This is a genomic window from Bacillus sp. FSL K6-2839 (assembly GCF_038003365.1).
Classification (GTDB): Bacteria; Bacillota; Bacilli; order Bacillales; family Bacillaceae; genus Bacillus.
This window is the reverse complement of record NZ_JBBOOZ010000001.1, coordinates 2645417-2703087: the sequence shown is the minus strand read 5'-3', so window position 1 is coordinate 2703087 and position 57671 is coordinate 2645417. Positions and strand designations below refer to the sequence as shown.

The window sequence follows — 57671 nt, the reverse complement described above, 5'->3', positions numbered from 1 at the left end:
TGTATTAGAAACTCTTCTATTTGAAGCGGACCAAGCCTTGTATATGTCAAAACGTCAAGGGCGCAACCGGATTTATGCGTCAACTGGAGCGGACTATATGCTGTATGAAGAGCATGATCTACCGCCAGCTTCTCATTGACTGTTGTCCTGACATTCGATATGATAAACATAACATTTGAACGGTTTCCTAAAGGGGAGTAGCTTTTACGGTTTGGTCGTCATTACAGAAACTCACGTTGTTTCTCGGCCATTCCGGCATGAACATGTTAGCCAGACCTTTGCCTATCACACATGAGGCAAAGGTCTGGCTTTTTTAAGGTCTTATTGCATCTGTGTGATGGGGGAGCGGGACAAATGATGTTTTCAATACCGCAGATGAAAGGATGATCGATCTTGAAAAAATATGTGATCTCTTTGTTATTTTCGGGCACGCTTGTATTAAGTGGATGCTCCGGTTTGCTTGACCAAGTAAGTGATACAACGACATATGTCACAGAGGCAAATGAGTATGTGACGGACATTCAGCAATTTACGGAGGACTTTCCACAGCTCGCAGAAGAAGCTGTAAAAAACGCCGCCAAAAAAGCAGAATTAACCCAGCAGCTTGAATCATTGAAAGCAGACATTCAAGAATTTAATGAACTGACAGCACCAAAAATAGCAGAAGACCTGCATGTGCAGATCATTGAAAAAAATAAGGTGCTGTCAGAGGAAATTCAAACGTATTTACAGCAATTGAAAGCGGACAACATCGACGTTGCTGCTATGCTTGAGGACCAGCAAGGGTTGATCAAGCAGCTTCAGCAGTCCGTCAATCTATTGCAGGACATTGAACAATTAACAAACTAAGGCAAACACTATAGAGTGTGTTCAGCATATCTTTGCCTTTTCCGGTGAAGATATGCTTTAATTTAAATAAAAACAAGTCTTATTAGAAAAAAGGTGATCACATGACAGAACATGAAGAAAGACATATGGCTTCGCCTAGAGCCGAGAAGGATAAAGATCAATTGATCAATCGGTTGAAACGAGTGGAAGGACAAGTGCGCGGGATTCAGCAAATGATTGAAAACGATCGTTACTGTATAGATGTTGTCAATCAAATCTCCGCTGTCAATGCGGCTTTGAAAAAAGTCAGTCTTCAATTGATGGAAAAGCATACACATCACTGCGTAGCGGATGCCATTAAGAGCGGCAATGGGGATGAAGCCATTGAAGAGTTAATGAACGTCTTTACGAAACTGGCAAAATCGTAGCACATTAAGAATTATTTATGTTTACATCGATACCCTACTAGGGTATAGTAAGTTGTAGTAAATGATTGAAGGAGGCGATGAGAAGTGGAACAAGCAACACTTCAAGTGCAGGGCATGTCTTGTGGACATTGCGTGAAAGCAGTCGAAGGAAATGTAGGAGAATTAACAGGTGTTGAATCGGTGAAAGTCCATTTAGACAAGGGACAGGTGGATGTTTCATTTCATCCTGATCAAGTCACGTTACACCGAATCTCTGATGTGATTGAAGAACAGGGATATGATGTCGTATAAATGATATACGTGCTGCATGTGTCAGCGCGTATTTTTTTCAAAAAAAGATACCCCTATGGAGTATGTGGAGAGGTGAGATCAATGAAAAAGGAAATCGACTTTCAAATTACGGGGATGACCTGTGCTGCCTGTGCAGGACGCATCGAAAAGGGATTGAACAGGCTGGAAGGTGTGGAGGATGCCAATGTGAATTTAGCTCTGGAAACATCTCACATTGTGTATGAAACAGAACAACTAACACCAGATGATCTGAAGCAAAAAATTCAATCCTTTGGCTACGGTGTGGTGATGGAGCAAGCAGAGTTTGATATAGAGGGAATGACGTGTGCGGCTTGTGCCAACCGAATCGAGAAAAAAATTAACCGGATGGATGGTGTTGATCACGGATCTGTGAACTTTGCGCTTGAGACACTTCAGGTCACGTATCACCCTGGCCAAACGTCTACAAGTGATATAAAGGATGCGGTTCAGTCCATTGGATATTCTTTAATTGAACCAGCTGCAGACGAAGCAGAAGAAGGAAAGAAAGATCATCGCCAAGCAGCAATAGAGAAGCAGACGGCACGCTTTTTATTTTCAATGGTCCTGTCACTGCCGCTTCTTTGGGCAATGGTCAGCCACTTTTCCTTCACGTCTTTTATTTGGCTGCCAGAAGCGTTCATGAATCCATGGGTTCAGCTGGCTTTAGCAGCGCCGGTTCAGTTCATTGTCGGCTGGCCCTTCTATGTAGGAGCATATAAAGCTTTACGTAATAAAAGTGCCAACATGGATGTTCTTGTCGCACTTGGGACATCAGCAGCGTTTTTCTATAGTTTATACGAAAGTATTCAGTCAGCGGTTCAAGGCACACATGAGGCAGCCCTCTATTATGAAACAAGTGCTGTGCTTATTACGTTGATCGTGCTCGGAAAATTAATGGAAGCAAGAGCAAAAGGGAGATCATCAGAAGCGATTCAAAAGCTGATGGGCCTACAAGCGAAAGAAGCGGTCATCGAGCGAGATGGAAAAGAGATGACCGTGCCTATTACCGAAGTAAAAGTGAATGATCTTGTGTTTGTCAAACCGGGGGAAAAAGTGCCGGTAGATGGAGAGATCGTGGAGGGAACAACCGCAATTGATGAGTCCATGATTACGGGAGAAAGTCTGCCTGTTGATAAAACGGCTGGTGATGCGGTCATCGGGGCAACCATCAATAAAAATGGGTTTGTGAAAGTGAAAGCGACAAAGGTTGGGAAAGAGACCGCCCTTTCACAGATTATCAGAGTCGTAGAACAAGCACAGGGCTCAAAAGCACCGATTCAAAGGATGGCAGATCAAATATCAGGGATATTTGTTCCCATCGTTGTAGGAATTGCTGTGCTCACGTTCCTGATATGGTTTTTCCTTATTGACCCAGGAAATGTGACGTCAGCCCTTGAAACGTTTATCGCAGTCATCGTCATCGCATGTCCGTGTGCGCTCGGTCTTGCCACACCAACCTCTATAATGGCTGGCAGCGGCCGTGCAGCTGAATCAGGCATTTTGTTTAAAGGCGGGGAGCATTTAGAAGTGACCCAATCACTTGACACGGTGGTTTTAGATAAAACAGGGACTGTGACAAAAGGGGAGCCGAGTCTGACAGATGTGATGGTATCTGACAATTGGACAGAAGATACGCTGCTTCAGCTAGCAGGATCGGCAGAACAGCAGTCGGAACACCCGCTTGCCAGAGCGATCACAGACGGAATGAAGGAACAAGGTCTTGAAGCGGTCGAGATCGAAGCCTTCCAAGCAGACCCAGGCCATGGAATTGAAGCAAAGGCCGCAGGACACAAGCTTTTGATTGGAACGCGTAAGCTATTACAGAAACATCATATCTCATATGATCAAGTCGAAGCATCCATCACACTACTGGAGCAGCAAGGGAAAACGGCTATGCTTGTCGCTATTGACGGCGAAGTCGCCGGCATTGTCGCAGTGGCAGATACGATCAAATCATCCTCACCTCAAGCTATCAAGCGTCTGAAAGAGCAAGGGATTCACGTTGTGATGATGACAGGTGATAACAAGCTGACGGCAGAGGCGATTGCGAAACAGGCGGGCATTGATCATGTCATTGCGGAAGTCCTGCCTGAGGAAAAGGCTGCTCACATTGCGGCGCTTCAGGAACAAGGAAAGAAAGTCGCCATGGTCGGAGATGGCATCAATGATGCCCCGGCTCTTGCGACAGCGAATATTGGGATGGCAGTTGGAACAGGGACAGATGTTGCCATGGAAGCAGCAGATATCACGCTCATGACAGGAGACCTCCATGCCATTGCAGATGCGCTTGAATTTAGTAAAAAAACGATGAGAAACATCAAGCAAAATCTATTTTGGGCGCTTGCTTATAACTGTATTGGGATACCGATAGCTGCATTTGGACTTCTTGCGCCATGGCTTGCAGGAGCAGCAATGGCCTTTAGCTCCGTGTCGGTTGTATTGAATGCGCTCAGATTGCAGCGATTGAAACCAGTTAGAGAGGGAGTGGCACAATGAAGCTGAATGTCAAATGGATTTGGACGATTAGTGCATTGCTCTATGTTGCTCTTGTTCTTATTGGATATGCTATGTATGATGAATTTTATCCAAAGCAAGAACCGCCAAGTGAACATATGCAAGATCATTGAGACTTCGCCAAAAGCGAAGTCTTTTTTTAACAATTTTGTGGAAAAACCCACCTTTTAAAAGATTTTTCATAAAAAATTCACTTCTTTTTGTTCCTTTTTGTCGTTTTTTGTAGGTTCATCGTTAAGATGCGATTAAGCAACAAAGAAAGCGTTATCAAAAAAAGGGGGTTCACGTATGAAAAAGTTAGGGTTAGCTTCTCAAATACTCATTGCACTTGTTCTGGGTGTTATCGTGGGAGCGCTGTTTTATCAAAATGAAACCGTTATTAATGTGTTAACGCCGATTGGCGATATATTCATCCATTTAATTAAAATGATCGTTCTTCCAATTGTTATTGCTGCGTTGATTGTAGCAGTAGCTGGTGTAGGGGATATGAAAACCATCGGAAGACTCGGCGGAAAAACCATTCTTTACTTCGAAATTGTGACAACGATTGCATTAGCAGTGGGACTGCTTGCAGCAAACGTCTTCCATCCTGGTACAGGAATTGACATGAGCAACATGGAAAAAGGCGATATCTCTAAATATGAAGAGACATCGAAAGCTTCTTCCGAAAAAGCGAGTTTCTCTGAAACCATTGTGCATCTAGTGCCAACAAACGTTTTCCAATCCATTGCAGAAGGTGATCTATTACCAACGATCTTCTTTACAGTCTTATTCGGATTAGGAATTGCCGCAGTAGGAGACAAAGGGAAACCAGTATTAGGATTCTTTGAGGGTATACTCGAAGCCATGTTCTGGGTGACCAATAAAGTGATGAAGTTTGCACCATTTGGTGTATTCGCGCTCATCAGTGTGACGGTGATCAAATTCGGGGTCGGAGCGCTTCTCCCGCTAGGTAAACTGGTACTTGTCGTTTACGGTACAATGGCATTCTTCGTCATTGTCGTACTTGGCATTATCGCAAAATTAGCTGGAACAAGCGTCTTTACACTATTTAGAGTGCTAAAAGAAGAAATCATTCTTGCATTCTCAACAGCAAGTTCAGAAGCTGTACTGCCTAGACTTATGGATAAAATGGAGAAGTTCGGCTGCCCGAAAGCGATCACGTCGTTCGTTATCCCAACAGGCTACACCTTTAACCTAGATGGAAGTGCCATCTATCAATCCATTGCTGCCATATTTGTTGCACAAATGTACGGCATGCCGCTTTCCATCTATGAGCAAATTACGTTACTATTAATCTTGATGCTGACATCTAAAGGAATGGCTGGTGTACCAGGTGCATCTATCGTTGTTGTCATCACAACACTTGGTGCAATGGGACTGCCGCTTGAAGGACTTGCCTTCATCGTTGGGATCGACCGTATTCTTGACATGGTTCGTACAACTGTTAACGTATTTGGTAACTCACTTGCCGCCATTGTCATGTCTAAGTGGGAAAAAGTTTTTGATCAAGAGAAATCGAAGAAGTATATTGAGGAATTAAAACAACAAACAAAAGCAGCGTAAAAGGAGATCTTTTCAAATGACGAAGCTACAGGACAAGCAAGTTCGAATCGAACGAGACTTTCTAGGTGAAAAGGAAGTAGACACTCAAGCGTATTATGGAATTCAAACATTACGTGCAGTAGAGAACTTTCCAATTACTGGCTACCATGTTCATGAGGAACTCATCAAAGCATTAGGGATTGTCAAAAAGGCAGCCGCACTTGCAAATATGGATACACAACGACTATATTCTGGTCTTGGGGAAAAAATTGTTCAAGCCGCAGATGAGGTTATTGAAGGAAAATGGAACAATCAATTTATTGTCGATCCAATTCAAGGCGGGGCTGGCACTTCAATGAATATGAATGCCAATGAAGTCATTGCAAACAGAGCGCTTGAACTACTAGGAAAGGAAAAAGGCGCTTATACTGAGCTAAGTCCAAACACGCATGTGAACATGTCGCAGTCAACAAACGACGTTTTCCCAACAGCGATTCATATTTCAACTTTGAATATGATTGAAAAACTACTTTATACGATGGAAAACATGCATCAAGTCATGACGGAAAAAGCACAGGAATTCGATCATGTGATCAAAATGGGACGTACGCATCTTCAGGACGCTGTTCCAATCAGACTTGGTCAGGAGTTTAGTGCTTATGCAAAGGTTCTTGCACGTGATATTAAACGTATCAAGCAGTCTAAACAGCATTTATATGAAGTCAATATGGGAGCAACAGCAGTCGGAACTGGATTGAATGCTGATCCTAAATATATTCGTCAGGTGGTAGGCTATCTATCTGACATTAGCGGATTACCGTTAGTTGGAGCTGAAGACTTAGTCGATGCCACGCAAAATACGGATGCTTATACAGAAGTATCTGCTGCACTTAAAGTATGTATGATGAATATGTCCAAAATGGCGAACGATATTCGTTTGATGGCTTCAGGGCCAAGAGCAGGTTTTGGTGAGCTTCACCTGCCGCCGAGACAGCCAGGTTCATCCATCATGCCAGGGAAAGTCAATCCAGTGATGCCAGAGGTCATGAACCAAGTGGCATTCCAAGTCATCGGAAATGATCATACGATCTGTCTTGCATCAGAGGCTGGTCAGCTTGAACTGAACGTTATGGAACCAGTTTTAATATTCAACTTACTACAATCTCTCAGCATGATGAAAAATGTGTTTGAGTCCTTCATGGACAACTGCTTGCGTGATCTAAAAGCAGATGAAACGAGATTAAAAGAATATGTAGAAAAAAGTGCTGGTGTCATGACAGCGGTGAATCCGCATATTGGTTATGAAGCTGCTGCACGAATTGCAAGAGAAGCGATTCTTACAGGCGCATCTGTACGTGAGCTTTGTCTGCAAAATGATGTGTTAACAGAAGAAGAGCTTGACGTCATCTTGAATCCTTTTGAAATGACCAAACCAGGTATTGCTGGCGCATCACTTTTAGAAAAGGATCGTTTAGAAGATTAAGCGGCATCATGAGAAGCGCACACCGACAAAGTTCCGGTGTGCGCTTTTTTATGGATGTTTGTTTTTCTCAAGCTCACATAGTATACTATCGTCAATTATTAGGGATGTGACTGCGTTTGAATCTACTGAAAAAATGGCTGAATACAGAGCCTTATTTAATTGTGATGCTCATTGTACTGACACCGATTGGCGGAGAGTTCAAATTTTATCCATTTGAGGACAGCTTTCGGGTCAGTTTTGGAACCGTTGTCTTTTTCTTTATCCTGCTTCAAATGAAAAAATTCCCGGCATGGGCAAGCGGTATTATTGCAGGGGTATCTGTTTTTGCGTTTCGCGTGCTTTTTGATACAGCCGTCACAAGTCATCTTCTGCTGGAAGAGGCGGTTTCATTAAGATTTCCTTCCCTTCTTTATTATGTCGTCTATGGCACGCTCTTTTATTTATTACAGGTCAGACGTTTCCGCGATCAGCCTTGGCTGATTGGTGCGACAGGCATCATCATGGAACTGTGTGCGAGCGTTGTTGAGATGATTGCACTTCGTGGCACCATTGATGAAATTTTAACGATGCGGACGCTGTTTCAACTTTTTGTTTTGGCGATTTTCAGAAGCTTTTTCGTGTTGGCTTGTTATACAATGATTCGATTATATGAAGAGCAGGCGAGAGAGCGTCAGATGAAAAAGGAAAAGGAACATCTGCTCATGCTCCTGTCTAACCTTTATACGGAATCTACATACTTTCATAAAACACTTGCACATGCTGAGCACATTACAGCGACATCCTATCAATTGTATCAATCCCTGCATCACGCAAACGATGCGGAGTCATTGGATTTGAAAAAGCTCGGAAAAACAGCCCTGCAAATTGCAGGAGAGGTACATGAGATCAAAAAGGATAACCAGCGGATTTTTTCTGCATTATCAAAGCTGATTCATGAAGAAAATTTTCAGGCTTATGCAAGTCCTGCGCATATTGCTGGGCTCGTGATTCGTATTCATGAAAATTACGCAGAATCTCTTAAAAAAAACATTATCTTTCATTATGATGAAGATGGGCAGCATCCCGCCTATCACGTGTATACCATTCTATCTTTGTTAAATAATATTGTTTCCAATGCTGTCGAAGCCATTCCAGTGGATGGAGAGGTGTCACTCTCTATTTCACAGAAAGAGAACCAGGTGATCTTTCAAATCAGTGACAACGGGCCTGGCATTAAAGAGCGTAATCATCATGTTATTTTTAAACCCGGTTTTACTTTAAAATACGACCAGGCTGGGAATCCATCAAGCGGTATCGGGCTTTCCTATGTGAAGGATACAGCGGAGAAGCTTGGCGGAAGTGTTGAGATGAAGAGTATCCCAAATAAACAAACGATTTTCACGTTAACGATACCAGTGGATCAAGTCAGTAGAAAAGAGGGGATTGGGAGATGAGATTTTTTATTGTTGATGATGATGAAGCCGTGCGTTCTTCACTGGCTCAGCTCATTGAAGATGAAGAGCTTGGCATTGTCGCAGGGGAAGCAGAGGATGGCGCAGAGTTAACGGCAAGCTACTTAAATGATTTGCACATTGATATCTTATGTATTGATCTATTGATGCCGGAAAGAGACGGTCTTGAAACGATTCGAGCCATTAAGGATGAGTTTCATGGGAAATACTTAATGCTGTCGCAGGTAGAAACAAAGGAATTAATCGGCCAGGCGTATACGCTTGGTGTTGAGTATTATGTGACAAAGCCAATCAATCGTGTAGAGGTCTTAAGTGTGCTCCATCTCATGATTGAACGTCTTCATTTAGAGCATTCAATTGAAAACATTCAGCACTCACTCAAATCTGTCATGCAGTTTCAGCAGCGCGGTCAGACGAAAACGAAGCAGCGGGGGAAAAGTCTTGCAGAGGCAGGTCAGTTTTTGCTGGCGGAGCTTGGGATTGTCGGTGAGAAGGGGTCTAAAGATTTATTAGATATGATTCTCTTCACAGATCAGTATGTAGCGCTGCATACCGATCATCACGATTCCTTTCCTTCTTTAAAGGTCATTTTTACCGGAATCACGGAGGATAAATTAAATGAGCCGTACACATCAGCAGACATTGCAAGAGAAGCGAAGGCAGCGGAACAGCGGGTAAGACGTGCGATCAACCAATCTTTGAAACACATCGCATCACTTGGGTTAACTGATTTTTCTCATCCGACCTTTGAAAATTATGCATCTAAATTCTTTGATTTCACCATCGTGCGAAAGAAAATGAGTGAATTAACAAAAGAGACGAGCGGTAGAGAAGAACATACTCGTATCAATGTGAAGAAATTTGTGCAGGTGCTCTACTACGAAGCAAAACGTATTTTTATGGAAGATTAAAAAAAGACATGCTCCCTCATGAGGGAGACATGTCTTTTTTGGTGATAGATTGCAGGTGCATCTGCAGCACGGAGCGTATGAGCTCAGGCGGTAAACGATGAGGCTGCAAGATTCCATTCAATGCAAGCCCATTGATGACCGCATAAAGCCGCTCAGTTTCGACTAAAAGATCGATATGATCAAGCAAAAGCCCATCCTCTTTTAATTTCATTAAACAATATTGGGTCGTTTGGAAAAGCTCGTCATACATCTTTGCATTGAGCGGCTGTAAATCTGGTTCAGTCAGCGACTTGACCGTAAAAGCCTGCCACACCTCCATTTCAAATCTTCGTTCTTCATCGAGTGGAAGAACCTGCTCCAATAACGCGAGGACATTTTCTTCCGTTGAACCGTTCAGCTGAAGTCCTGTCATACGCTCTTTGACTCTTTCCTGAATCAATGTCATAGAGAAAAGAAATAACTCTTGCTGTGTGGAAAAATAATGACGCATAGAGCCCGCTGAAATACCAGCTTCTACCGCTACTTTTCGTACAGAAGCGTTCTCCAATCCATCCTGTTTAATCACTCTCATTGCAGCTTGAGCGACCTTTTGTTTTTGTTTATGGTGATCGACGATTTTTGGCATACATTGATTTTAGCACAGCTATTGTTTTTTTAACACAGTTGTGTTATTTTTTATTTAATACAATTGTGTTAAAAAGGATGTGGGGAATATTGGTCGGGTTATTGATTGTGGCATGTGAAATTGGTTTTTGGCTGTTTATTCTGGTGGGTTTAACACTGCGTTATGTGTTTAGACAGAAAAAGTGGGGCGCCTTCTTTCTGGTCTGTACGCCGATTTTGGATCTAATCCTTCTTGCGGCTACTTATATGGATTTAAGGCAAGGGGCTGTGGCGAGTGTCATCCACGGGCTTGCGGCTGTTTATATTGGGGTGAGTCTCGCCTTTGGACATCAAATGGTGAAATGGGCAGATGCTCGGTTTGCTTATCGATTTGCAGGAGGCCCTAAGCCGAAGGGAAGACCAAAGTACGGGAAGGAACGGTCAGTGTATGAAATGGTCAGCTGGACGCGGCATTTCGTCTCTTATATCATCGGAGCTGGTCTGCTATTTGGTTTATCCTATCTCATACAAGCACCAGAACGAACGGAATCACTGATGCAGCTCGCCGGTGTGTGGGGGATGGTCTTAGCCATTGATTTCGTCATTAGCATTAGCTATGTGATCTGGCCGAAAAAACACCCGCAAAATATAGCCAGCTAATAAAAAAGACAGGCGGAATCACTCCGCCTGTCTCAGCGTGTAGACAAACCCTCGCATTCGTTGTCAGTCCTGCGCGCTGGTGCTCACGAATGTCAAATTCGTTCCGCGCCAGTGCTCGTCCTTCCTAGACTGCAAAGGTTTTCTATCACGCTGAAAAGAAGACAAAGGGCTAAAATAAACATCATTTTAGCCCTTTGTTAACAATCTAAGACAGGCGGAATCACTCCGCCTGTCTTTTCTTATGATGAAAGCCCTTTGTAAATGGTGTCAATATTCCATTTCATCATCTTATAGTAGCTGTCTCCGTCTTCACCTTTCTTTCCAATAGAGTCAGTGAATACTTTTCCTTTAATCGGAACCCCGGTTTCCTCAGATAAGCTTTCAAGGCTGCGTTGATCGACACTTGTTTCAAGAAAGAGCGCAGGAACTTGATGATCTTTGACAAAATGAATGATGCGCTTCATTTGTCCAGGTGTTCCTTCACTTTCTGTGTTGATCTCCCAAATGTAGCCTGCTTTCAGTCCATAGGCATCTGCAAAATACTTGAAGGCTCCCTCACTTGTCACAAGGAGCTTTTTGTCTTTTGGCAGCTGATCAAACTTGTCTTTTGCTTCATCGTGAAGCGCTTGAAGCTTTTTGATATAGGCTTCTGTATTTTTTTCGTAATCCTCTTGATGCTCAGGATCCGCTTCAATAAGCGCATCCCGGGCATTTTGAGCATAAAGAATCCCATTTTCGACATTCAGCCAGGCGTGGGGGTCCTGCTGGCTTTCGAGTCCTTTTGAAGATAAATGCTTTACTTTGACGCCTTTACTTAATTCGGCTACAGGTGCATCATCCCCGTCCTTGCCACTCGATTCGAGCAGCTTTTGAAACCAGCCGTTCCCTGTCTCAAGGTTTAAGCCATTATATAGAACAAGGTCTGCATCCGTTGTATGCTGAACATCCTTTGGCAGTGGGTCGAATTCATGTGGGTCTGTACCAATGGGAACAATGCTGTGAATAGAGACGTGCTCTCCGCCTACTTCCTTCACAATGTCATAAAGAATGGAGTAGGTCGTGACGACTTTTAATGTGCCGTCATCTTTGCCGGAATTATTTTGCTTAGTAGAACAGCCTGCGATGACCATAAGGGCAATGAATACTGCGATCAAACGGATTGCAAATACCTTCTTCATATATGTCCTCCTTTTACATAGACGCTTCCTTTTTTAGCTGCGTTCGTTTTCGTTTAGATTTTAATGATCTCCATAGAATTCCTTGCTTTGGTGAAAAGATAAAGGCACTCCCGAATAAAATGGTCGCGACCAGCACGATAGAAGCGCCAGACGACAAGTTATACGTAAAACTAAGCCCAAGTCCCACGACGGCAGAAACTGCCCCGAAAAATGCAGATAAATAAATCATGATCCATAGCCGGTCTGTTAAGAGATAAGCAGTGGCTGCCGGCGTAATAAGCATGGCAACGACAAGAATAATCCCAACAGTTTGCAGTGACGCAACGGTCACAAGGGTCAACAAGGTCATGAGAAAATAATGGATCATTCGATTCGGTAAACCGTAAACCGAAGAAATGACCGGATCAAATGAACTAATGAGCAGTTCTTTGTAGAAAACGATAACAGCCAGCAGGATAAAAATGCCGATGCCAAGCGTAATCCACATATCAGATGACCGAACAGCTAGGACGTTTCCAAACAAGATATGATATAAATCACTGGAACTTTTCAAAAATGTGATTAAAATGATCCCGATTGAGAAAAAGGCGGTGAAGACAATGCCGATGGCAGAGTCATTTTTAATGCGGCTGTTTTGACTCACGTATCCGATCCCAATTGCTGTTAACACTCCAGTTAAAACGGCCCCGAAGAAAAAGTTAATTCCCAGCATATAAGAGATGGCGACACCTGGCAGCACTGCATGCGAAATGGCGTCTCCCATCAGGGCCATGCCCCGTAAAATGATAAAGCAGCCAATGACCCCGCAAATAATGCCTACCATGACGGATGTAAATAATGCTTTTTGTAAAAACGCATATTCAAAGAGTCCGGTTAAAAATTCCATTACACGTCTCCTCCTGCTGATTTTAAGAATGGTAGCTGCGTTTCATATGCCTCCAGCATGACCTCTGGGCGAAGGATGTCGTGTACAGGTCCAGCTTTGATGAGTTTTTTATTTAACAGAACGAGATGGCTGAAGTAATCATCGGCTTTACTTAAATCATGATGGACAACCAAAATGGTTTTTCCTTCATCCCGTAATTCTTGCAAAATGCGAACCATCGTTTCTTCACTGGCCATATCAATCCCAACAAACGGTTCATCCAAACAGAAGAGCTGTGCGTTTTGCGCAAGTGCTCTTGCAAGGAAGACACGCTGCTGCTGACCGCCGGATAACTCACCAATCTGTCTTTTGGCAAAGTCCTGCATTCCGACCTTTTCTAAACAGTGGTACGCATATGCCCGGTCTTCTTTTTTCGGACGTTTCATCAGGCCAAGCTTCGGATATGTTCCAAGTAGCACGGTATCCAGCACATGAATAGGAAACGTCCAGTCTAGATCATTTCTTTGTGGTACATAGGCGATCTGTTTTCTGACTTGTTTAAAAGACTGTTCAAAAAAGCGAATATCCCCTTGGTCTTTTTCAATTAAATCCAAACATGCCTTGAGTAAAGACGATTTACCGGCACCATTTGGACCTATGATTCCTGTCATCGTTCCTTCCTGTATGGAAAGAGAGATGTTCTCTAATGCATCCTGCCCGTGATATGAGACATGAAGACGGTCGATTGTTAAAGCATTTGGCATCTCTTGCGGCCCCTTTCAATCATCATTGCTCTTCCTAAAGATATATGCATACATTAAATAATTTTGACTAAAGGATGAAATGATTCTCTAATGCTAATTTGTTTCCTTAGGGAAACTTTTATTTCATTCTAAGTGTATGTCCTTCTTTTGTAAAGAGAAAAGCTGCACTTTTTCTGTCAGAGGTCAAACGATCGTTTTTATGTTATGCGGGGAGCGGGGGACATGAGCTTGGATTATTGAAAATCCATGTGGCAGGATTGGGCATAAAAAAACCAAACATTTGCTCATAAATGATTGACAGCTGATCAGAACTCCTCATATAATAAAGATAATTCAATATATGAATATGTGCTCATATATAATAATCACAGCAGCTGATAGGTTTGATTGAATCAGGGAAGGCTACTTATATAGAAAAAGGTGAGAACATGAAAAAGATGAAGGATGAATACGTATTAAGCGGTCTTGATTGCGGCAACTGTGCACGTAAAATAGAAACAGGTGTCAGCAAAATGGATGGTGTTGAAGCTTGCTCTGTTAATTTTGCGACAGGCACATTGACTGTTACGCATGCAGATAAGCAAGAAACGATGTCAAAGCGCATTGAAAAAACCGTTCAGTCCATTGAACCTCATGTGAGTGTATCACCGAAAGAAGAAGGACATCATCACGATCATGAGCATGGGACGAAAAATTTAAAAACGATTGTGCTGAAATTAATTGGCGGTGCAGTCATTGGAACAGCAGCTTTCTTTATACCTGAAGATGGTGTATTAAAGTTCATTATGTTCTTCGCAGCATATTTACTAGTCGGCGGTGATGTGGTTTTTAAAGCGCTGAAAAATATCGTGCGCGGCCAAGTATTTGATGAGAACTTCTTAATGACGATTGCAACGGTTGGTGCTTTTGTCATTCAGCAATATCCAGAAGCGCTTGCTGTCATGCTGTTTTACCAAATTGGAGAGCTCTTCCAAGGGGCGGCAGTGAACCGTTCAAGACGATCAATTAGTGAATTAATGAATATACGTCCAGAATACGCGAATCTAAAAGTAGGAAATGAAACGAAAAAAGTGAATCCGGAAGAAGTAAAAGTCGGTGACCGTCTTGTCGTGAAGCCAGGTGAAAAAATTCCGCTGGATGGGCTCGTTGTTGAAGGTTTCTCGCTCGTAGATACATCTGCATTAACAGGGGAGTCGGTGCCGCGGGATGTAGAAGCGGGAAAAGAAGTTCTTGCAGGATTTGTGAATCAAAACGGTATACTTGAAATTGAAGTGCAAAAAGAGCTAAGCGAATCGGCAGTGACGAAGATTTTAGATTTGGTTGAGAATGCGAGCAGCCGAAAAGCACAGACAGAAAATTTCATCACAAAGTTTGCAAAATATTATACACCGGCTGTCGTCTTGCTTGCCTTATTGCTTGCCTTTATGCCGCCGCTTCTCATTCCATCGGCACAATTGTCTGACTGGGTGTACCGGGCACTTGTCTTTCTCGTGATCTCTTGTCCTTGTGCTCTTGTTGTGTCCATTCCATTAGGATTTTTCGGGGGAATTGGGGCAGCTTCTAAACGAGGCATCCTTGTGAAAGGCAGTAACTATCTAGAAGCATTGAATTCTGTGAGATATGCTGTATTTGATAAGACGGGCACACTCACAAAAGGAAACTTTACGGTGACCAATATCGTCACAACCAGTGACAAGTGGTCAGAAGAGGAGCTGCTTTCTTTTGGAGCACTGGCAGAAGCCCATTCCTCACACCCTATTGCAGAATCGATTAAAGCGGCATACAGCTCACCGCTTGATGAAAGCCAGATTGAAGCATATGAGGATATCCCGGGACATGGAATTAAAGCGACCATCAGCGGTTCCCAAGTTTTAACGGGAAATCACCGCTTGATGGAGCGAGAAGGCATTGCGTATGAAAAAGAAAAAAGAAGCGGAACCGTTGTGTATATGGCGATTAACGGTGAGTTTGCTGGATCGATCTTGATCGCAGATGAATTGAAGGACGATGCAATCGAAGCCGTCTCTGCTCTAAAAGCGTCTGGGATTCAAACTGTCATGCTCACTGGTGATGCTAAGCAAGTCGGAACTGCGGTCGCCAAGCAAATTGGCATCGACGAAGTACATGCAGAATTATTGCCGCAGGATAAAGTAACGAAAATAGAAGAAATTGATCAGAAAAAAGCGCCTCAAGAAAAGCTGTTATTTGTTGGGGACGGCATTAATGATACACCTGTATTAGCAAGAGCAGACATAGGAATTGCAATGGGCGGGCTTGGATCAGATGCAGCTGTCGAAGCGGCTGATATCGTCATCATGACGGACCAGCCATCAAAGGTAGCAGAAGCCATCGCTGTCGCGAAACGAACAAGAAGGATTGTATGGCAGAATATCGCATTTGCCCTTGGTGTCAAAGGCATTTTCCTATTACTCGGTGCATTCGGTATTGCGACCATGTGGGAAGCCGTCTTCTCGGATGTCGGTGTCACCGTACTCGCTGTTTTAAATGCCATGAGGGTCATGAAATAAAATTGTAAGGAAAATTTCATGAATACCATCTTTCATAATGGACCCCCTCTTGTTAAAATAGAAGAAGTTGGATAATGGCATTTTTCTAAGCTATTATCCTTTTTCTTTTTTAAGGAATGAAAAAGATAAGGTAGGTGCTTATGTGAGTAAGAAAAATAATCAATCTTCATCCATTAAATTTGCTGTTATTTTAACCATCATCGCAGCTCTTCTCATCGGTCTATTTGTTGTGATTGGGAACAAGAACAGCCAAGAAGCACAAACAGTTGACAGTAAGCCTTCGATTAAAGGACAGCCTGTCATAGGAGACAAAAATGCAGCGGTGCAAATCGTCGAGTTTGGGGACTATAAATGTCCGTCATGTAAATCATTTGAAACAGACATTTTCCCAAAACTGAAAGCAGACTACATAGATAAAGGCGATGTATCCTTTTCATTTATTAACTTACCACTGCCTGTTCATGGAGATGGCGCAGTGTTAGCAGCACTAGCTTCTGAAGAAGTGTGGAAAGAAGATCCAAAAAACTTCTGGGCATTTCATGAAGCTGTCTATCAAGCACAGCCAGATAGTGAAGCAGAATGGGTTACGCCTGCTAAGCTGACTGAACTAGCGAAAAAGACAACAAAAATTGATACGGACAAACTCAAAGAAAACTTATCAAAGAAAACGTATCAGCCGCAGCTGAACACAGACGATCAGCTTGTGAACAAATATAAAGTGAATTCAACCCCAACGATTTTGATTAACAATAAACAAGTTCAAAACTTTTATGACTATGATGAAATCAAAGAATTAATTGATCAAGAGCTCAAAGGGAAGAAATCATGAAAAATAAGCTTATTTACTTATACAGTGCTTGGATTGTCTCTATCGTTGCGACGATGAGCAGCCTGTATTTAAGTGAAATAAAGAAGTTTATCCCATGCGATATGTGCTGGTTTCAGCGCATTTTCATGTACCCGCTCGTGCTTTTACTTGGAATTGCTACGTTCCGGGGCGATGTCAAAGTGAAGTATTACGTACTGCCTTTGGCTGTGATCGGTGCTGGCTTTTCCATCTATCATTATATGGAACAAAAGATCCCGGGCTTTGCGTCGATTCGCCCTTGCCTAAGCGGCATTCCTTGTTCTGTTGATTATCTGAACTGGTTTGGTTTTATCACCATTCCACTATTAGCTCTCATTGCATTTATTCTTATCATCATCAGTATGCTGCTGTTAAATGCAAAAGAAGATTGAGAGATAGCCTGCTTTTAAGCGGGCTATTTTTTATTTTTGCAAAAAGATAAAATTTAAAGAAAATTTGTATTGCTTTTCGCTTATGTCAGATATACATTAAGGGAGTAGTGTTAGATGATCAGATCAAGTAAGGAGATAAGCGGAAAATGGCATGGGAAGTCTTAAGTATCATTGGTATTATCGCATTCGCCATTAGTGGTGCGATAGTAGCAATGGAGGAAGAGTACGATATTCTTGGTGTGTACATTTTAGGGATTGTGACAGCATTTGGCGGTGGAGCGATTCGAAATCTATTAATCGGTCTTCCGGTGTCTGCTTTATGGTCACAGGGCAAAATGTTTACCATTGCTCTTGTATCCATTACGATTGTGTTTCTTTTTCCAAAGCTTTTGCTCAAGCACTGGAGCACATGGGGGAATTTCTCGGATGCGATCGGCTTAGCAGCGTTTGCGATTCAAGGTGCATTATTTGCTGTGCAAAGAGAGCTTCCGCTCAGTGCGGTCATTGTGGCAGCCATTTTGACTGGAAGCGGAGGCGGAATTGTGCGTGATTTATTGGCAGGGCGAAAGCCGCTTGTGCTAAAAGCGGAGATTTACGCAGTTTGGGCAGCACTTGGCGGCTTACTCGTAGGACTCGGTTTAGCACAAGGAGAGATTGCTTTGTATTTGCTGTTTCTCATCCTTGTCGTATGCAGGGTTTGTTCCTACCTATTCAAATGGCGGCTTCCCGCTAGGTCTTATTTTTTAAATAAAGGGTAAAACGAGAAAAGGGCGATTTCGCTCTTTTTTTGTGTTTGATACGAGCTGGATGTCAGCAGGTAATGGAGTTTTCGTGTAAAATAAAAGCAGGGTCTTTTTGTTCATCATTAGAACAATACATGTGATGAAAATTTTGTCAGCTGGCTGAATATCTGGATTCAGCCTTTTTTTGCCTAGATGGATTGTTATGTGTTGGTTTCACATTTTGCGGAATACTAAAGAAGCACCTACGATCGGACGGATGAATCAACATGGAATGAACACATCTTTGCATGTAAGCAAAACTTGACGAAAAAATTGAAATAGGAGGGACACGTACTAGTGGAGATTTTTTTGGCAGTGCTCGTATTACTAGCACTCATCGCATCATCTAATATTATCAATCGTTTTGTCCCCTTTATTCCAGTCCCGTTAATTCAAGTGGGCTTAGGAATATTGGTGGCAGCTTTTCCTTCAGGTTTACATATTTCTTTAAATCCTGAACTATTCTTCGTTTTATTCATTGCGCCGCTGTTATTTAATGACGGGAAGCGTACCCCAAGGGACGAGCTGTGGAAATTAAGAGCGCCGATTCTTCTGTTAGCCCTAGGGTTAGTATTTGCGACAGTCATTGTAGCAGGATATACCATCCATTGGATGATCCCAAGCATTCCGCTTCCAGCCGCATTTGCGCTTGCAGCGATTTTATCACCGACAGATGTGGTAGCAGTCAGTGCTCTTTCCAGCCGTGTGAACATGCCAAAGGGTATCATGAGGCTGCTGGAAGGCGAGGGATTGATGAACGATGCATCAGGACTTGTTGCCTTTAAATTTGCCATTGCAGCAACAGTAACTGGCGCTTTTTCAATTGCTGAGGCATCCTTTAGCTTTGTCCTGATTGCCGCAGGTGGTCTATTGACTGGATTTATTCTATCCTTTTTTATCATTCGTTTTCGCTATTTCCTCCGCCGTCTAGGAATGGACGATGTCACGATGCACATCATCCTGCAAATTCTTACACCATTTGTGATCTATTTAGCAGCGGAAGAAATTGGTGTATCCGGTATTTTAGCGGTTGTTGCTGGCGGTGTGACACATGCCATTGAGCAGGATCGAATGGAAGCAAATTTAGCCAAACTGCAAATTGCTTCGTCAAACACATGGAATATTATTTTATTTATTTTAAACGGACTTGTTTTCGTTATCCTTGGATTGCAGATTCCTGATGTATCGACGGTCATTTTCCAGGATGAAGCCTTTAATAATATGCAGGTCATCAGTTACATCTTAATCATCACGCTGTGTCTTATGATCCTGAGGTTCTTATGGGTATGGCTGTTCTGGGCAGGGAATTGGAGTGCAACGAAAAAGCAAAACGTGAAAAAACCGAAGCTTCGCGCCTCGATGCTCATGACATTCTCTGGTGTTCGTGGGGCTGTGACATTAGCCGGTGCCTTCTCCATCCCATTTACACTTGCGGACGGATCACCGTTTCCTGAACGGCATTTGATTATTTTCCTCGCAGCAGGCGTCATCTTATGTACACTCATTTTAGCTAGTGTGTTACTGCCTCTTTTATCTGAGAAAAAAGACAAGCAAATCGCCGTGGACTTGGATACAAAGATTCAGCATGCGAAACGGAAGTTGCTGAGAAGTGCCATTAAAACCTTAAGAGAAGGAATGAATGAAGACAATAGGGAAGTGTCTCTTGCACTCATCAATGATTACCGAATGAAGCTGCGCAATATCCAGCGTGAACCGTATCAATTCGGGATGAGAAAACAAGAGAGAAAGATCAGGCTGCACGGAATCAAAGCTGAGCAGATGAAGCTGCAACAGCTCATTGAGGAAGAGAAAATCGATAAAGAAGAAGCCTATGAGCTGCAAGAAAGATTTCATGAGCTCGAAATGCTGTATTCAAACTCCTTCAAAATCCGTTTTTCAAAAGTGAAGTTTCTGCGCTTGCTTCAATGGCTCCAATTATGGCGGCCGAATCAGCACGTTTCCAGCGGCATTTTAGAAAACGAGGGCTCGTACAAACAAATCCGTAAGAAAACGGCTGAGGCTGCTGTGGACTCGATCAAACAGCATATGACCGATGAAAATAAACAAACGTGTCATCAAGTGATTGGTTTTTACAACCAAGTCATTTATCGATGTGAACACGGTCCAAGCTTCTTTCAGCAAAAAGACCGTTCATTTGATCGGAAGAAAAAAGAGCTTAACTTCCAAGCTGTACAGACAATACGAAATGAAATTCAAACTCTGTATGAAGATGGTGAAATCAATCGTGACATTGCCCATCATTTAAGGGAGTATATCAATGACATGGAAGCTGTTCTCCTGACTAATACGTAATGTTGTGATCTTCTCCCCTATGTTTTATGATGAAGAAAGAGAACAAGCAGGGGGAGATCAATGATGGCGTATTATGGAGCAATTGAAGCTGGCGGTACAAAGTTTTGTTGTGCAATCGGCAATGAGCATGGGGACATTCTCGAGGAAATGACGATTCCGACAGAGCACCCAGAAAAAACATTACAAAAGCTCATTCCGTTTTTCGAGCAGCATGACATTGAAGCATTAGGGGTCGGCTCCTTTGGACCAATCTGTGTTCAAAAAGACGATCCTTCTTACGGTTATATCATGAACACGCCTAAAGTAGAGTGGAAGCATTACCCGTTCATTCCAGAGCTAGAGAAGCAATTACGGGTCCCAGTATCCTTTACAACAGATGTTAATGCGGCAGCCTTAGGTGAATTAACAAAAGGAGCAGCCAAAGGGCTGAATAGCTGTATGTATATCACGGTCGGTACGGGTATCGGTGCTGGCGCTGTTGTGAAAAATGAGCTTCTTCACGGTCATTCACATCCAGAGATGGGGCACATCCTTGTCAGGCAGCATGAATCAGACCCGTTTGAAGGAGTCTGCCCAGCGCATGGGACGTGTTTAGAAGGACTGGCAGCTGGCCCAGCGATTGAGAAAAGGTGGGGGAAATCTGCAAAAGAGCTCACGGAGGTAGAATCAGTTTGGGCACTTGAAGCTGATTATTTGGCGCAGGCGCTGATGCAGTACTCGCTCATTTTAAGCCCAGAGCGCATCATGATGGGCGGGGGCGTCATGAAGCAAAAACAGCTGTTTCCACTGATTCGAGAGAAGCTTGCTGCTTATCTCAATGATTATGTAGACCTGCCGCCGCTTGATACATACATTGTCTCTCCTGGACTTGAGGACAAGGCTGGCATGACAGGTGCTTTGCTGTTAGCCATCGAAGCGAAGAAAAATGCCTGATAATAGAGTTTTAATGGACAACGTGAGATAATGAAAAAGATGGAATCTATGAAAAAGGTGGTTGTTAAAATGATCAAAAGCTTGAATGATACCGTAACACTGAATAACGGAGTGGAAATGCCTTGGTTTGGTTTAGGTGTATTCAAAGTGGAGGACGGCAATCAAGTGGTAGATGCCGTAAAAGCAGCCATACGAAACGGATACCGCAGTATTGATACGGCTGCCGTTTATAAAAATGAGACAGGCGTAGGCAAAGCGATTAAAGAATCTGGCGTGAAACGAGAAGATTTGTTCATTACGTCTAAAGTATGGAATACGGATCAAGGCTATGACAAAGCGCTGGCTGCATTTGACGCAAGCTTGAATCGATTAGGTCTTGATTACTTAGACCTCTATTTGATTCATTGGCCTGGCCCAAATGCAGATACATTTAAAGACACATGGCGTGCGCTTGAGACGCTTTACAAGGATGGGAAAGTGAGAGCCATTGGCGTCAGCAACTTCTACATTCAGCATTTAGAAGAGCTGTTAAAAGATGCTGAGGTTGTTCCAGCCGTGAACCAAGTTGAATTTCATCCGAAACTGACACTTGTCGAACTGCGTCAATACGCAAAAGAAAAAGGCATTCAAATTGAAGCATGGTCTCCGCTGATGCAAGGAAAGCTATTAGATCATGACGTATTGAAAGACATTGCTGCACGCTACAACAAATCTGTTGCACAAGTCATTTTGCGCTGGGACCTGCAAAGCGGTGTCGTGACGATTCCTAAATCAATCAACGAAGAACGCATTAAACAAAATGCAGATATTTTTGATTTCGAACTATCCAAAGAAGACATTGAAAAAATCGATGCATTAAACAACAACGAGCGCGTCGGCTCGAATCCAGAGACGATGACGGTTGGGTTTGAATAAATGAAAAAATCCTCTTTCTCATATGAGAAAGGGGATTTTTTATGTACTGCTCCTGCGCACAGCCAAAAGCATAATAAAAGATAAGATCACAATACAAATCGTCCAGGCCCAAGCAAGCTCCATGCGCCCAGAATCAATCGCCACATAGATAGCGGTTGGGAGTGTTTGAGTTTTTCCTGGGATGTTGCCGGCAAACATTAAGGTCGCTCCGAATTCTCCAAGGGCTCTTGCAAAGCTGAGGATGCTGCCTGACAAGAGGGACGGCAGGGCAAGAGGTACCGTAATATAGGCAAAGACTTGGAATGAATGAGCACCATCTACTTTTGCAGCCCCTTCTATATCTGACTCAATCGTAGAAAAGCCAGCCTTTGCTGATTGATACATGAGCGGGAATGCCACAACTGTCGATGCAATGACCGCCGCCCACCATGTGAAGATAACCGGTTGGTGGAAGATCCATTCAATCGCGTCCCCTATTACGCTATGCTTTCCGAATACGACGAGCAATAAAAACCCAACGACTGTTGGCGGGAGGACGAGCGGCATCATCAGGAGCGTTTCCACAATCATTTTCCCCTTAAAAGTTGTTCGCGCCATCCAAAAGCCGACCGTTGTGCCAAAAACAGTGGCCAACAGCCCGCTGACGATGGCAACTTGAACGGACAGCCAAATGGGAGATAGAAATTCTTCAGTCAGCATAAGCATTATGACACTTGAAAGCCGTATTTCTTAAAAATCGATGTGGCTGTATCTGATTGAAGAAATTGAAAAAAGGTCTTGGCTTCCGTTAGATGTTCTGTCCCTTTTACAATCCCTACTGGATACATAATCGGGGAGTGCATGTCCGGATTTGCCTCAGCTGCAATCTTTACTTTTTTGGAAACGAGGGCGTCTGTTTTATACACAACACCTGCTTCTACATTTCCTGTTTCGACGTAGCTTAGGACTTGCCGCACATCCTTGCCGTAGACAGCATTCTTTTTCACTTGGTCCCATATGTTCAGTTGTGTGAAAATCTCTTTGCCATATGTACCAGCAGGCACCGATTCAGGTGTGCCAAGAGCAATCTTTCCTTTTACGTGCCGGACGTCTTGAAAGCTTTTAATAGAGGAAGAGCCATCTTTTGGCATAATAAGGACTAGCTCATTTTGTATGGCGTCCTTGATATAATCTTGATCAATGTCTCCAGATTGAACAAGTTCATCGAAGGGCTCCTCAGCTGCTGAGAAAAAAAGATCCGCTTTTGCTCCTTGAGCGATTTGCTGCTTCAATGCGCCAGATGACCCGAAATTATTCGTTAAGGTCACATTCGGATGCTGCTTGTGAAAGGAGGCTTCAATTTCCTTTAGTGCATCCTGAAGGCTTGCCGCTGCTGAAATTACAAGCTCTGTTTTTTTATTCGAATTAGATGGCTTCATCTCTGTTTGGCATCCACTCAGGAGCAAACATATGGAGATGAAGGCTAAGAATGTATACTTCATGTTCACACCTCTTATCATTCAATATCATGTGGTTCCCTTTATTATAAGCAAACTTATTTGAGCATTCATAGGCTTTCAGTAAAAAGAGAAAAGAAAAAGCCGCCAAATGGCGACTTTCAGCGTGAAAATAAAAGGGATCGTTTTATCCTGTTTACTTCTGATAAAAACGCAGCAAATTCCCATTGATCAACTTGTCTGATAAGGAGAGCTCTTTATTGGCTTTTTCTATATAAGGCTGACATACCTCATCCTGCTTCACGGGTTCTTTTGTTTTTTGATCATAGCAGGTGTTCTTTGTATAGAGATAATCATCTGTAATAAAGTTCCCGTTTCTCAGTACAGCGAAAGGCGTCCGTTCATTTGAAAATAAATCATTGCCGAATTGAATGGCATCCTTCGTTTCAATCCCAAGTAAGTGAAGAAGTGTCGGCTTTACGTCCATTTGACCAGCTGTTTCAGAAATGGTCTGCGGTGCTTGATCCGTGACACCTGGAATGTAAATCAAAAAGGGTACCCGCTGCAGTTTGACCGCATCAAACGGCGTGATTTCCTCTTTATTGAGCAGCTGTGCCATTGCCTCATGATGTGCCTCAGAGATGCCATAGTGGTCACCCATAAGGACAAACATCGTATTGGCATACAATCCTTCTTCTTTCATACGGTCAAAAAACATCTTAATCGCTTCATCTTGATAGCGGACGGTCGTCACATAGCGGTTTAAAATGGTACTGGACGAATCATATTCATCAATAAATTGATCCTTCGGGTCAATTTCAAATGGAAAATGATTGGTCAGTGTAATGAATGTGCTGTAATAAGGCTGCTTCAACTTTTTTAAATGATCAATGGATTGATCAAAGAAGTCGATATCTTTTAAGCCCCAGCCAGTTGAATTCCGTTCATTGACATGATATGAATCGACATCATAAAAACGATCAATTCCAAGCGATTCATACATCACATCACGATTCCAAAACGTTTTATTATTCGCATGAAATTGGACGGATTGATAGTTTTCCTTTTTCAACTGCTTGTATAACGTGTCATATTCGTTGTCACTCGCTGTGAAAAAGACAGCGCCGCTGCTAGATGGGTAGAGGGAATTAGCGACAATAAACTCTGAATCCGACGTCTTCCCCTGCTCTGTCTGCTGATAAAATTCATCAAAATAAAAACTCTTTTTAGCCAGTTGATTTAAAAAGGGAGTGATGGATTGTCCATTCACCTTTTGATTCATGACAAATTGCTGCGTTGATTCAAGTGAAATGAACACAACGTTCTTGCCTTTAGCAAGTCCAAAATACTCTTCGTTTGGTGCGCTGTAATCAGCCTTTGTGTAGTTTGCTACAGTAGAAAGCGTATCTTCATCTGCAAAGGCCTTTTGTCCAATGCGTGCCGTTTGGGCAGCACCGTCATACAGATGAAATTGGAAAAGCCCGAGGTTTCTGACAATGACTTCACGATCATAAGAGCTTGTCAGAAATCGAGGGTGATCCATCATAGCTGAACTGACATGAAACAATAAGAAGCTGCAGCAGACCGCATAATACGTTCTGATCGTCTTGAATGACGCTTTTGGGGCTAATGGTTTGCGCTTGAGCAGCCATGCCAGTACCACAAAATCAATGAGCATCAGCACAAAGAGCGGGTGGAATAATTCCGTCATACTGCTGCCCATATCTCCCATGTTCTTCGCTTGGAATAACACGGGAATGGTAATGAAATCAATATAAAAACCATAAAAGATCGTATTCGAGATGAGAATCGCCGTTAGAATAAAATTTGCGGTCAATAAAAAAAACTTTTGGTTGGTTTCATTTAAAAAAAGAGCAATCCCAAACAAAGGGAGCAAAAAGCTAAGTGGATTGATCAAAAGCAGCCATTCATGAAACAGATTGGCCGTTCGTATGTGAAATCCGAATTGATAAATGATGTATGTTTTCATCCACATGAAAAGGATGGAATACACTAAAAACCAGTGATTTTTGAAAAACGCTTTCATTTATGTATCTCCTCACCATTCTGTATTCAGCTGCAAGGCAAAAACACTTATCTTAAACCTACTAAAAAAATGAGGAATGATCAATTCATATCCTGTCTTTTTCGCAAAACTCTTTTTTTATTCTGTTAGAACTGGATTGGGATAGATATGCCGCAGATGACGGCGATGTAATAGCAGGTGACGACGGTGAGAGCAGCTAGTACGATTTGTTCTCCTGTGCTGCCTGTTTTGACATAGAAGGGGAGACGCACTTTAATGGAAGCTGGAAATAAAAATTTAATGCCGTTCACTGTTCCTGCATCAAGGATAAGGTGGCTCGCCATTCCAACGAGTAAACCGGTACTTAAGCTGTCATTTGGAATGTATGTTGTCGCGAGAAAATAAATGATCAGCAGAAATAATAAACTGTGTGTAAACGTGCGATGACCGAACACGCTGCTGATTAGTGTCGAGAGCAGCGGAAATTTTCTGCCGATTTTACTTTTTGTATGGCAAAGATCGGGGATCAGAGCACCTGCTGATCCAGCTGCAGCCATGATGACTGGGTCGAGTCCGTAGTAGTAGGCGACGGCCGCTGAGGCGGCGATTCCGCCCATAATGTGTGTTTTTCCTGTCATGATGCGTACTCCTGTTCTATCTTTTGTTCAAGTACTCACTATATCAAGGGTGAATTCATTCAGCAAGGCTTATTTCTCAAGAAAAAGAGGATAAAAGGGTTGGCTGATTGGAAAAACATTCTATAATAAGGGGGAAGTCATGTTGATACTAACGATAAGGATGCGATTCGGATGAGTAATGCAGACATTTTAAAAGAAATTGTTCTCGTACATTATGAAGTCAGCCGTAAATTAAACCGCAAGTTACTTGAGTTAGAAAAAGACATCACGCCACCGCAGATATATGCTCTTTCTATTTTGATACAAGGCAAAGTATCACATGCCGAAGAGCTGAAACAAAGACTCTCCTTAAACCCAGGTGCAGCCTCCATTGCACTCAATAAATTATGTGAGCAGGGCTATATTCAGAGAGAACGTGACAAAGACGACCCCACGCTAGTCCGGTTAGAAGCTACGGAAAAAGGGGTAGCGATTTATGAAAAGCATACACGTCTTTTCGGAAAGGTGATTCAGCATATGATGTCAGACTTCACAAAGGAAGACTTAAAGACCTTTTTGACGTATCTGCAAAAAATGAGACAGACCTTTCATGATGATTGAGCCTTTCCACCTTGTATAATGCGGCGCACTGTAGCACAAATTATACAGGCAACCGCATTTTATGAAAAGGGAGGAAACAGCGATGTCATTTTTCCAAAAGGATAAAAAGGCGAAAAGCGAGCAAGACCACAAGCAAGTAGATCAGCTGTTAGAAGAAGCAAGCAAAGAGCTAGCAGGCGATCCGCTTCAGGAAGCTGTACAAAAGAAGAAAAACAACGATCAATAAGCAGGTAATAGGCAGAGAAATGATTCTCTGCCTTTTTTCTATGTTTTTCCCTTTGACAGATGTGAGAATGTTTGATAACCTTCGTGTAGTAAAAATGAATAGAAATCCTCACGCTATGTCTCAGTGAGGTAGAGGTTGCGCGGATGATGAGTCACTCATGGGAGAGATGGAATCGAAGATCATGAGAAAAAAGGCATCAGCGCCGAAGTGTAGAGAGAGCTCCAACTTTCTTTATGCTGGGTCTGCATTGAATAAATGCAGGACTGCCACGTCTTTGAAGCGTGGAGGGCTATCCGGAGATCAAGGTGTATGTTTTGAAAAGCATGGACTGTTGTTCAGGCTTTTTTTTATGTTCTGAGTATCTAAGATAAGGGTATGCTGTTAAGAAAGTGACCCATGATGAACATAAAGAATACAAGTCATTGCTTCACAAATATATCAATGAAGATACTGCCGGGTCTGGTCCGAAGTGAATATAACGGAGGTACGGAAATGGAACAGACAAAAAAATGGGGTTTTTGGTTATTGACGGCTTTTGTCGTCGGAAATATGGTAGGGTCAGGCATCTTTATGCTGCCAAGTACACTTGCCCAGCATGCCAGTCCTTTAGGTGTGACGATGGCATGGCTTGTCACAGGTGGCGGTGTGCTGATGATTGCACTTGTTTTTGGGCATTTGTCCATTCATAAGCCGCAGCTGACGGCTGGACCACAAAGTTATGCAAGAGCGCTTTTTAACGATCCGAAAAAAGGGAAAGCGGCCGGTTTTACAATGGTTTGGGGATATTGGGTGGCAAGCTGGATTAGTAATGTCGCAATTATTACGAGTCTTGCCGGTTATTTAACGACATTTTTCCCTATTCTCACCGTGAAGACGGAGATTTTCACCTTTGGAAAAGAAGCGATCACACTTGGTCAGCTGACAACCTTTATTGTATGTACCATTCTTCTCTGGGGAACACATACTATCTTAATTACAAGCTTAAGTGCTGCAAGTAAGTTAAACTTTATTACGACCTTTTCAAAGGTACTTGGATTCGTCCTTTTTATTGTTGCGGGATTATTTGCATTCCAAACGGCATTATTTGAACATTATTACTTCCCAGTTGCAGCAGAAGGCGAAGGAGTGCTCGGACTTGGAGGCCAAATTCATCATGCGGCCATTTCCACACTATGGGCATTTATTGGCATCGAATCAGCTGTGATTTTATCAGGGAGAGCATCCTCGCAGCGCGATGTGAAACGTGCAACGATTACAGGTCTTTTAATCGCACTTTCCATCTACATGATTATTACATTGATTACAATGGGCGTCCTGCCGCATGATCAGTTGCAAGGCTCAGATAAACCATTCGTTGACGTGCTTCAGCTCATTATTGGACCGGCGGGCGGAATAGTCATGGCACTGCTTGCGATCATTTGTTTATTTGGCTCGATGCTTGGCTGGATCTTACTTGGTTCAGAAGTACCGTATCAAGCAGCAAAGGCTGGCGATTTCCCAGCAGTATTTGCAAAAACAAACAAAAAAGGCAGTCCTGTTTTTGCTTTGACGGTTACAAATATCATGTCACAACTGTTTATTTTCTCAGTGATGTCCCGTACGATTAATGAAGCTTTTACCTTTTTAACGACATCAGCGACACTTGCGTATCTCATTCCGTATATTGTGTCTTCGATCTATAGTTTTAAGGTCATCATGCAAGGTGACACGTATGATCTTCAAAAAGGGAAGCGAACAAGAGACGGAATCATTGCGCTTGTTGCGATGGGGTATTCCGCTTGGGTCATTATATCAGGCACAGCTGATTTGAAAACATTTGGACTTGGCATCGGTCTGTTTTTAGTAGGTATTTTGCTTTATCCATTCATGTCAAAAGGATTCGCCAAAGGAACGGAATAAGGGAAACGTTTCTCCAGAAATGGAGAAACGTTTTTTTTATGATGCGGATGTTAATCGGTCCACAATAAACTCAAGCTGTCCTTCTAGTGAAACTGGGTCATTAAAGAAGTACCCGACAGGATCGATTTCAAATACGTGTTTATTTTGTACAGCAGGCAGTGATGTCCAAATGCTGCTTTCATACACTTGGTCTCCTTTACTTTTTGAACCACTCCATGGACTAGTGAAAATATAGTCGCCTGCGTATTCTGGCAGCTTTTCAAGGGAAATATTTGCATAGCCGACACCGCTGTCGATAGCGTCTTTTTTAACTGCCTTTGGCGCACGTAATTTCAGCTCGTCATAAATGATTTCGCCTCCGCGCGCAAAGGTGTTTCCAAAGATATAAATACCTTTATCAAAAGGCGACACGATTGAAACGGTTTTGCTGCCGACCGCTTTTGTTACTTTAGGTTTTACCTCAGCTATTTTTGTATCCCATATTGTGATCCATTCTGCTGCTTTTTTCGGTGTACCTGTCATTTTACCGAATTCTTTTAGCTGATCTTTAAAGGAATATTGATTGTATTTAATTGCAACGGTTGGAGCAATTTTTTTGTATTGATCAAATTTCTCGTCTTCTCCCCAAGCGATAATCATATCTGGCTTCAAAGCGGCTACCTTTTCCACAGAAGGGGTTGTTCCAAGGTTTTTGACACCATCCGTTTTTCCCTTATAGAAAGGGTTTTTAAAGATGGGTGCAGTTGCAGCAATTGGCGTCTTGCCAAGTGTCACGAGGTCTCCGTAGTAGCTTTCTGCCAGAAGCACAATTCGTTTCGGATCTTTAGGGAGTTTGACCTCACCTTTGACATCCTGATAGGTGATTGTGTCATTCTGGTTGGCGCCAGATTTTTTATTTGAAGTGCTGCCGCAAGCAGCTGTAAAAAGCATAAGAATGGCTAAGGAAATCAAAAGAAATCCAGATCGTTTTTTCACAAAGATTCTCTCCTATTCACTTTCTTATGATAATGATTCTCAATTTCAATTATATCGTAACATGATGGAATGAAAATTGCATCGGCTATTTTAGGACCTAAAGAAAAATGGTGAATTTCTCCCGGTTTTTTGATGAAAATAAAGAAAATGTTCAGAACAATGATTTCAAAAAGAAAAGAAAATGATATACTAGACTTCGATATTGATAATCATTATCACTGATAAGAAATAGATATGAACGGAAAGGAAGAGACTGGTTTTGGGCTCACAATCGAATAAACAGCTGCCAGCCAAGGACGATGCAATGGATATTGTCACGAAGCCCTTTGGAACAGCAGCTGTTGTCATCATAGGAATCGTCGCTTTAGCATTTGGTCTTTTTTTATCGGTATCGTTAGGAGCGGCAAACATTCATCTACACACTGTATGGGAAGCCATTTTTCATTTTGATCCACAGCAAACCTCACATCAAATCATCCGGGAATTGAGGCTGCCGCGTACAGTTGGGGCTGCACTCGTCGGTGCCTTTTTAGCCGTATCAGGTGCCATTATGCAAGGGATGACAAGAAATGCGCTTGCGTCTCCTGAAATTATGGGCGTGACAAATGGCTCTGCATTTGCGATTGCTATAGCATTTGCATTTTTCCCAGGCCAATCTTCTTTCACATTAATTCTTTGGTCATTTGCTGGAGCCGCACTCGGTGCATCTATTGTGTTTGGTGTCGGTACTCTGTCTAAGGGAGGACTGACCCCAGTGAAGCTCGCACTGGCGGGTACGGCGGTTGGAGCACTTTTAAGCTCCATCTCTTCAGCAATTGCCATCCGGTTTGACGTCGCTCAGGACATGAGCTTTTGGTATGCGGGCGGCGTTGCAGGTGTGAATTGGAGCAACATTCAGGTCATTATTCCAGTCGCCATTGCAGGACTTTTGATTGCGATGATCCTTGCTCGCTCGATCACTGTACTGAGCTTAGGTGATGAATTGGCTAAAGGGCTCGGGCAGTATACGAAAACGGTCAAGGTGCTAGGAATATTGGTCGTAATTCTTTTAACCGGTGCTGCTGTGTCGGTGGCAGGCTCAATTGGTTTTATCGGGCTTGTCATTCCCCATGTCACTAGATTCTTGGTCGGAGTGGACTATCGATGGATTATCCCTTGCTCAGCTATTTTAGGTGCCATTTTGTTAATTTATGCAGACATTGCTGCAAGGCTGGTCAATGCTCCATTTGAAACGCCAGTCGGTGCCATTACTGCGATTATAGGCGTTCCTTTCTTCTTATATTTAGCTAGACGTGAAAGGAGCGGAATTTAAATGGAAATGGTGCAGCAGGCAAAGAAAAAGAAATATAAACGAACGATGCTCATGATCTTTTTAGCCATCGTCGCTGTATTTCTGATTAGTTTAAATACCGGAGAAATTCGTATTTCTCCGATAGATACATTGAAAACATTTTTTGGATTCGGAAGTGAAATGAATGAGCTGGTGCTGTTCGAATTCAGACTTCCAAGAATGATCATCGCTTTACTTGTTGGTGCTTCCATCGCTGTATCAGGAGCTATCTGGCAAGGTGTTTCTCAAAACGGCTTGGCTGATCCCGGTATTCTTGGTGTGAATGCGGGCGCAGGATTTGCCGTTGTGCTCTTTATCTTTGCATTCCAAGGCTCGATGTCGAACTTAGGTAATTTGACGATTTTTGTACTGCCGCTTTTCGCATTTGCAGGTGCAGGCTTTGCTGCATTTCTCATCTATGTGTTAGCGTGGAAAAAAGGCATCACACCTGTTCGATTGATTTTAACGGGAATTGGCGTTAATGCTGCGTTTTCAGCAGCAATTGTGGTCATTCAATTAAAAATGAGCCCAAATGATTTTAACCAAGCCATCGTGTGGTTATCAGGAAGCATTTGGGGCTCAAGCTGGACGTATGTCCTATCTGTTCTTCCATGGATGCTCATTTTCCTTGTGTTAGCGCTTGTGAGAGCACGCTACTTAAATATCATGAATTTAGGTGACCAGCTGTCCTATGGCTTAGGGATTTCGGTTCATAAAGAAAGAAGCTTTCTGATGCTGATTGCCGTTGCATTAGCAGGTGCAAGTGTCGCTGTTGCAGGTAGTATCTCGTTCCTAGGGTTAGCCGCACCGCACTTGGCGAGAAAGCTTGTTGGGCCAAAGCATCAAGGAATGATACCGGCCTCCGCGTTGATTGGCGCACTGTTATTATTACTGGCAGATACACTTGGCCGCGTCATACTTGCACCATCAGAGGTGCCAGTTGGCCTTGTCGTTTCTGCTTTAGGCGCACCTTACTTCATTTACTTATTGATGAAAACGAACTAATGAGAAAGGAGAAAAACATATGAAATCGCTCGAAACAGAAAAGCTTTGTATCGGTTATCAGGACCGTTTGATTGTAGATGATTTAAATATCAGTATCCCAAAAGGCAAGGTGACAACACTGATCGGGCCGAATGGATGCGGGAAATCAACGATTTTAAAAACAATGTCCCGGATCATGAAGTCCCATCAAGGAGCTGTTTACTTAAATGGCCAGGCTATTCATCAAACGCCTACAAAAGAAATTTCAAAACAAATGGCGATCTTACCGCAAACGCCCGAAGCACCAAGCGGACTGACAGTGTATGAGCTTGTGTCATATGGACGTTTCCCACATCAAAATGGATTTGGTCGCTTATCAAATGAAGATAAACGAATCATCAGATGGGCACTTGAGGAAACGGGCATGATCGCTTTTCATGACCGGCCAATTGAAGCACTTTCCGGTGGACAGCGTCAGCGTGTATGGATTGCGATGGCACTTGCCCAGGAAACAGAACTTCTTCTATTAGATGAGCCAACGACGTATTTGGATCTTGCGCATCAGCTCGAGATTCTTCAGCTGTTAGAACGGTTAAACAGAGAGCAGGGACGAACTGTGTTGATGGTCATTCATGATTTGAATCATGCGGCACGTTTTTCTCATTACATGATAGCCCTCAATCAAGGAAAAGTCATCAAAGATGGGACGCCTCATGAGGTCATGACCAAAGAGGTGCTTGGTCAGGTATTCCACATTGATGCAGAAATTGTACTTGATCCTAGAACAAATAAGCCGATCTGTTTAACATATGACTTAATGAATCATGAAAGAAAGCTAGAAGCTGTGAATGGATAATAGAAGTAAAAGGAACTCGGTGGAATAGCCGAGTTTTTTGCGTCTCTGAAACTTCCTAGTACTGCCATTTTCTCCAGTTGATATTTTTTCGCTTTTATGCAGAAAAGAGGTACTTTTTTACTTTAGACAATGGTAATATACGGTTAGAGATCATAGCTAGAAAGGAAAGAGATGCGTGGAAACAGCAAAAATATTGATTGCAGATGACGAAGAAGCAATTGTAAAAATGGTTGAACGCGTATTAAAAAAAGAAGGATTCAAGCATATTTATAAAGCCTACCATGCAGATGAAGCATTAGATGTTGTCAAAAACGAGGACATCCACCTCTTACTTCTAGATGTGATGATGCCCGGTAAGTCTGGCTTTGATGTTCTTCCTGAAATGAGAAAATATACGAAAGCACCCATTTTCTATTTAACTGCAAGAACGTCTGATGTAGATAAACTGACCGGCTTTGCGCAGGGGGCAGATGATTACATTACAAAGCCATTTAATCCGCTAGAGCTTGTGGCTAGAATTAAGGCTCACTTAAACCGAACATATATCTCCTTACAGGAAGAGCAAGAAGAGGCTCAAAACCAATATGAATATGCCCATTTCTCATATCATCCTCATTCAGCCGAACTGAAAGTGAGAGGAGAGATGACGGCATGCTCAGCTCAGCTTCTATCCTTGCTGAAGTACTTTTGTGATCATCCGAATGTGGTTCTTTCAAAAGATCAAATCTATGAGAAAGTATGGGGCGTCCCGTCGTATGGTGATAACAACACCGTCATGGTTCATATTCGAAAGCTGAGAGAAAAGATTGAATTAGATCCAAGTCAGCCTGAATATATTGTGACCATCCGTGGTATGGGATATAAATTTATTCCGCACCCTGTGAAGGTTCTTAATTAATTCATGAATTTACGAACAAAACTTTTCTTTCACTTTGTCGGACAGATGTTTATCGTCATTGCGATTCTGCTGATCGGGAATACGTTTACTGAGAATCTATATTATAAAAAATACTATGAGAATATGACCGAAACTGGTTTAACAAAGGCTGATGGGGACACACTCATGAGCTGGCTCTATTTTAACGAGGATGGCAAAATGGAAGCCGAAGATCAACTCAAGCAAGCAGTGAAAAAACGTGACGGCTGGCTGCAAGTGATTGATTCAAAAAAACATAACGTATATAGCTATCACCTTCCTAAAAATATTCCGACATCCTATCAAAAGGATGAAATGATCAAGATCTTTGAAAAAAGACAATTTAAAGATTACAAGATGTACTTCTGGCCAATTGAGATTGATCAAGAAAGCTTTATCGTGTTATATGGGTTCAAAACGAACAGCACAAAGGTAGCCAATTATCTTAAGCAGCATGAGAAAAATCTGGCTGCACTTTCTCAATATTCGCTTGAAACGATAGAATTCTTGAAAAGAATGAATGGATCGGTACACCTGTTTAATGAAGAAGGAAAATACTTAAAAGGCATTCGAGCCAAAAACGATTTGAAACATAACGTAACAGATGTTGAATTGCTTAAGTACCAATCGAAGCCTTGGGAGTTTAGAAGTGACCTATCTTATATCAGAGTGAATAAAAGTCTATATTTGATCGTTTCGGTACCAAACAAAGTATATAGTCCAGACGAATTGTATGATAAAGAGACAGATGCTTTAAATCAATATAGAACCATCTTGATTGCAGGTCTTGCACTCACTATTATTATCGTCATGACATTATGGTACTCGTATCGCTATGGTCTGCCGATCTATCACATTATCCGCTGGCTGATTTTCTTATCTAGAAATAAATTGCAGGAACCAACAAATAGAAAAGGAATTCCAATCAGTAAAAATAAAAAAGGTCGTATTAAGCGGGAATACCGATTATTTGAGGATATCCTAAAAACAATGGATCAGCTCACGCTTACATTAAAAGAGAATGAAGCAAACCGAAGAAAAATTCAAACCACAAGGGAAGAATGGATTGCAGGATTGTCGCATGATTTGAAAACACCTCTTAGTACGATTTACGGTTATGGGCTCATGCTTGAATCTGATCAATATCAATGGTCCAAGGAAGAAGTCATGGAAATGGGACAGGTGATTCGTGAGAAATCAGAATACATGTCGACCTTGATTGAGGATTTAAACCTCACGTACCGATTGAAAAATGGGGCCTTGCCTATTAATCGAAAGCCGGTCGAGCTGGGTGAATTTTTAGCCTCTATTATGGACGAGTTTTCAAGAAGCTCCTTTTCTGAGGATTTTTCATCCTCTTTTGAAGATCAAACAAACGGTGTCATGTTTGAGATCGACAAAGCCTGGTTCAGACGAGTGATTGAGAACCTGCTGGCGAATGCAGTCAAGCATAACCAAAAAGGCACTCATATTACAGCTGTTTTATCTGAAACAAATGAAGAAGTTCGGATAGAAATGAAAGACAACGGATGCGGAATGGCACAAGAAACGGTAGATCACTTATTTAACCGCTACTACAGAGGGACAAATACAAATGACCCAACGAATGGAACAGGACTTGGGCTGGCAATAGCAAAAGAGCTTGTCTTGCTGCATGACGGTGATATTCAAGTGGAAAGTGAACTAGGTGCTGGAACAACTATTGCGATTATCCTTAAAAAATCACCTTCTGTAAAATAGGCAAAAGACGATTTTCCTTTCTTAAGGAGATCGTTTTTTCCTGTTTTAGGATTGAAATCAACTTTGTAAACGATTACAATTAAATTGTTAACGTGAACAAATTATTTTTCATACGATAAGAGGGATGGGGGAGTTTGATGAGAGCCTTTTTAGATGAGCAGTTTTTACTAAACAGTCCAACGGCGGAAAAGCTATACCATGAGTTTGCAAAGGACCTTCCAATTATAGATTACCATTGTCATTTAAGTCCTAAAGACATCTATGAAAATAAAACCTTCCAAAATATCACCGAAGCATGGCTTTATGGAGATCATTACAAATGGCGTGCCATGAGAGCAAATGGCATCCCTGAAACGCACATTACGGGGGATACATCAGATCATGAGAAATTTTTGGCGTGGGCGAAGACCGTACCCATGACCATTGGAAATCCACTCTATCACTGGACTCATCTAGAGCTAAGACGATATTTTGAAGTCGAAGACCTATTAAACGAAAAAAACGCAGACATTATTTGGAAGAAAGTCAATGAAAAGCTGCAAGGAGAGGGATTTGGTGCGAGAGACTTCATTGTGAAATCAAACGTTGAAACCGTTGTGACAACAGATGATCCGGTCGATTCGCTTCACTATCATCAAAAACTGCGGGAAGAGGAATTCTCTGTACAAGTGCTCCCAGGGTTTCGACCTGATAAAGCACTCGATATAGCGAATGATCTGTTTGCAAAATATGTTCACGAGCTGGCAGAGGTTTCAGCTACTCCAATACAATCCTACCAAGACTTCTTAAAAGCACTCCGTGCAAGAATCGATTTCTTCCATGAACACGGCTGTTTGATCTCAGATCATGCTATAAATGAAATGACATATGAAGAAACGACAGAAGAAGAAGTGGAGACCATCTTTCATAAAAGAATGTCTGGTCATCCATTGACGGAAGAAGAGAAGATCAAGTTTAAAACAGAGACATTCATTATGCTAGGTCAGGCTTACTGTGAGCGTGGCTGGGCGATGCAGCTTCATATCAATGCGCTTAGAAACAACAATACGAAAATGTTTGAGCGGCTCGGACCAGATACGGGGTATGATGCGATGAATGATGAGGACATTGCAAAGCCGCTTTGCCGAATATTAGATCGTTTAGAACAAGAAGATGCTTTGCCAAACACCATTCTCTATTCCTTGAATCCTAGGGACAATGTGGTGATATCAACATTGGCTGGAAGCTTTCAAGACGGGAAGACACCGGGGAAGATGCAGCACGGCACAGCCTGGTGGTTTAATGATACGAAGCAAGGAATGACAGAGCAGATGATGGCTCTTTCCAGTATTGGACTGATCAGCCGTTTCATCGGGATGCTGACTGATTCACGAAGCTTTTTGTCGTATACAAGGCATGAATATTTCCGAAGACTGCTTTGTGATATCATCGGAGATTGGGTAGAAAAAGGAGAAGTCCCCTATGACCTTGAGCTGTTAGGGGGGATCGTGAAAGGAATCAGCTATGAAAATGCCAAGCAATATTTTCAATTTGACCGGGCAAAACAGCTCCAGCATCAAAGTAAAATCACATGAGGAAAAAGGTAAGAAAATGAAAGCGGTTTTATGATAAGATGGAAAAAAATCATAAAAGGCGGAATAGCATGACAGTCACAATTAAAGACATAGCAAAATTGGCAAACGTCTCTCATACTACGGTATCAAGGGCTTTGAATAATAGTCCTTTTATTAAAGAGAAGACAAAACAAAAGATTTTGTCGATTGCAAAACAGCTGAATTATTCACCGAATGTCCATGCCAGAGGTCTTGTATCACAAAAATCGTTTACAATCGGTCTGTTTTTTACGAGTTTAACAGAAGGCACATCTTCAAGCTTCTTTGTAGATGCGTTAAAGGGCGTCAATAGCGTGATGACTGAGCATTATAATCTGTTTGTAAGGGGAATTGACGACTTTCACGATTACACAACCATTCATAAACAGCGCTACGATGGCATTTTGCTTATGAGTCAAAGCGAGCACGATGAAGCGTTTATCCATCATGTCAAGAAACAGGGCATTCCAATCATTGTGCTGAATCGCCGTGTAGAAAGTAATGAAGTGATGAATATATTAGCAGATGATAGTCAAGGAGCATATCAGGCAGCGCACTATTTCATTCAGCAAGGCCATCATCAAATCGCCATCATTGAAGGAAAAGAAGGCTTTAAATCGACTCAGGAGAGAAAAGCTGGCTTTCTCCAAGCGTTAATTGATCACCATATTCCTATGAAGAAAGAATATATGATCACAGGCGACTACCACATGAAAAGCGGCTATGAATCAATGGAATCCCTCCTGACCCTTGATCATCCGCCAACAGCGCTTTTTTGCTCTAACGATGATATGGCCATTGGTGCGATGAATGCTTTATATGCAAAAGGCAAGACGTGTCCAGGTGATATCTCTATTATCGGTTTTGATGATATAGCATTCTCATCCTATACCACGCCTGCACTGACAACGGTGAAAAAGCCAATCGAAAAAATGTGTGCACTTGGTGCAGAAGCCATCCTATCAGTCATAAACGGTGAAGAGCAGGAAGAAGATCATATGGAAAAAATCTATGTCCACACAGAGCTGATGATCAGAGATTCAGTCAAAAAGGTGCAGTAATCAGCACCTTTTAAAGATAAATGTTCACGTGTGCATATCACGAAGAGAGGGGAATCCATTTGAAACGTTTATCAAAAGCCATGTACCCTGTGCCTGAGTATCCGGAAACGATTTTACAGATTGGTGAAGGGAATTTTATGCGAGGATTTATTAATTGGCACATCCAGAAGCTGAACGACTGCACAGATTTTAAAGGAAGAGCTGTTGTTGTTCCTCCGCGAAAAGGATCCGTTGCGGCTTTAAATGAGCAAGATGGCTTATATACTTTATGTATACAGGGCTATCATGACCAGCAAGAAATGAATGAGCGCATGATCATTCAATCGATCAGCAGAGGAATCAGTACGTATACGGATTACGATGGTTTTTTATACGTAGCTGAAAACCCCGATCTCCGCTTTGTCTTCTCAAACACGACAGAGGCAGGACTTATGCTCAGAAAGGAGGATCGCTTGGAGGATCGACCGCAAGCCAGTTTTCCAGGAAAGCTGACGGCGTTCTTATATCACCGGTTTAAAGCATTTACTGGGGATGAACAAAAAGGGCTGATCATCCTTCCATGTGAACTGGTCGAACATAACGGTGACCGCTTGAAGGAATATGTGATAGACATGGCAGCTGAGTGGGACCTGCCGCCTGCGTTTATCACATGGATCAAGGAAGCCAACACGTTTTGTAATACGCTTGTGGATCGGATTGTTCCTGGGTTTTCTAAGGAAGCAGCTGAAATTGTCCAAAAGGAAGATGGGTATATCGACGAGTTGCTTGTCACGGCAGAATATTATCACCTCTTTGTTATTGAAGCACCTGCCTTCGTACAAAAAGAGCTTCCCTTTCAAAAAGCAGGGTTAAATGTCCTTTTTGTAGAAGATATTGCGCCTTATCGCATGAGCAAGGTACGAATTTTAAATGGTGCACATACAGCAATGGTGCCAATCGCTTACTCATTTGGTATAGAAACTGTAAAAGAAGCTGTGGATGACAAGCATGTTGGTCCGTTCATCCGGCGTATGCTGGAGGAGGAAGTACTGCCAGGGCTTGAGCTCTCTCAAGATGAGCTTCTTCTTTATACACAATCGGTTTGGGATCGTTTTTGCAATCCATTTGTGAAGCATCAATTGCTCGATATTGCGCTCAATGGTATATCCAAGTTCCGAACCCGAGTTCTTCCGTCATTGCTTGATTATGTTGAGCAAAAGAAACAGCTGCCAATGAAACTCGTGTTTTCACTCAGCAGTCTCATTTATTTTTACAGAGCATATGCAGAAAGGATAAAGGATGATGAGACTGTAATGGCATTTATGAAGGAAGCCTGGGAAGGGGAGAACCAATCCAATGAAGCGATCGCAGCCAGGATTCTATCATGTGAGCCATTATGGGGGAGAAATTTAACGGATGTAGATGATTTGAGTCACGCTGTAGCTGATCAGCTTACCTTCATACAGGAGCAAGGGATGAGAGCGGCTGTTCAACGAATGCTGCATCATCAATATGAAAGTCAGGGGGAGAAGGCATGAAAGATTTTATTGTGATTCACCCTTCAGATAATGTCGGTATTGCTTTAAAAGTGCTTGAGCAAGGGGATGAGCTGCAACATCAAGGACACTCTGTTGTCTTAAAAGAGAACGTTCCCAAAGGTCATAAGTTTGCTTTGGCTGATATCAAGCAAAGAGAGAATATCATGAAATATGGCTACCCCATTGGGCATGCAACGACTGCCATTTCTGCTGGAGAATGGGTGCATACGCATAATATCAAAACCAATCTATCAGGAAAGCTCGATTACGAATACGAGCCTTCATTCACAGACAACCCCTATGAAAAAACGAATCTTACATTTAAAGGATATAAACGAAAAAATGGGGAAAGCGGGATTCGCAATGAGCTTTGGATTGTCCCAACCGTTGGATGCGTGAATGGCATTGCCGATCAAATCATCCAAATATTCACCGCTGAAATGGGTGGAAACATCCATCCGTTTGAAACAGCTCTTGTATTAAAGCACAATTATGGATGCTCCCAGCTTGGGGACGATCATGAAAATACAAAAACCATTTTACAAAATGCCGTGAAGCATCCTAACGCTGGAGGGGTGCTCGTCCTTGGACTTGGTTGTGAAAATAATGATATTGAAGATTTTCAGTCCACATTAGGTGAATATGACCGTGAGAGAGTGAAATTTTTAAGAAGCCAAGAAGTAGGAGATGAGATTGAGACGGGAGTCGCTTTACTCAAGGAAATTTATGATGCGGCGAAAGATGATCACCGTGAAGAGATCCCGTTATCTGAGCTGAAAATCGGCTTGAAGTGCGGAGGATCAGATGGATTCTCCGGCATTACCGCAAATCCGCTTTTAGGAAGGCTGTCCGATTTTATTGTTGCTCAAGGCGGCACGACAGTGTTAACAGAAGTGCCCGAAATGTTTGGAGCTGAAACGATTTTAATGGAGAGAGCGGAATCAGAAGCGACTTTCGACAATATTGTGCAAATGATCAATGACTTTAAACAATACTTCATGGATCATCGACAGCCAGTATATGAAAATCCTTCCCCGGGAAATAAAGCTGGTGGAATTTCGACATTAGAGGATAAATCTCTCGGCTGTACACAAAAAGCAGGGACTTCTGAAATTCAAGATGTATTGAGATACGGGGAATTGCTGAAGCGAAAGGGCCTGAATTTATTAAGTGCGCCAGGTAATGATTTGGTTGCTTCATCCGCTCTTGCCGCTTCCGGCTGTCAGCTTGTCCTTTTTACAACAGGCAGAGGGACACCATTCGGCACGTTTGTTCCAACAATGAAGGTATCGACGAATACAGCCTTATATGAAACAAAAAAGCACTGGATTGACTTTAATGCGGGAGAACTGCTTGAAGATGTACGAGAAGATGTTGTGTTAGAAAAATTCATTTCAACTGTCATTGATGTGGCGAGCGGAAAGCTATTAAATCATGAAAAAAACAATTTTAGAGAGCTGGCTATTTTCAAAACAGGTGTCACACTTTAAGGCGACTGGGGGATGAGAACGTGTTTAAAATGCGGGATTTGATGTATATCACAGCAGGAACGGTACTCACAGGAATCGGACTCACGCGTTTAGCAAGGCAAGAGAAGAAAGACAAAAAAGCAAACGGAATCGATCAAGTGTTAAAGCAGATAAAAGCGCCGCTGTTCCCTGATCGTGAATTTAATGTGGTTCATTATGGTGCAGATGGGAAAGGGATAGAGCTTTCAACAGATGCTATCCAGTCTGCGATTGATGATGCGCACCGTTTGAAAGGGGGACGTGTGCTGATTCCAGAAGGGACGTTTGTGACAGGTGCTCTAGAATTGAAGAGTCATGTAGAGCTGCATTTGCATGAGAAAGCCTATGTGGCATTCAGCCAAGATCCAAAGGATTATCTGCCGATTGTACTGACAAGATATGAAGGGATTGAGCTTTATAATTATTCACCTCTCATTTATGCACACCATGCAGAAAATATCGCCATTACAGGAGCTGGAACGCTTGATGGCAGAGGGGATGAACATCATTGGTGGCCTTGGAAGTATGGCACGAATGGCCAGCCGTCTCAGGACCGGGATCGGCAGCTTCTATTTGAAATGGCTGAAAAGAGGATACCAGTAGAAGAAAGAGTGTTTGGAGAAGGCCATTATTTAAGGTCAAGCTTTATCCAGCCCTACCAATGCCAGCAAGTTCTCATTGAAGGAGTGACAGTGAAGGATTCACCGATGTGGCAAATTCATCCTGTGCTAAGTGAAAATGTCATCGTCCGTGGAGTCCATATCATCGGGCATGGACCAAATACAGATGGTGTTAATCCGGAGTCTTGCCGGAATGTGCTCATTGAAGATTGTTATTTTGATAATGGAGACGATTGTATTGCCATCAAATCTGGAAGGAACGAGGACGGACGGAGAATAGGGGTTTCATCTGAAAACATTGTCATTCGTAGAAATGAGATGCGTGATGGACACGGCGGAGTGACGATTGGGAGTGAAATCTCTGGCGGGGTCAGGTATGTATATGCAGAGAATAATGTAATGGATAGTCCGAACCTTGACCGGGCACTGCGTATTAAAACCAACTCTGTCAGAGGCGGTACCATTGAACATATTTACTTTAAAAACAACACAGTCAAAAGCTTAAAGCATGAAGTGGTCTGTATCGACATGATGTATGAGGAAGGGGATGCGGGTCCACATCGTCCTGTTGTGCGTCATATTGAAGTAGAAGGACTGAAAAGCAGCGGCGGACGATATGGTGTGAAAATAGCCGCCTACTCACATTCCCCCGTTACACACTTCAACATGAAAAATTGTGTCATAGATCATGTGACGTATCCACTTTCTTTGGAGCATGCAGTATCTCCTTCTTTTCAGAAAGTCGTCATCAATGGGGAACAAATCAATTGATAGATGAGTGAAAAACAGTCTTTTCGGAGGCTGTTTTTCTTTTAGTAAGAACGAAAAAGACGCTTTTAGAAATCACATATACAACCTATCTGCACTGTAGTATAATATTCCCGAAATTAGAAAAGAATTGACGGAAGAGATGACGTCAAGCAGTACATAAATCAGGGGGTTCATTCATGAAAAAGTTAACGGCCATTTGGCTATCGCTATTGCTTGTGATGGGTGTTTTAGCAGGATGTGCAGGTGCTGAGACAGACCATAAAGCAAAGAGTTCACAAAATAACGAAACAGCGGCTGCGGCATTTCCTGTCTCGATTAAAGATGCAGCTGGTAAAACAGTCGAAATCAAAGAGCAGCCTAAGCGTATTGTTTCATTAATTCCAAGTAATACAGAGGTTGCCTATGCGCTTGGTCTTGGCGATAAAATGGTTGGACGATCAGATTTTGACAATTATCCAAAGGAAGTTGAAAAGGTAGAGAAGATTGGCGGACTTGAATTCAATGTCGAGAAGGTCATTTCCTTAAAGCCTGATCTAGTATTAGCTCATGCATCGCAGATGGGATCAAAAGATGGATTTAAACAGCTTGAAGATGCAGGAATTCAAGTACTGACTGTAAATGATGCCACCTCCTTTAAGGATGTGTACAAATCGATCAATATGATCGGTGAAGCAACAGGTGTAAAAGAAGCATCAACAAAGCTTGTAGATGAGATGAAAACAAAATTGAATGACATCAAGAAACAAGCAGAGGCGATCTCCAAAGACGAACAAAAAACAGTCTTTGTCGAAGTATCAGGTGCGCCTGAAATCTATACAACAGGTACAAATACATTTATGGACGAAATGCTTTCTGTTATCCATGCGAAAAATGCTGCTGGCGATCAAACTGGCTGGGTGCAAATGACAGAAGAAGCGATTATCAAACGAAATCCTGATGTGATCGTCACAATTGATGGTTCCAGCTTAGCTGATCTGAAAAAGAGAGACGGCTGGAATGCGATCAAAGCAGTGAAGGAAAAACAAGTCTTTCAATTGAATACGGATCTCGCATCAAGACCGGGACCGCGATTGGTTGAAGGAGTCGAGGCTCTTGCGAAAAGCATCTATCCTGACACGTTCAAATAAATTCATCATCGCATACACACTAAGTGTTTTACTTCTTGTGGTGAGCATTGGAATGGGAATCTCCTTTGGAAGCTTAGGGATTCCCATTCCTTCTATTCTCCGTATATTTGTTCATGAACTATTCGGGGTGCAGATTGGCACAATAGATTCAATTGATCGCAATATTATGATGAATATCCGGCTGCCGAGAGTGATATTAGCGGCACTAGTCGGAGCAGCGCTGGCGTTATCAGGTGCAGCCTTTCAAGGTTTATTAAAAAATCCCCTTGCTGACCCATATACGCTGGGTGTATCTCAAGGGGCATCAGTTGGAGCCGTCGCGACACTATTTTTCAGCTTGCAGCTCCCTTTGCTCGGCAGTTTCACACTGCCTTTTTTCAGTATGACAACAGCGCTTGTGACCCTATGTCTCGTCCTCTTTTTTGCGCGTCTTGTTCATCGGGGGATGAGCATCTCTTCTTTAATTTTAACTGGGGTGATTTTCAGCTCTTTTTTGGGTGCGCTTATATCATTGATGATTGCTTTAACAGGTGATGATCTAAAAGAGATTATTCATTGGCTTCTCGGCAGTGTGTCCATGAGGGGCTGGCGCTATATTGCGCTTTTCCTTCCTTTCTTTCTTGTCGGGACCTTTGCATTAATGCTGATGGGACGAGATTTGAATGTCATGACGTATGGCGAGGAGAAGGCAAAGCTATTAGGTTTACATGTGAAAAGGAGCAAATATATAGTGCTGCTTGCTGGCTCGATTCTGACAGGTAGTGCGGTAGCGGTGTCAGGGACGATCGGATTTGTGGGACTTGTGATTCCGCATTTTATTCGCCTCTTAGCCATCACAGACCACCGGCACCTCCTGCCTTTGTCTATGCTGAACGGCGCTTCCTTTCTCGTTTTAGCAGATGTGTTATCCCGTACGACCATTGAACCGACTGAATTACCGATTGGCATCATTACTGCGTTAATTGGTGCCCCTGTATTCGGCATCATCCTCATCCGTAAATATAGAGGAGGGACGCATCTATGATTCAAGTGAAGGAAATCAGAGGTGGATATGGAGAGAAAGAGGTCATACGTGGCATCAGCCTTGAGTTAAAGCAAGGAGAATTTCTCGGTATACTTGGTCCAAATGGGAGCGGTAAGTCGACCTTGCTTAAAATGATTTCTGGGATGCTGGCACCTGAGAGTGGCGAGGTACGCCTGAGCGGTCAACTGGTTCAATCCTACCGTCCAAAGGCGCTTGCGCAAAAAATGGCTGTTCTACCGCAGAAAACGGACCAAGCCTTCTCATTTACAGTGGAAGAAACGGTTCAATTCGGTCGTTACCCATATCAAAAAGGATGGCTGCAATCTGTTACGCGAGAAGATATGCAGGTCGTAAACAAAGTAATGGAACAAACGGATGTTGCACAATTTAAGGATCAATCCATTCATGAGTTGAGCGGGGGAGAACAGCAGCGTGTGTACTTGGCACAGGCATTAGCCCAGCAACCTGAATATTTATTGCTGGATGAACCAACCAGTTTTCTTGATTTGGCCTATCAAAAAGACTTGCTTGATTTAATTAAAGAAGAGACAACTTCCTCTAGGCTAACGGTGATCGGCGTGTTTCATGATGTGAACATCGCCAGTTTATATTGTGACCGGCTGCTGCTGCTTGATGAAGGAAAGACGGAAATGATAGGACTGCCGCACCACGTCTTGACGCCTGAGCGAATCAACCGTGTGTATGAAACAGAGGTAACACCGCTCCAACACCCGCGAAGAGCAAACCCTCAGCTGATCATTGAGCCTGCGGGGGCTTCTATAGTATCAAATGCAAAGTTAGCGGATGGCTGGAAAACGTATGGCTCAGAAGGAATGACGTTTTCCCTCAAACAGCCGCTCCGCGTCCTTTCCTCACATCAGAAAAGGGGCGGCTTCTTTTGGAAAAGATCTCTCGGAACAGGAACTGAGATGCTTCGTGACGAGCTGGATGATCGTGAAGGAATATTGTTTTACGACCAAACGAGTGGACCAAACCAATTTGCTGCTGAAGACATGGAAGATGACATAGCGCTTTACGGCATGCGTCAGCAAGAAGAGCTGACCATTTGGCTTGTATTGAAAGAATCTTTATCAGACGGATCGTCTGTTCAGCTCATGGGGCAGCTTGTCCACATGATTCAACAGGAGACGAGCATGTCCATTCATCATCTTTGTATCGCTGCTGCGGGTATGCAGGAAACAGAAGATGATGAGCATTTACATGAAAGATTAAAACAGAAAGTGCACCGTCTTCTTTATACATTGAATGCCATTCAAAAGTGAACCAAAGGGTTCGCTTTTTTGTTTATGATGCGATGAAAATCACAGTGCTTTAGTTAAACAAATACATCCTTTCCACTTCAGGTTATACTAAAAGGACAAAGCAATAGACAAGGAGGGACACCGATGAAACTTTATACAAAAACAGGGGATCAAGGTCAAACAGGCTTGATCGGCGGGAGAGCCGATAAGGATGATGTAAGAGTAGAGGCGTACGGCACGTTAGATGAGGCGAATAGCTTCATTGGACTCGCACATGCAAATTTACGTCAGCATGGAGAATTGTTTCAAGACATTTTGTCAGAGCTGATTGTGATACAGCACGAGCTCTTTGACTGCGGCGGTGATTTGGCAGCAGTCAAACCACGTAAAGAAGGCAAATTAACTGAAGCATCAGTGGCAGTCCTTGAACAAAGAATGGATATCTATGTAGAAGAAGCCGCGCCTCTCACAAAGTTTATTTTGCCGGGCGGCCAGGAAGGCGCTGCTCTCTTACATGTGGCGCGGACAGTCGTCAGAAGAGCAGAGAGGCATATTGTGACGCTTGCGAAGCAGGAGGAGATTCCAGCGGTTACACTCACCTATGTGAACCGTCTATCCGACTATTTATTTGCAGCCGCACGAGTCGTGAATCATCGGCTCGGTGAAGCTGATGTTGAATATGAACGAAGCGCAGACGTGTTTCGGTCTAAATAAGGAAAAGCACTCTTCGAATGAGAAGAGTGCTTTTTTATTGGGTTCTATCGCTTAGTCTGAGTGAAGTTACGACTCTGGTCGCAATGAAAGATCAATCTGCGACACGTTTTGCCAGCTCTCTTTTTTGACTAAAGTAAAAGCAAGGAGCAAGAAAGGAGGCATGAAGATGAAAATAACAAGTAAAACCATCATCGGTTCGATTTTAATGTTTGTCGGTCTATCCATCTTCTTCGGTGGTTCACTAGGAGGGCTGATCCCGATTCTGATTGGGGCGTGGCTCATCTATGTAGGTGTAAAGAAATATGAGAAAGGCAGTCAAACCTTAGGTGTCATTCTAGCGGTCATTGGTGTACTGATTGTTGTGCAATCTCTGCCATTTATCCTTGGAATCGCATTGGCTGGGGGGCTTCTCTACTTCGGCTGGACGATGATCAATGGTGAACAGGCAAAAGAATCATCAACCAGATCATATATGGAGCCAAACACGGCACCGAAAATGGAAGAACCTATTCACACGTCATTTGATCAAGAATGGGAAGACTTTTTAAAGAAAAAATAAGAGGAGGAATATCAAATGGTATTCAGAAGAGTAAGAGATATGTTTGTTGCAACGGTCAATGAAGGCTTAGATAAATTGGAGAATCCGCGTGTCATGCTGAATCAGTACGTTCGTGATATGGAAGACGATATTGCTAAAGCGAAACATGCGATCATCAAACAGCAAACGATTCAGCAAGGCTTCCTGCGCAAAGCAGAAGAGACGGAAGCATTTGCTGATAAAAGAAAGAAGCAGGCTGAGCTGGCATTTCACGCAGGAGAAGAAGAATTAGCACGAAAAGCGCTCACAGAAATGAAGTATTTTGAAGAAAAGCATCAGGAATATCAGGAAGCTTATCAGCAATCTGTGAAACAATTGAAAGAGCTGAAAGAGCAATTGCAGCAGTTAGAAACGAAGCTGCGTGATATTAAAGATAAGAAGCAGGCACTGATTGCAAGAGCAAATGCCGCACAGGCAAAGCAGCATATGAACGAATCCATGAACAAAGTAGACAGTGAAAGTGCATATAAGGAATTTCTTCGAATGGAAAACCGTATCGAAGAAATGGAGACAAAAGCGGGCAGCTATGCACAATTTGCCGATCAAGGAGCATATGCTCATCTAGACTATGCGGATGAGGTTGAAAAAGAATGGCAGAAGCTCAAGCTGGAGAAGAAGCCTGAGCAGCAAGCAAACTAAGGAATCGATGTCAGATCGGAAGAAAAGCAGGATTTTTCTTCCGATATTTGATTTCTTTCTGTTTCGCTTTTCCTTATAATGAAAAGGTCAGAAGATAAAAGGATGGTACGAATGAAGCGGTTAATCGGTCTAATTTGTATACTTGTAGGTGTCTTTTTAATGATTGGGATGCTTTTCAAAAATGAAGATCTCTTTCATTTGAGTTTCTCCCGTGAAAAAGCAGTCACAACAGCTTCAGCGAAAAAAGATGAAATTGATCAATTAGATATCTCTCTTTCTGGGTTTCGCGTGAAGGTAAAGCCTGAAAATCGTTCCGATATTTCCGTGATTGTCGTTAATGGAAAAGGGAAAATGTATGCGGAGCAAACAGGCAGTACATTCAACGTCCGTGCTGAAAATAAAGGATTCTTATTTTTCTCCTCATTTGAAAAAGGAGAGCTCTTAGTCAAAATTCCAACAGATTATCATAAAAATGTGAAGATTACAGGTGGAAGCGGGGTCAGCGAGATGGATGGTGAAGGGAAGCTGTCTCTTCAAGATGTGACGCTCAAATCAACAAGCGGAAACCTCAAAGCTGAGAATTTCTCAGCAAAAAATGTAGAAATCAAAGCGACATCGGGCAGACTCTCCGTGTCTCACATCGATGCGAAAAATAGTGATATTGGGGCAACCTCTGGACGTGCCGATATTAAAGATGTCAAAGGGGAGCTGCAACTAGGCATGACAAGCGGTAGATTAACGGCAAGGTTTGATACCATTGCGTCACCTGTCTCCTTTCATATGACATCAGGCAGTGCAAAACTTAACCTGCCGGATGAAGGAGACTTTAACGTCCAAGTGAAAAAAACAAGTGGAAGTGTCGATCACTCCTATCACTTTGATCAAGTGGATAGTGAAGGGCGAGGCTTTAAAGGCAAGCAGGGAAAAGGAACACACTTAGTCGATATTGAAATGACAAGTGGAAACTTAAAGCTGCGGTAATGAATGGAAGAAAGGAAGGAGGCGAGTCAACTGCGTTTTTCAAGGAATCAAATTTTAGGCATCATTGTCGTGATTTTTGGTATTAATCTATTTCTCAAAATTATTGGGATCGGAGCCGATTTGTTTTGGCCTGTGTTTTTTGCGCTGGCTGGCTATTGGCTGCACTCAAGATCCAAACGTTGGCTCGGTTCAGTTTCCTATATTTTTGCCGGCTTTCTCTTTTTAAAATTTCTGCTCAATATTACATTTAGTCTAACAGGATATTTATTTGCGGCCTTTTTGATATATGCCGGCTATCGCTTATTGAAAAACAAACCTGTTTTTGATGTCGATAAAAAGGAAGCATCGGACGATGGTAAGCCTTCTCTGAAAGTCAATCTTGAAAAAGAGGGCGAACAAAAGAAAACAAAGAGCCAGACAAAGCCGCGCAAGGAGCATGACTTTTTTATCGGTGAAGTCAGGCTGATGAAAAAGCCGTTTCAATTAAGTGATTTGACGATTTCAGGGTTTATCGGGGATGTTAAAATCGACTTATCAAAGGCCATCATCGCAGAAGAAGAGAGCACGATTGTGATTAGCGGGCTCATCGGAGATGTGGATATTTACGTACCGCAGGATATTGAAGTATGTGTGAGTGCTTCAGCTGCAATCGGTGATATGAAAATTATCGATGAAAAAAGAAGCGGATTCGGCAGTAAAGTGTATGTGATGACCAACAATTACGATGAGAGCAAACGAAAAGTGAAAATCTCCATTTCTTTACTGATCGGAGATGTGGATGTGAGATACTTATGAGGAAACTCCATCTAGGTATCCAGTGGCAATCTATTCGTCTTGGAGTAGGGATCTCGCTTGGTGTTGTCATCATGACGATGCTGCCCATGTTTTTTTATTATCAGCTTGATCCGATGATTCTCCTCTCTACCCGCTGGTTCGGCATCCCGTTTTTTTGTATTTTACTGATCATTAGTATTGCCATTGGGGTTTCTGCCTCGCATGTATTTGGCTATCAGCATAAGAAGCGTCTCGATCAGCTTGTAGAGTCGATTTTAAAGTTTGAAAATGGGAACTTTGCATACAGACTGCCATCTCTTGGCGACGATGAAATTGGCTTAGCGGCAGATCAATTAAATGAAATGGCGAAACGAGTTGAAGGACAAGTAGCTTCTTTGCAAAAGCTCTCGAATGAACGGGCTGAATGGCAGGTGCAAATGAAGAAATCCGTCGTCTCAGAAGAACGCCAGCGTCTAGCACGAGAACTGCATGATGCGGTCAGCCAGCAGTTGTTTGCGATTTCGATGATGACCTCTGCGATTCTTGAAGGCATGAAGGAAAAGGATGAAAAGATTTTAAAGCAAATGCGCCTAGTCGAACGAATGGCTGGCGATGCACAAAATGAAATGCGTGCGCTTTTGCTTCATCTCAGACCGATCACCCTTGAAGGAAAAGACTTGAAAAAAGGCTTGATTGAACTCCTAAATGAATTTCAAGCAAAGCAGCCGATTGATATTGATTGGGAAATAGAAGATGATGTTCCGCTGTCTAAAGGAGTAGAGGATCACCTCTTCCGAATTGTACAGGAAGCCCTATCAAATGTGTTCAGGCATGCAAAGGCGACAAAGGTGACGGTACGTCTGCTCATTCGAAATCGGCAGGTGCAGCTGAAGATTATCGACAATGGGATCGGTTTTCAAACAGATCATGTGAAGACAGCTTCCTACGGACTTGAATCGATTCGTGAAAGAACAAGTGAAGTAGGCGGTGTCGCAGAGATTATGTCATTTGAGGGAAAAGGAACACAAATCGATGTGAAGGTCCCCATTTTTGATGAAGGAAAAGGAGAGAACGTTCGATGATTCGAGTACTTTTAATCGACGATCACGAAATGGTGAGAATGGGGCTTGCTGCCTTTTTAGAGGCGCAGGCTGATATTGAAGTCATTGGTGAAGCGGCAGATGGACAAAAAGGTGTAGAGCTTGCGGTTGAATTAAAGCCAGATGTGATTTTAATGGATCTTGTCATGGAAGGAATGGATGGCATCGAAGCAACGAAAAGAATTTGCCAAGAAATTGAAGATGCTCGAATTATCGTTCTGACGAGCTTTATTGACGATGATAAAGTCTATCCAGTGATTGAGGCAGGTGCTTTAAGCTATTTATTAAAAACATCCAAGGCAGGAGAAATTGCGGATGCCATTCGGTCTGCAAGTATCGGCGAACCAAGACTTGAATCAAAAGTGGCTGGAAAGGTCATGAATAAACTCCGTCATTCCTCAAATGGATCGATCCTTCATGATGCATTAACAGCAAGAGAAATGGAAATCTTGAAGCTGATTGCGGATGGAAAATCGAATAAGGTCATTGCTGAGGAACTATTTATTACAATTAAAACAGTGAAGACACACATTACCAACATTCTTTCCAAACTCGATGTAGAAGACCGGACGCAAGCGGCTGTGTATGCGCATCGTCATAAGCTGATTCAATAAAATAAAAAAACAGCTTTCAAATGAAAGCTGCTAGAACATGCGTAAAATTAGTCCTTCTGTCCTGTGATCGGACGTTCGGATAGTTGATGGAGCTCAGGAACTGGAAAAGCCTCCTGCTCCTCGGCCGATTTGTCTTCTAGGGCTTTCTTCATCTCGGATAATAGCTGTACGCTCTCCTTTGCCACTGCTGCTTTTTTCTCCTGCAAACCAATGATCTGTGAAAGTCCGACGAATAAACCGCCTCCAATAAGAAGGAGCGCAGGGGTTTGTCCATAATAAATCACGATCAAAAATGTGCTCGAAAAGCTGTCGGCTTCAATGAAGAAATCTTCTTTTGATTGCATGAATACAACGACTAACAGGAGTATTCCTAGAATCAAAAATAGAATGCCGGCCGAAAGTAAAGCTCGTTTCATGATTGACACCCTTTTTTTCTTACCATTTTAACATACTCTATCAGGATTGTGTTGCGCCCTTAGTCCCGAAGTCACGGATTTTCACATTTGCTTTGTAACGAATATCTGATTCACTAAAAATCTCATCCCAATGTTTTGCTTCTTTTCGAAAGTCCTTTGGGTAGGCAATACTCGCCTTTTGATAAAACCCGCAAATATCTGCTTTGATCTCATGCTGTAATTCCTCGATGAAATCTTTAACGTTTTTCTCTAATCGACGCTTGACAGCGCCTTCGATTTCTCTGAGATACTTTTCATTAAAAGCGTTTTCGCGTTCATTCCAATCCTCAGACAATCGCCCATCAAGCTCCACTGACACATCAAATTGATATTTTCCACTGGCTGATTTATGCGTTTTGATATGGTGCTTGATTTTGAAAATTTCAAAAGAGTAGAGGCTGTGATCATATTCAAATTGTATGACTCCGCCTTCTCCGTCCCCTGTTAACAAATTATATGACTCCACTGCTGACGGAGAGATATTGGTGAGAAATCGTCTATTCTTAATAATAGAGGCACCGTCGAGTATTAATTTTCCTTGATCGACGCTGACTTTCGGAAGAGCAAAAGATACATTGTTTTGCATGGCAGAAGAAATATCTCCTAATGAGACCGTCTTGAACATGGAAATGGTCGTTTTTCTGTTTTCTGAAAGATCGTATAAGGTCGAAGAGGCTGGCTGTCCGTCGTCATTGATTTTCAGCATGTCCCCAGGTTTCTCAGAGGTCATAAAGACGAGGCTTCCTCTCCGCGTTTCATTGTCTCGAATGAATTGATTAATGACGAGGTCGAAATTATTCTCATTGATGAGCTCCTCAGAAAACAAATACACCCTTAGCTGCTGGGCGAAAATGCGGTGGCTTTTCAGCGCCGTTGTGCGGAAAATTTGATGCATAGAATCCCCGCTTGTTTCAATGATTTTCGTAGGGTCTTTGACGCTTGCTTCCTGATCAATCTTTTGAGGAACGAGGACTTGCATAGACACCTTTAATTTATGTCCTTGGTCCCCTTTATCTACTGCAAACCCAATCGCCATGTTGAGCTCCTCAATATTTGTACTATCCCAGCAACCACTTAATAGAACCAGCATCAAAAGAGCACAAGCTGCCTTCTTTTTCATGCTGTTTTCCGCCTCCTTTTGAAAAAAACGATTATAAATAAGAGAAACGGGAGAATGCCGAACAGCAGGAAAAAGAGGTTGTTCACATAGGTTAAATAATCTCGCACTGTATCGACATCCTTTGGGAAAATCGCTGCAAAGTAAATGACAATTCCCATTAGAGCGACGACTACCTTTTTAGGAAACTTGGTCAGTCTGGATACCCCGATTGCGGCAAAAAATGTATATCCGACAAAGCTTGTATACAGCTGAACCAGCCAAACGATAAGCAAAAATGATTCAATTCGTTCAATAAAAATCCCCTGAATATCAAACGATTGGAATAAGGCAATGGTCGGCCAAGTCAAAGCCGCCGTTTCTTTGACCGTCAGCGCACCTATCACAAGAATATAAGTGAAAATATAAATAATCGCAGGAATCAAAAAGCCGACTGTTCCATAAGCAAAAGTGTGTTTTTGCGTGTTCATATAAGCAGGCATAAACAGCATCATTTCAATGCCGACAAACGATATGGCTGATGCATTAAAGGAATTGAAGACAGGGGAGAACCCCTCTCCTAAAACGGGCCGGAGGTTATCTAACTTAAATTCTTGCAAGCTAAGTCCGTAAGCGACAAATAAGATGATGAGCGTCACAATCAAAATAAAAGGAAAAAGCCTGGCTAAATCACCAATCCCGCCAATCACAAGATAAAAACCAACTATAATAAAGCTGATCATTGTCACCGCTACAGGCGTGTTTTGAAGCAGAAAGAATTTCACCATTTCCGACATCGCTCGTACTTCATAGCTGGCGACGCCAAGAAAATAAATAATAATCAAGAGGTTGGCAAGAGCGCCAATCCATTTTCCAAGCCCCTCGTTCGTATAATCATAATAAGAGGAGAAGGGGACTTTTTTCATCATGAGGACATTTGCAAAAATAAACACAATGTAAATGACACTCACGAGTAAGAGTGCAATCCAGCCGTCAGGTGTAGCCGCAGCCTGAGCCATTGATCTTGGTAGAATCATCATACTTGCGCCTAGTGTTGTATTGGCAATAATGGCACTTGCCTGATAGCTGGTAATCGACTCTTTATGATTGACCATGTCGTTCTCCTTTCTTTTGATTTTTTAAAGGCAATCGAATAATGGAATTGTCTTCGTTTTTATAGCTGAACACAAAATCTGGTGAGAAATAAGGCGTGCCAAAACTTTTTTGCCGCGTGAGATGAGTAAGGAGTACAAGCATAAACAGCACAATCCCATATAAACCAAAGGTAGCCGCAGTAAACATGGACACAAAGCGGAGCACACGAAAGGACATGCCCATCCCATATTGAGGAACAGTAAAGGATGCAAGTGCAATGACACTAACGATAATCACCATGATTGAGCTGACAATATGTGCCTGAACGGCAGCCTGTCCAATGACAACCCCGCCAACAAGTCCGATCGTTTGACCGAGCGGGTTTGGCAGCCTTAAGCCAGCTTCCCGCAGCAGCTCAATGGTTATCTCCATGATGAGTGCCTCGACAATGGGTGAAAACGGGACATTTTCCCTTGTGCTCGAGATCGTAATAGCCAGAGTGGTTGGCAAAAGACCTTGATGGAACGACACAAGCGCAATATAAATGGCTGATAAAAATAACGTCAGAAAGATCGAGGTAAATCTCAGCAAACGAATAAGAGAGGCGGCGATCCATCTTTCATAATAATCATCGGGTGATTGCATAATCGTCGCAAGGGATGCAGGTACAATTAACACAAAAGGTGAATGATCGACAAAGATGGCGACCCGGCCATTATTTAAAGCAGACGCCACTTTATCCGGCCGTTCTGTGTTTTGAATTTGTGGAAAAGGAGAATACACATTGTCTTCAATCAGCTCCTCAAGAACACCAGAGTCTTGTATATCATCAATGGTGACTTGCTTGAGCCGTTTTTTGACTTCCTTTAAAACAGGCACTTGAACGATACCGTCGATGTACATGATGGTCACCTGAGTGTATTTCTGTAGACCAATCTTCATATCGACGGTTTTAAGATCGGGGTTTTTCAAGCGCTGTCTTACAAGCGCTAAATTCGTATTTAAATCTTCAATAAAGCCAATTTTTGGTCCTCTCACGACTGTTTCAGAGGTAGCATCCCCTAAACTGCGTTTCTTCGTTCCATGCGTTTCTAAAATATACGCATGCTGAAATCCATTAATGAGCACCACGCAATGCCCTTCAAAAATCGCATCGACCAATTGTTCAGAGGTCTTCACCGAACGTGTGGTCATCATCGATAAATTGGATTCCAGCTTCTCTTTTGTGAGAGACGTATGATCTTGGAGAAGCAGCTTTAAAAAGGTTTGAATCTCCATCTTTTCGTTCATTTCTTTTATGTATAAATAGTAAACGACTTGCCCGTGAGGCAGTGTTTTTTTCTCATGGACCAAATCATCCATTTCCTTTAATTGCGGGAGAATGACGGAGAGATTATCGTATAAGTGCTCTTTCAATGGAGTCTGATTCAAAAGGATCACCCGCCTCAAATAACTTTTTCTTAGCATTACCTGCTTGAAAAAACAATATTCTGTGTTACATTATTTTGTGGTAAAAGAAAGAATGAGGGTTTTGGAGGAAACAAGATGGCACAAATTCGTTTAGCAGGAACAAAAGAGGAGATTGACCGTATTCTACAGTCGTTTGACAAGCATTATGAAGTGACATATACATCAAAGGATTACGGAAAAACGAACCCAAAATACAAATATTCGAAAGATGTCCGCGTTTATATTGAACTAAAATTAAAATAAAGATAAAATTTTAATTGAAAACGCTTAAAGGATTTTGGTTTTTTGTATAGAATAGAGTTGAGTGATGAGAAGCTATGGAGGGATACATAATGACGGAATTTAGAATCGAAAAAGATACAATGGGCGAAATCAAGGTGCCAAAGGACAAGTTCTGGGGTGCACAAACACAACGAAGCAAAGAAAATTTCAAAATCGGTTCTGAGAAAATGCCAAAGGAAGTTGTGAATGCGTTTGCAATTTTGAAACGTAGCACAGCGATTGCCAACGAACGTCTTGGCAACCTTGAAAGCGAAAAAGCAGAAGCAATTGCTGCTGTATGTGATGACATCATCAGCGGAAAGTATGACGAGCATTTCCCGCTTGTTGTATGGCAGACAGGCAGTGGAACGCAAAGTAACATGAACATGAACGAAGTCGTTGCAAATAGAGCAACTGCTTACTTGAAAGATAAAAATAGTCAGTTCAGCATTCATCCGAACGATGATGTCAACCGCAGCCAAAGCTCAAACGACACATTCCCAACTGCTATGCACGTGGCAGCTGTTTTAGCTGTGTACAAAAAATTATTGCCAGCGATTGATCAATTAAGAGCCACTCTTGATGAGAAAGCAAAAGCGTATCAAGAGATTGTTAAAATCGGTCGTACGCACTTGCAAGACGCAACACCACTGACAGTAGGTCAAGAGATTAGCGGCTGGGTGTACATGCTGGATCGTTCAAAAGAAATGATCCTAGAATCAACTGGAAAAATGAGAGAGCTTGCGATTGGCGGAACAGCTGTTGGTACAGGGATCAACGCACATCCTGAGTTCGGACAATATGTCGCTGAGGAAATCAGCCAACTGACAGGTCAAACATTCAATTCTTCACCAAACAAATTCCATGCGCTGACAAGCCATGATGAAATTACGTATGCACACGGTGCCCTAAAAGCACTTGCAGCTGATTTAATGAAAATTGCCAATGATGTGAGATGGCTGGCAAGCGGTCCGCGCTGCGGAATTGGTGAATTGATCATTCCTGAAAATGAACCAGGAAGCTCCATTATGCCAGGTAAAGTCAACCCAACTCAAAGTGAAGCATTAACAATGATTGCAGCGCAAATTATGGGGAATGATGCAACAATCGGTTTTGCCGCCAGCCAAGGAAACTTTGAGCTGAACGTATTTAAGCCGGTCATCATTTATAACTTCTTACAATCAGTTGAATTACTTGCTGACGGCATGAACTCATTCCATGACAAGTGTGCAGTTGGAATCGAACCAAACCTAGAAACAATCGAGAAAAACTTGAACAATTCATTGATGCTTGTGACGGCACTCAACCCGCACATCGGATATGAAAATGCAGCGAAAATTGCAAAGCTTGCTCACAAAGAAGGTTTAACATTAAAAGAAGCAGCACTTCAATTAGAGCTGCTAACAGAAGAGCAGTTTGAAGAGTTTGTGAAACCAGAAGAAATGGTGACACCGAAAGCAAAATAAGAAACCAGGGGCAGCAGCCCCTGGTTTTTTTCATTGAGAGTATCGAAC

56 protein-coding genes and 1 riboswitch (1 of these 57 cut by a window edge) are annotated in these 57671 nt (G+C 42.5%); of the genes, 43 read left to right on the top strand and 13 right to left on the bottom strand.

Features of this window, described 5'->3' with window-relative positions:
- The 10 genes from MHH26_RS13960 to MHH26_RS13915 all read left to right on the top strand — a co-directional run.
- On the top strand, positions 1 to 139 hold the 3' end of the coding sequence (locus tag MHH26_RS13960) for a histidine kinase N-terminal 7TM domain-containing diguanylate cyclase (protein ID WP_340973749.1). 1472 nt of this gene lie to the left of the window's left edge; 139 of the gene's 1611 nt are visible here — the last part of the coding sequence; its start codon lies off the left edge, out of view; it ends in the stop codon at positions 137 to 139.
- A 254-nt stretch (positions 140 to 393) separates the two neighbouring features.
- Positions 394 to 849, top strand: coding sequence for a DUF6376 family protein (locus tag MHH26_RS13955; RefSeq protein ID WP_034660001.1), 456 nt, complete (start codon positions 394 to 396; stop codon positions 847 to 849).
- 101 nt (positions 850 to 950) lie between these two features.
- Entirely contained in the window at positions 951 to 1256 is a 306-nt protein-coding gene (locus MHH26_RS13950) for a metal-sensing transcriptional repressor (RefSeq protein ID WP_034659999.1), read from the top strand.
- Between the two features lie 84 nt (positions 1257 to 1340).
- Positions 1341 to 1547 (top strand): copper chaperone CopZ, encoded by a 207-nt coding sequence (gene copZ / locus MHH26_RS13945; protein ID WP_095285778.1) that lies wholly within the window; start codon positions 1341 to 1343, stop codon positions 1545 to 1547.
- Between the two features lie 81 nt (positions 1548 to 1628).
- The gene (locus tag MHH26_RS13940; protein ID WP_307500244.1) at positions 1629 to 4064 is read left to right on the top strand and encodes a heavy metal translocating P-type ATPase; all 2436 of its coding nucleotides are present in this window, start codon (positions 1629 to 1631) and stop codon (positions 4062 to 4064) included.
- The gene (locus tag MHH26_RS13935; RefSeq protein WP_340973742.1) at positions 4061 to 4195 is read left to right on the top strand and encodes a hypothetical protein; all 135 of its coding nucleotides are present in this window, start codon (positions 4061 to 4063) and stop codon (positions 4193 to 4195) included. Before MHH26_RS13940 ends, MHH26_RS13935 begins: the two co-directional genes overlap by 4 nt.
- Positions 4196 to 4370: 175 nt before the next feature.
- On the top strand, positions 4371 to 5648 hold the full coding sequence (locus MHH26_RS13930) for a cation:dicarboxylate symporter family transporter (RefSeq protein ID WP_003213370.1): 1278 nt from the start codon (positions 4371 to 4373) through the stop codon (positions 5646 to 5648).
- Positions 5649 to 5664: 16 nt separating this feature from the next.
- A complete protein-coding gene (gene aspA / locus MHH26_RS13925; protein ID WP_307500242.1) occupies positions 5665 to 7110 on the top strand; it encodes an aspartate ammonia-lyase in 1446 nt (481 codons plus the stop codon).
- A gap of 116 nt (positions 7111 to 7226) precedes the next feature.
- Positions 7227 to 8543, top strand: a complete 1317-nt coding sequence (locus tag MHH26_RS13920) for a sensor histidine kinase (protein ID WP_340973740.1) — start codon at positions 7227 to 7229, stop codon at positions 8541 to 8543.
- Positions 8540 to 9472 carry a response regulator gene (locus MHH26_RS13915; RefSeq protein ID WP_034659991.1) on the top strand — a complete coding sequence of 311 codons (933 nt, stop codon included), beginning with the start codon at positions 8540 to 8542 and terminating at the stop codon, positions 9470 to 9472. Before MHH26_RS13920 ends, MHH26_RS13915 begins: the two co-directional genes overlap by 4 nt.
- A gap of 16 nt (positions 9473 to 9488) precedes the next feature.
- Here the strand turns inward: MHH26_RS13915 and MHH26_RS13910 are convergent, their stop codons facing one another.
- A complete protein-coding gene (locus MHH26_RS13910) occupies positions 9489 to 10097 on the bottom strand; it encodes a TetR/AcrR family transcriptional regulator (RefSeq protein ID WP_307500239.1) in 609 nt (202 codons plus the stop codon).
- Between the two features lie 89 nt (positions 10098 to 10186).
- Here MHH26_RS13910 and MHH26_RS13905 point away from each other — a divergent pair, with 89 nt between their 5' ends.
- A complete protein-coding gene (locus MHH26_RS13905) occupies positions 10187 to 10735 on the top strand; it encodes a hypothetical protein (RefSeq protein WP_334750454.1) in 549 nt (182 codons plus the stop codon).
- 239 nt (positions 10736 to 10974) lie between these two features.
- On the opposite strand, the gene MHH26_RS13900 is transcribed toward MHH26_RS13905, so the two are convergent.
- The 3 genes from MHH26_RS13900 to MHH26_RS13890 are packed head-to-tail and all read right to left on the bottom strand — an operon-like array spanning position 10975 to position 13542.
- Positions 10975 to 11913: a metal ABC transporter substrate-binding protein gene (locus MHH26_RS13900; protein ID WP_106038189.1), complete on the bottom strand. Its 939-nt coding sequence runs from the start codon at positions 11911 to 11913 to the stop codon at positions 10975 to 10977.
- Between the two features lie 13 nt (positions 11914 to 11926).
- Positions 11927 to 12799, bottom strand: a complete 873-nt coding sequence (locus MHH26_RS13895) for a metal ABC transporter permease (protein WP_007500236.1) — start codon at positions 12797 to 12799, stop codon at positions 11927 to 11929.
- Positions 12799 to 13542 (bottom strand): metal ABC transporter ATP-binding protein, encoded by a 744-nt coding sequence (locus MHH26_RS13890; protein ID WP_307500237.1) that lies wholly within the window; start codon positions 13540 to 13542, stop codon positions 12799 to 12801. The genes MHH26_RS13895 and MHH26_RS13890 overlap by 1 nt, the downstream gene beginning before the upstream one ends.
- A 428-nt stretch (positions 13543 to 13970) precedes the next feature.
- Here MHH26_RS13890 and MHH26_RS13885 point away from each other — a divergent pair, with 428 nt between their 5' ends.
- The 7 genes from MHH26_RS13885 (at position 13971) to MHH26_RS13855 (ending at position 22252) form a co-directional block, all read left to right on the top strand.
- Positions 13971 to 16070, top strand: coding sequence for a heavy metal translocating P-type ATPase (locus MHH26_RS13885; protein ID WP_340973738.1), 2100 nt, complete (start codon positions 13971 to 13973; stop codon positions 16068 to 16070).
- 142 nt (positions 16071 to 16212) lie between these two features.
- Complete coding sequence (locus tag MHH26_RS13880) at positions 16213 to 16899, top strand: DsbA family protein (RefSeq protein ID WP_307500236.1); 687 nt, start codon at positions 16213 to 16215, stop codon at positions 16897 to 16899.
- Positions 16896 to 17309 (top strand): disulfide oxidoreductase, encoded by a 414-nt coding sequence (locus MHH26_RS13875; protein WP_003212957.1) that lies wholly within the window; start codon positions 16896 to 16898, stop codon positions 17307 to 17309. The genes MHH26_RS13880 and MHH26_RS13875 overlap by 4 nt, the downstream gene beginning before the upstream one ends.
- A 146-nt stretch (positions 17310 to 17455) precedes the next feature.
- On the top strand, positions 17456 to 18067 hold the full coding sequence (locus MHH26_RS13870) for a trimeric intracellular cation channel family protein (protein WP_003212961.1): 612 nt from the start codon (positions 17456 to 17458) through the stop codon (positions 18065 to 18067).
- Positions 18068 to 18388: 321 nt separating this feature from the next.
- Positions 18389 to 20404 (top strand): Na+/H+ antiporter, encoded by a 2016-nt coding sequence (locus MHH26_RS13865; protein WP_034659982.1) that lies wholly within the window; start codon positions 18389 to 18391, stop codon positions 20402 to 20404.
- 63 nt (positions 20405 to 20467) lie between these two features.
- On the top strand, positions 20468 to 21337 hold the full coding sequence (locus MHH26_RS13860) for an ROK family protein (protein WP_307500235.1): 870 nt from the start codon (positions 20468 to 20470) through the stop codon (positions 21335 to 21337).
- Positions 21338 to 21406: 69 nt separating this feature from the next.
- Positions 21407 to 22252 (top strand): aldo/keto reductase, encoded by an 846-nt coding sequence (locus MHH26_RS13855; RefSeq protein WP_340973734.1) that lies wholly within the window; start codon positions 21407 to 21409, stop codon positions 22250 to 22252.
- A gap of 39 nt (positions 22253 to 22291) precedes the next feature.
- Here the strand turns inward: MHH26_RS13855 and modB are convergent, their stop codons facing one another.
- The 4 genes from modB to MHH26_RS13835 all read right to left on the bottom strand — a co-directional run bounded on the left by modB (position 22292) and on the right by MHH26_RS13835 (position 26352).
- Positions 22292 to 22957: a molybdate ABC transporter permease subunit gene (modB, locus tag MHH26_RS13850; protein ID WP_307500233.1), complete on the bottom strand. Its 666-nt coding sequence runs from the start codon at positions 22955 to 22957 to the stop codon at positions 22292 to 22294.
- Positions 22957 to 23733: a molybdate ABC transporter substrate-binding protein gene (gene modA, locus MHH26_RS13845; protein WP_340973731.1), complete on the bottom strand. Its 777-nt coding sequence runs from the start codon at positions 23731 to 23733 to the stop codon at positions 22957 to 22959. The genes modB and modA overlap by 1 nt, the downstream gene beginning before the upstream one ends.
- Positions 23734 to 23884: 151 nt before the next feature.
- Positions 23885 to 25735, bottom strand: coding sequence for an LTA synthase family protein (locus tag MHH26_RS13840; RefSeq protein ID WP_340973729.1), 1851 nt, complete (start codon positions 25733 to 25735; stop codon positions 23885 to 23887).
- Between the two features lie 125 nt (positions 25736 to 25860).
- Positions 25861 to 26352 carry a metal-dependent hydrolase gene (locus MHH26_RS13835; protein ID WP_307500231.1) on the bottom strand — a complete coding sequence of 164 codons (492 nt, stop codon included), beginning with the start codon at positions 26350 to 26352 and terminating at the stop codon, positions 25861 to 25863.
- A gap of 171 nt (positions 26353 to 26523) precedes the next feature.
- Between MHH26_RS13835 and MHH26_RS13830 the strand changes: the two genes are divergently transcribed.
- The 3 genes from MHH26_RS13830 to MHH26_RS13820 all read left to right on the top strand — a co-directional run bounded on the left by MHH26_RS13830 (position 26524) and on the right by MHH26_RS13820 (position 29077).
- Positions 26524 to 26952, top strand: a complete 429-nt coding sequence (locus MHH26_RS13830; RefSeq protein WP_034659971.1) for a MarR family winged helix-turn-helix transcriptional regulator — start codon at positions 26524 to 26526, stop codon at positions 26950 to 26952.
- Between the two features lie 82 nt (positions 26953 to 27034).
- Positions 27035 to 27178: a small acid-soluble spore protein SspJ gene (sspJ, locus tag MHH26_RS13825; protein ID WP_034659969.1), complete on the top strand. Its 144-nt coding sequence runs from the start codon at positions 27035 to 27037 to the stop codon at positions 27176 to 27178.
- Positions 27179 to 27299: 121 nt separating this feature from the next.
- Positions 27300 to 27478: riboswitch (Lysine riboswitch) on the top strand.
- Positions 27479 to 27670: 192 nt separating this feature from the next.
- Positions 27671 to 29077: an amino acid permease gene (locus MHH26_RS13820; RefSeq protein ID WP_060597291.1), complete on the top strand. Its 1407-nt coding sequence runs from the start codon at positions 27671 to 27673 to the stop codon at positions 29075 to 29077.
- A 36-nt stretch (positions 29078 to 29113) separates the two neighbouring features.
- On the opposite strand, the gene MHH26_RS13815 is transcribed toward MHH26_RS13820, so the two are convergent.
- Complete coding sequence (locus tag MHH26_RS13815; RefSeq protein WP_340973728.1) at positions 29114 to 30052, bottom strand: iron-hydroxamate ABC transporter substrate-binding protein; 939 nt, start codon at positions 30050 to 30052, stop codon at positions 29114 to 29116.
- 259 nt (positions 30053 to 30311) lie between these two features.
- On the opposite strand from MHH26_RS13815, the gene MHH26_RS13810 reads away from it, so the two are divergent.
- From MHH26_RS13810 to MHH26_RS13715, 20 genes are all read left to right on the top strand, one after another.
- On the top strand, positions 30312 to 31364 hold the full coding sequence (locus MHH26_RS13810) for a FecCD family ABC transporter permease (RefSeq protein WP_340973726.1): 1053 nt from the start codon (positions 30312 to 30314) through the stop codon (positions 31362 to 31364).
- Positions 31365 to 32387 carry a FecCD family ABC transporter permease gene (locus tag MHH26_RS13805; RefSeq protein ID WP_307500229.1) on the top strand — a complete coding sequence of 341 codons (1023 nt, stop codon included), beginning with the start codon at positions 31365 to 31367 and terminating at the stop codon, positions 32385 to 32387.
- Positions 32388 to 32406: 19 nt separating this feature from the next.
- Positions 32407 to 33222, top strand: a complete 816-nt coding sequence (locus tag MHH26_RS13800) for an ABC transporter ATP-binding protein (RefSeq protein ID WP_060597288.1) — start codon at positions 32407 to 32409, stop codon at positions 33220 to 33222.
- A 175-nt stretch (positions 33223 to 33397) separates the two neighbouring features.
- Positions 33398 to 34120, top strand: coding sequence for a response regulator transcription factor (locus MHH26_RS13795; protein WP_034659958.1), 723 nt, complete (start codon positions 33398 to 33400; stop codon positions 34118 to 34120).
- A 3-nt stretch (positions 34121 to 34123) separates the two neighbouring features.
- The gene (locus tag MHH26_RS13790) at positions 34124 to 35878 is read left to right on the top strand and encodes a HAMP domain-containing sensor histidine kinase (protein ID WP_066030418.1); all 1755 of its coding nucleotides are present in this window, start codon (positions 34124 to 34126) and stop codon (positions 35876 to 35878) included.
- A 137-nt stretch (positions 35879 to 36015) separates the two neighbouring features.
- Positions 36016 to 37452, top strand: a complete 1437-nt coding sequence (gene uxaC, locus MHH26_RS13785) for a glucuronate isomerase (protein ID WP_340973723.1) — start codon at positions 36016 to 36018, stop codon at positions 37450 to 37452.
- Between the two features lie 68 nt (positions 37453 to 37520).
- On the top strand, positions 37521 to 38531 hold the full coding sequence (locus MHH26_RS13780; RefSeq protein ID WP_034659952.1) for a LacI family DNA-binding transcriptional regulator: 1011 nt from the start codon (positions 37521 to 37523) through the stop codon (positions 38529 to 38531).
- Positions 38532 to 38590: 59 nt separating this feature from the next.
- On the top strand, positions 38591 to 40048 hold the full coding sequence (locus tag MHH26_RS13775) for a tagaturonate reductase (RefSeq protein WP_340973720.1): 1458 nt from the start codon (positions 38591 to 38593) through the stop codon (positions 40046 to 40048).
- Positions 40045 to 41538, top strand: coding sequence for a UxaA family hydrolase (locus tag MHH26_RS13770; protein WP_340973718.1), 1494 nt, complete (start codon positions 40045 to 40047; stop codon positions 41536 to 41538). The genes MHH26_RS13775 and MHH26_RS13770 overlap by 4 nt, the downstream gene beginning before the upstream one ends.
- 20 nt (positions 41539 to 41558) lie before the next feature.
- The gene (locus MHH26_RS13765; protein WP_034660694.1) at positions 41559 to 42947 is read left to right on the top strand and encodes a glycoside hydrolase family 28 protein; all 1389 of its coding nucleotides are present in this window, start codon (positions 41559 to 41561) and stop codon (positions 42945 to 42947) included.
- A 176-nt stretch (positions 42948 to 43123) separates the two neighbouring features.
- Entirely contained in the window at positions 43124 to 44074 is a 951-nt protein-coding gene (locus tag MHH26_RS13760) for an ABC transporter substrate-binding protein (RefSeq protein ID WP_034659948.1), read from the top strand.
- Entirely contained in the window at positions 44040 to 45098 is a 1059-nt protein-coding gene (locus MHH26_RS13755) for a FecCD family ABC transporter permease (RefSeq protein WP_340973716.1), read from the top strand. Before MHH26_RS13760 ends, MHH26_RS13755 begins: the two co-directional genes overlap by 35 nt.
- Positions 45095 to 46381 carry a heme ABC transporter ATP-binding protein gene (locus MHH26_RS13750; RefSeq protein ID WP_340973715.1) on the top strand — a complete coding sequence of 429 codons (1287 nt, stop codon included), beginning with the start codon at positions 45095 to 45097 and terminating at the stop codon, positions 46379 to 46381. The genes MHH26_RS13755 and MHH26_RS13750 overlap by 4 nt, the downstream gene beginning before the upstream one ends.
- A 123-nt stretch (positions 46382 to 46504) precedes the next feature.
- Positions 46505 to 47074, top strand: coding sequence for a cob(I)yrinic acid a,c-diamide adenosyltransferase (locus tag MHH26_RS13745; protein ID WP_307500221.1), 570 nt, complete (start codon positions 46505 to 46507; stop codon positions 47072 to 47074).
- 166 nt (positions 47075 to 47240) lie between these two features.
- Complete coding sequence (locus tag MHH26_RS13740; RefSeq protein ID WP_307500220.1) at positions 47241 to 47633, top strand: hypothetical protein; 393 nt, start codon at positions 47241 to 47243, stop codon at positions 47631 to 47633.
- Between the two features lie 15 nt (positions 47634 to 47648).
- Complete coding sequence (gene liaH / locus MHH26_RS13735; RefSeq protein ID WP_307500219.1) at positions 47649 to 48311, top strand: stress responsive protein LiaH; 663 nt, start codon at positions 47649 to 47651, stop codon at positions 48309 to 48311.
- Between the two features lie 111 nt (positions 48312 to 48422).
- Positions 48423 to 49292 carry a LiaG family protein gene (gene liaG / locus MHH26_RS13730; protein WP_340973711.1) on the top strand — a complete coding sequence of 290 codons (870 nt, stop codon included), beginning with the start codon at positions 48423 to 48425 and terminating at the stop codon, positions 49290 to 49292.
- A gap of 3 nt (positions 49293 to 49295) precedes the next feature.
- The gene (liaF, locus tag MHH26_RS13725; RefSeq protein WP_189318193.1) at positions 49296 to 50087 is read left to right on the top strand and encodes a cell wall-active antibiotics response protein LiaF; all 792 of its coding nucleotides are present in this window, start codon (positions 49296 to 49298) and stop codon (positions 50085 to 50087) included.
- Entirely contained in the window at positions 50084 to 51148 is a 1065-nt protein-coding gene (liaS, locus tag MHH26_RS13720) for a two-component system sensor histidine kinase LiaS (RefSeq protein WP_106039091.1), read from the top strand. Before liaF ends, liaS begins: the two co-directional genes overlap by 4 nt.
- Positions 51145 to 51780: a response regulator transcription factor gene (locus MHH26_RS13715; RefSeq protein WP_340973709.1), complete on the top strand. Its 636-nt coding sequence runs from the start codon at positions 51145 to 51147 to the stop codon at positions 51778 to 51780. Before liaS ends, MHH26_RS13715 begins: the two co-directional genes overlap by 4 nt.
- A 47-nt stretch (positions 51781 to 51827) precedes the next feature.
- On the opposite strand, the gene MHH26_RS13710 is transcribed toward MHH26_RS13715, so the two are convergent.
- Genes MHH26_RS13710 through MHH26_RS13695 form a run of 4 tightly spaced genes read right to left on the bottom strand, consistent with a single transcriptional unit; the run spans position 51828 to position 55857 of the window.
- Positions 51828 to 52196 carry a hypothetical protein gene (locus MHH26_RS13710; RefSeq protein WP_034659936.1) on the bottom strand — a complete coding sequence of 123 codons (369 nt, stop codon included), beginning with the start codon at positions 52194 to 52196 and terminating at the stop codon, positions 51828 to 51830.
- A gap of 40 nt (positions 52197 to 52236) precedes the next feature.
- A complete protein-coding gene (locus MHH26_RS13705) occupies positions 52237 to 53355 on the bottom strand; it encodes a Ger(x)C family spore germination protein (RefSeq protein WP_340973707.1) in 1119 nt (372 codons plus the stop codon).
- Positions 53352 to 54446 (bottom strand): GerAB/ArcD/ProY family transporter, encoded by a 1095-nt coding sequence (locus MHH26_RS13700; RefSeq protein WP_034659933.1) that lies wholly within the window; start codon positions 54444 to 54446, stop codon positions 53352 to 53354. Before MHH26_RS13700 ends, MHH26_RS13705 begins: the two co-directional genes overlap by 4 nt.
- Positions 54433 to 55857, bottom strand: coding sequence for a spore germination protein (locus MHH26_RS13695; RefSeq protein WP_034659932.1), 1425 nt, complete (start codon positions 55855 to 55857; stop codon positions 54433 to 54435). Before MHH26_RS13695 ends, MHH26_RS13700 begins: the two co-directional genes overlap by 14 nt.
- Before the next feature lie 114 nt (positions 55858 to 55971).
- Here MHH26_RS13695 and MHH26_RS13690 point away from each other — a divergent pair, with 114 nt between their 5' ends.
- Both MHH26_RS13690 and fumC read left to right on the top strand, forming a co-directional pair.
- Positions 55972 to 56139, top strand: a complete 168-nt coding sequence (locus MHH26_RS13690) for a YvzF family protein (protein WP_003213147.1) — start codon at positions 55972 to 55974, stop codon at positions 56137 to 56139.
- Between the two features lie 89 nt (positions 56140 to 56228).
- Positions 56229 to 57623, top strand: a complete 1395-nt coding sequence (gene fumC, locus MHH26_RS13685) for a class II fumarate hydratase (RefSeq protein ID WP_340973704.1) — start codon at positions 56229 to 56231, stop codon at positions 57621 to 57623.
- Positions 57624 to 57671 lie beyond the last annotated feature (48 nt).

What these genes read in the sequence shown, in the direction of transcription:
- MHH26_RS13700 (WP_034659933.1), bottom strand. Translation starts at nt 54,446, where the DNA reads ATGGTCAATCATAAAGAGTCGATTACCAGCTATCAGGCAAGTGCCATT.
- MHH26_RS13890 (WP_307500237.1), bottom strand. Translation starts at nt 13,542, where the DNA reads ATGCCAAATGCTTTAACAATCGACCGTCTTCATGTCTCATATCACGGG.
- MHH26_RS13750 (WP_340973715.1), top strand. Translation starts at nt 45,095, where the DNA reads ATGATTCAAGTGAAGGAAATCAGAGGTGGATATGGAGAGAAAGAGGTC.
- MHH26_RS13885 (WP_340973738.1), top strand. Translation starts at nt 13,971, where the DNA reads ATGAAAAAGATGAAGGATGAATACGTATTAAGCGGTCTTGATTGCGGC.
- MHH26_RS13835 (WP_307500231.1), bottom strand. Translation starts at nt 26,352, where the DNA reads ATGACAGGAAAAACACACATTATGGGCGGAATCGCCGCCTCAGCGGCC.
- MHH26_RS13875 (WP_003212957.1), top strand. Translation starts at nt 16,896, where the DNA reads ATGAAAAATAAGCTTATTTACTTATACAGTGCTTGGATTGTCTCTATC.
- MHH26_RS13855 (WP_340973734.1), top strand. Translation starts at nt 21,407, where the DNA reads ATGATCAAAAGCTTGAATGATACCGTAACACTGAATAACGGAGTGGAA.
- MHH26_RS13715 (WP_340973709.1), top strand. Translation starts at nt 51,145, where the DNA reads ATGATTCGAGTACTTTTAATCGACGATCACGAAATGGTGAGAATGGGG.
- MHH26_RS13860 (WP_307500235.1), top strand. Translation starts at nt 20,468, where the DNA reads ATGGCGTATTATGGAGCAATTGAAGCTGGCGGTACAAAGTTTTGTTGT.
- MHH26_RS13870 (WP_003212961.1), top strand. Translation starts at nt 17,456, where the DNA reads ATGGCATGGGAAGTCTTAAGTATCATTGGTATTATCGCATTCGCCATT.
- MHH26_RS13895 (WP_007500236.1), bottom strand. Translation starts at nt 12,799, where the DNA reads ATGGAATTTTTAACCGGACTCTTTGAATATGCGTTTTTACAAAAAGCA.
- MHH26_RS13770 (WP_340973718.1), top strand. Translation starts at nt 40,045, where the DNA reads ATGAAAGATTTTATTGTGATTCACCCTTCAGATAATGTCGGTATTGCT.
- modB (WP_307500233.1), bottom strand. Translation starts at nt 22,957, where the DNA reads ATGCTTATGCTGACTGAAGAATTTCTATCTCCCATTTGGCTGTCCGTT.
- liaG (WP_340973711.1), top strand. Translation starts at nt 48,423, where the DNA reads ATGAAGCGGTTAATCGGTCTAATTTGTATACTTGTAGGTGTCTTTTTA.
- MHH26_RS13930 (WP_003213370.1), top strand. Translation starts at nt 4,371, where the DNA reads ATGAAAAAGTTAGGGTTAGCTTCTCAAATACTCATTGCACTTGTTCTG.
- MHH26_RS13820 (WP_060597291.1), top strand. Translation starts at nt 27,671, where the DNA reads ATGGAACAGACAAAAAAATGGGGTTTTTGGTTATTGACGGCTTTTGTC.
- MHH26_RS13740 (WP_307500220.1), top strand. Translation starts at nt 47,241, where the DNA reads ATGAAAATAACAAGTAAAACCATCATCGGTTCGATTTTAATGTTTGTC.
- uxaC (WP_340973723.1), top strand. Translation starts at nt 36,016, where the DNA reads ATGAGAGCCTTTTTAGATGAGCAGTTTTTACTAAACAGTCCAACGGCG.
- MHH26_RS13900 (WP_106038189.1), bottom strand. Translation starts at nt 11,913, where the DNA reads ATGAAGAAGGTATTTGCAATCCGTTTGATCGCAGTATTCATTGCCCTT.
- MHH26_RS13935 (WP_340973742.1), top strand. Translation starts at nt 4,061, where the DNA reads ATGAAGCTGAATGTCAAATGGATTTGGACGATTAGTGCATTGCTCTAT.
- MHH26_RS13915 (WP_034659991.1), top strand. Translation starts at nt 8,540, where the DNA reads ATGAGATTTTTTATTGTTGATGATGATGAAGCCGTGCGTTCTTCACTG.
- aspA (WP_307500242.1), top strand. Translation starts at nt 5,665, where the DNA reads ATGACGAAGCTACAGGACAAGCAAGTTCGAATCGAACGAGACTTTCTA.
- MHH26_RS13705 (WP_340973707.1), bottom strand. Translation starts at nt 53,355, where the DNA reads ATGAAAAAGAAGGCAGCTTGTGCTCTTTTGATGCTGGTTCTATTAAGT.
- MHH26_RS13805 (WP_307500229.1), top strand. Translation starts at nt 31,365, where the DNA reads ATGGAAATGGTGCAGCAGGCAAAGAAAAAGAAATATAAACGAACGATG.
- MHH26_RS13710 (WP_034659936.1), bottom strand. Translation starts at nt 52,196, where the DNA reads ATGAAACGAGCTTTACTTTCGGCCGGCATTCTATTTTTGATTCTAGGA.
- liaS (WP_106039091.1), top strand. Translation starts at nt 50,084, where the DNA reads ATGAGGAAACTCCATCTAGGTATCCAGTGGCAATCTATTCGTCTTGGA.
- MHH26_RS13940 (WP_307500244.1), top strand. Translation starts at nt 1,629, where the DNA reads ATGAAAAAGGAAATCGACTTTCAAATTACGGGGATGACCTGTGCTGCC.
- liaF (WP_189318193.1), top strand. Translation starts at nt 49,296, where the DNA reads ATGGAAGAAAGGAAGGAGGCGAGTCAACTGCGTTTTTCAAGGAATCAA.
- sspJ (WP_034659969.1), top strand. Translation starts at nt 27,035, where the DNA reads ATGTCATTTTTCCAAAAGGATAAAAAGGCGAAAAGCGAGCAAGACCAC.
- MHH26_RS13745 (WP_307500221.1), top strand. Translation starts at nt 46,505, where the DNA reads ATGAAACTTTATACAAAAACAGGGGATCAAGGTCAAACAGGCTTGATC.
- MHH26_RS13840 (WP_340973729.1), bottom strand. Translation starts at nt 25,735, where the DNA reads ATGAAAGCGTTTTTCAAAAATCACTGGTTTTTAGTGTATTCCATCCTT.
- MHH26_RS13910 (WP_307500239.1), bottom strand. Translation starts at nt 10,097, where the DNA reads ATGCCAAAAATCGTCGATCACCATAAACAAAAACAAAAGGTCGCTCAA.
- MHH26_RS13950 (WP_034659999.1), top strand. Translation starts at nt 951, where the DNA reads ATGACAGAACATGAAGAAAGACATATGGCTTCGCCTAGAGCCGAGAAG.
- liaH (WP_307500219.1), top strand. Translation starts at nt 47,649, where the DNA reads ATGGTATTCAGAAGAGTAAGAGATATGTTTGTTGCAACGGTCAATGAA.
- MHH26_RS13690 (WP_003213147.1), top strand. Translation starts at nt 55,972, where the DNA reads ATGGCACAAATTCGTTTAGCAGGAACAAAAGAGGAGATTGACCGTATT.
- MHH26_RS13830 (WP_034659971.1), top strand. Translation starts at nt 26,524, where the DNA reads ATGAGTAATGCAGACATTTTAAAAGAAATTGTTCTCGTACATTATGAA.
- MHH26_RS13800 (WP_060597288.1), top strand. Translation starts at nt 32,407, where the DNA reads ATGAAATCGCTCGAAACAGAAAAGCTTTGTATCGGTTATCAGGACCGT.
- MHH26_RS13760 (WP_034659948.1), top strand. Translation starts at nt 43,124, where the DNA reads ATGAAAAAGTTAACGGCCATTTGGCTATCGCTATTGCTTGTGATGGGT.
- MHH26_RS13780 (WP_034659952.1), top strand. Translation starts at nt 37,521, where the DNA reads ATGACAGTCACAATTAAAGACATAGCAAAATTGGCAAACGTCTCTCAT.
- modA (WP_340973731.1), bottom strand. Translation starts at nt 23,733, where the DNA reads ATGAAGTATACATTCTTAGCCTTCATCTCCATATGTTTGCTCCTGAGT.
- MHH26_RS13790 (WP_066030418.1), top strand. Translation starts at nt 34,124, where the DNA reads ATGAATTTACGAACAAAACTTTTCTTTCACTTTGTCGGACAGATGTTT.
- fumC (WP_340973704.1), top strand. Translation starts at nt 56,229, where the DNA reads ATGACGGAATTTAGAATCGAAAAAGATACAATGGGCGAAATCAAGGTG.